Origin of the sequence: Aquimarina gracilis (assembly GCF_035285365.1) — a bacterium.
Lineage (GTDB): Bacteria > Bacteroidota > Bacteroidia > Flavobacteriales > Flavobacteriaceae > Aquimarina > Aquimarina gracilis.
The window spans coordinates 1-57,671 of record NZ_JAYKLX010000008.1 but is presented as its reverse complement, the minus strand read 5'-3'; the positions used below and the strand labels follow the sequence as shown (position 1 = coordinate 57,671).

The 57,671-nt window shown below is 35.6% G+C and carries 55 protein-coding genes (1 of these 55 running past the window's edge); 20 read left to right on the top strand and 35 right to left on the bottom strand.

The features are described 5' to 3' along the window. The 4 genes from U6A24_RS16970 to trhO all read right to left on the bottom strand — a co-directional run. Positions 1–465 carry the 5' portion of a penicillin-binding protein 1A gene (locus U6A24_RS16970; RefSeq protein WP_324181193.1) on the bottom strand. Its footprint begins 1,884 nt before the window's first position, so only the first 465 of its 2,349 coding nucleotides appear in the window; the start codon lies at positions 463–465; the stop codon falls past the left edge of the window. 4 nt (positions 466–469) lie between these two features. Beyond that, entirely contained in the window at positions 470–961 is a 492-nt protein-coding gene (locus tag U6A24_RS16965) for a gliding motility lipoprotein GldH (RefSeq protein WP_324181192.1), read from the bottom strand. Next, positions 948–2,231, bottom strand: coding sequence for a PSP1 domain-containing protein (locus tag U6A24_RS16960; RefSeq protein ID WP_324181191.1), 1,284 nt, complete (start codon positions 2,229–2,231; stop codon positions 948–950). The genes U6A24_RS16965 and U6A24_RS16960 overlap by 14 nt, the downstream gene beginning before the upstream one ends. A 161-nt stretch (positions 2,232–2,392) precedes the next feature. Next, entirely contained in the window at positions 2,393–3,424 is a 1,032-nt protein-coding gene (trhO, locus tag U6A24_RS16955) for an oxygen-dependent tRNA uridine(34) hydroxylase TrhO (protein ID WP_324181190.1), read from the bottom strand. Positions 3,425–3,904: 480 nt separating this feature from the next. Between trhO and recA the strand changes: the two genes are divergently transcribed. The 4 genes from recA (at position 3,905) to U6A24_RS16935 (ending at position 7,627) form a co-directional block, all read left to right on the top strand. Next, positions 3,905–4,912 carry a recombinase RecA gene (gene recA / locus U6A24_RS16950; RefSeq protein WP_324181410.1) on the top strand — a complete coding sequence of 336 codons (1,008 nt, stop codon included), beginning with the start codon at positions 3,905–3,907 and terminating at the stop codon, positions 4,910–4,912. Positions 4,913–5,050: 138 nt separating this feature from the next. Next, positions 5,051–5,482, top strand: coding sequence for a hypothetical protein (locus U6A24_RS16945; RefSeq protein WP_324181189.1), 432 nt, complete (start codon positions 5,051–5,053; stop codon positions 5,480–5,482). Positions 5,483–5,507: 25 nt separating this feature from the next. Next, positions 5,508–6,056 carry an RNA polymerase sigma factor gene (locus U6A24_RS16940; RefSeq protein ID WP_324181188.1) on the top strand — a complete coding sequence of 183 codons (549 nt, stop codon included), beginning with the start codon at positions 5,508–5,510 and terminating at the stop codon, positions 6,054–6,056. Then, positions 6,053–7,627 carry an outer membrane beta-barrel protein gene (locus U6A24_RS16935; RefSeq protein WP_324181187.1) on the top strand — a complete coding sequence of 525 codons (1,575 nt, stop codon included), beginning with the start codon at positions 6,053–6,055 and terminating at the stop codon, positions 7,625–7,627. Before U6A24_RS16940 ends, U6A24_RS16935 begins: the two co-directional genes overlap by 4 nt. A 108-nt stretch (positions 7,628–7,735) precedes the next feature. Here U6A24_RS16935 and U6A24_RS16930 read toward each other — a convergent pair whose 3' ends face one another. Then, positions 7,736–8,473, bottom strand: a complete 738-nt coding sequence (locus U6A24_RS16930) for a lysophospholipid acyltransferase family protein (RefSeq protein ID WP_324181186.1) — start codon at positions 8,471–8,473, stop codon at positions 7,736–7,738. 75 nt (positions 8,474–8,548) lie between these two features. Between U6A24_RS16930 and trpS the strand changes: the two genes are divergently transcribed. Continuing rightward, positions 8,549–9,517 carry a tryptophan--tRNA ligase gene (gene trpS, locus U6A24_RS16925; RefSeq protein WP_324181185.1) on the top strand — a complete coding sequence of 323 codons (969 nt, stop codon included), beginning with the start codon at positions 8,549–8,551 and terminating at the stop codon, positions 9,515–9,517. A gap of 508 nt (positions 9,518–10,025) precedes the next feature. On the opposite strand, the gene U6A24_RS16920 is transcribed toward trpS, so the two are convergent. After that, complete coding sequence (locus tag U6A24_RS16920; protein WP_324181184.1) at positions 10,026–10,502, bottom strand: hypothetical protein; 477 nt, start codon at positions 10,500–10,502, stop codon at positions 10,026–10,028. A gap of 380 nt (positions 10,503–10,882) precedes the next feature. On the opposite strand from U6A24_RS16920, the gene U6A24_RS16915 reads away from it, so the two are divergent. The 3 genes from U6A24_RS16915 to U6A24_RS16905 all read left to right on the top strand — a co-directional run bounded on the left by U6A24_RS16915 (position 10,883) and on the right by U6A24_RS16905 (position 13,294). Beyond that, positions 10,883–11,245, top strand: coding sequence for a BlaI/MecI/CopY family transcriptional regulator (locus U6A24_RS16915; RefSeq protein ID WP_324181183.1), 363 nt, complete (start codon positions 10,883–10,885; stop codon positions 11,243–11,245). Next, a complete protein-coding gene (locus U6A24_RS16910) occupies positions 11,242–12,723 on the top strand; it encodes a M56 family metallopeptidase (RefSeq protein ID WP_324181182.1) in 1,482 nt (493 codons plus the stop codon). The genes U6A24_RS16915 and U6A24_RS16910 overlap by 4 nt, the downstream gene beginning before the upstream one ends. Before the next feature lie 148 nt (positions 12,724–12,871). After that, on the top strand, positions 12,872–13,294 hold the full coding sequence (locus U6A24_RS16905) for a hypothetical protein (protein ID WP_324181181.1): 423 nt from the start codon (positions 12,872–12,874) through the stop codon (positions 13,292–13,294). 12 nt (positions 13,295–13,306) lie between these two features. Here the strand turns inward: U6A24_RS16905 and U6A24_RS16900 are convergent, their stop codons facing one another. The 7 genes from U6A24_RS16900 to U6A24_RS16870 form a co-directional block, all read right to left on the bottom strand. After that, entirely contained in the window at positions 13,307–13,702 is a 396-nt protein-coding gene (locus U6A24_RS16900) for a hypothetical protein (RefSeq protein ID WP_324181180.1), read from the bottom strand. Positions 13,703–13,707: 5 nt separating this feature from the next. Next, positions 13,708–14,727 (bottom strand): phenylalanine--tRNA ligase subunit alpha, encoded by a 1,020-nt coding sequence (gene pheS / locus U6A24_RS16895; RefSeq protein WP_324181179.1) that lies wholly within the window; start codon positions 14,725–14,727, stop codon positions 13,708–13,710. Between the two features lie 37 nt (positions 14,728–14,764). Next, positions 14,765–15,466: a ceramidase domain-containing protein gene (locus U6A24_RS16890; protein WP_324181178.1), complete on the bottom strand. Its 702-nt coding sequence runs from the start codon at positions 15,464–15,466 to the stop codon at positions 14,765–14,767. Positions 15,467–15,521: 55 nt separating this feature from the next. Next, positions 15,522–15,878 carry a hypothetical protein gene (locus U6A24_RS16885; protein WP_324181177.1) on the bottom strand — a complete coding sequence of 119 codons (357 nt, stop codon included), beginning with the start codon at positions 15,876–15,878 and terminating at the stop codon, positions 15,522–15,524. A gap of 237 nt (positions 15,879–16,115) precedes the next feature. After that, on the bottom strand, positions 16,116–17,246 hold the full coding sequence (locus U6A24_RS16880) for a hypothetical protein (protein WP_324181176.1): 1,131 nt from the start codon (positions 17,244–17,246) through the stop codon (positions 16,116–16,118). Positions 17,247–17,274: 28 nt separating this feature from the next. Then, positions 17,275–18,132 carry a sugar-transfer associated ATP-grasp domain-containing protein gene (locus U6A24_RS16875; RefSeq protein WP_324181175.1) on the bottom strand — a complete coding sequence of 286 codons (858 nt, stop codon included), beginning with the start codon at positions 18,130–18,132 and terminating at the stop codon, positions 17,275–17,277. Positions 18,133–18,185: 53 nt separating this feature from the next. Then, entirely contained in the window at positions 18,186–19,754 is a 1,569-nt protein-coding gene (locus tag U6A24_RS16870; protein ID WP_324181174.1) for a 7TM domain-containing protein, read from the bottom strand. A 75-nt stretch (positions 19,755–19,829) separates the two neighbouring features. Here U6A24_RS16870 and U6A24_RS16865 point away from each other — a divergent pair, with 75 nt between their 5' ends. From U6A24_RS16865 to U6A24_RS16855, 3 genes are read left to right on the top strand one after another with little or no spacing between them, the layout of a single operon-like run. Continuing rightward, on the top strand, positions 19,830–20,342 hold the full coding sequence (locus U6A24_RS16865) for an RNA polymerase sigma factor (protein WP_324181173.1): 513 nt from the start codon (positions 19,830–19,832) through the stop codon (positions 20,340–20,342). 56 nt (positions 20,343–20,398) lie between these two features. Next, positions 20,399–21,301: a FecR family protein gene (locus tag U6A24_RS16860; protein WP_324181172.1), complete on the top strand. Its 903-nt coding sequence runs from the start codon at positions 20,399–20,401 to the stop codon at positions 21,299–21,301. A 47-nt stretch (positions 21,302–21,348) separates the two neighbouring features. Further along, positions 21,349–23,913, top strand: coding sequence for a TonB-dependent receptor (locus U6A24_RS16855; RefSeq protein WP_324181171.1), 2,565 nt, complete (start codon positions 21,349–21,351; stop codon positions 23,911–23,913). 3 nt (positions 23,914–23,916) lie between these two features. On the opposite strand, the gene U6A24_RS16850 is transcribed toward U6A24_RS16855, so the two are convergent. Together U6A24_RS16850 and U6A24_RS16845 are read right to left on the bottom strand one after the other, a co-directional pair. After that, positions 23,917–24,192, bottom strand: a complete 276-nt coding sequence (locus tag U6A24_RS16850; protein ID WP_324181170.1) for a hypothetical protein — start codon at positions 24,190–24,192, stop codon at positions 23,917–23,919. A 5-nt stretch (positions 24,193–24,197) separates the two neighbouring features. Next, a complete protein-coding gene (locus U6A24_RS16845) occupies positions 24,198–24,440 on the bottom strand; it encodes a hypothetical protein (RefSeq protein WP_324181169.1) in 243 nt (80 codons plus the stop codon). A gap of 193 nt (positions 24,441–24,633) precedes the next feature. Between U6A24_RS16845 and U6A24_RS16840 the strand changes: the two genes are divergently transcribed. Next, positions 24,634–25,146 (top strand): CvpA family protein, encoded by a 513-nt coding sequence (locus U6A24_RS16840; RefSeq protein WP_324181168.1) that lies wholly within the window; start codon positions 24,634–24,636, stop codon positions 25,144–25,146. A 3-nt stretch (positions 25,147–25,149) separates the two neighbouring features. On the opposite strand, the gene U6A24_RS16835 is transcribed toward U6A24_RS16840, so the two are convergent. The 4 genes from U6A24_RS16835 to U6A24_RS16820 all read right to left on the bottom strand — a co-directional run bounded on the left by U6A24_RS16835 (position 25,150) and on the right by U6A24_RS16820 (position 29,794). Then, positions 25,150–27,003 carry a SulP family inorganic anion transporter gene (locus U6A24_RS16835; RefSeq protein WP_324181167.1) on the bottom strand — a complete coding sequence of 618 codons (1,854 nt, stop codon included), beginning with the start codon at positions 27,001–27,003 and terminating at the stop codon, positions 25,150–25,152. Between the two features lie 101 nt (positions 27,004–27,104). Continuing rightward, positions 27,105–27,734, bottom strand: a complete 630-nt coding sequence (locus U6A24_RS16830; RefSeq protein ID WP_324181166.1) for a carbonic anhydrase family protein — start codon at positions 27,732–27,734, stop codon at positions 27,105–27,107. 14 nt (positions 27,735–27,748) lie between these two features. Then, a complete protein-coding gene (locus tag U6A24_RS16825) occupies positions 27,749–29,326 on the bottom strand; it encodes a SulP family inorganic anion transporter (protein WP_324181409.1) in 1,578 nt (525 codons plus the stop codon). 144 nt (positions 29,327–29,470) lie between these two features. Then, positions 29,471–29,794 (bottom strand): hypothetical protein, encoded by a 324-nt coding sequence (locus U6A24_RS16820; RefSeq protein WP_324181165.1) that lies wholly within the window; start codon positions 29,792–29,794, stop codon positions 29,471–29,473. 187 nt (positions 29,795–29,981) lie between these two features. On the opposite strand from U6A24_RS16820, the gene U6A24_RS16815 reads away from it, so the two are divergent. After that, a complete protein-coding gene (locus tag U6A24_RS16815) occupies positions 29,982–31,187 on the top strand; it encodes a DUF418 domain-containing protein (RefSeq protein WP_324181164.1) in 1,206 nt (401 codons plus the stop codon). A gap of 2 nt (positions 31,188–31,189) precedes the next feature. Here U6A24_RS16815 and U6A24_RS16810 read toward each other — a convergent pair whose 3' ends face one another. From U6A24_RS16810 to U6A24_RS16770, 9 genes are all read right to left on the bottom strand, one after another. Then, positions 31,190–31,939, bottom strand: a complete 750-nt coding sequence (locus U6A24_RS16810; protein ID WP_324181163.1) for a tetratricopeptide repeat protein — start codon at positions 31,937–31,939, stop codon at positions 31,190–31,192. 10 nt (positions 31,940–31,949) lie between these two features. Continuing rightward, positions 31,950–33,716, bottom strand: a complete 1,767-nt coding sequence (locus tag U6A24_RS16805; protein WP_324181162.1) for a BatD family protein — start codon at positions 33,714–33,716, stop codon at positions 31,950–31,952. A 52-nt stretch (positions 33,717–33,768) separates the two neighbouring features. Further along, positions 33,769–34,638 (bottom strand): tetratricopeptide repeat protein, encoded by an 870-nt coding sequence (locus U6A24_RS16800; RefSeq protein WP_324181161.1) that lies wholly within the window; start codon positions 34,636–34,638, stop codon positions 33,769–33,771. A gap of 1 nt (position 34,639) precedes the next feature. After that, on the bottom strand, positions 34,640–35,674 hold the full coding sequence (locus U6A24_RS16795; RefSeq protein WP_324181160.1) for a vWA domain-containing protein: 1,035 nt from the start codon (positions 35,672–35,674) through the stop codon (positions 34,640–34,642). Positions 35,675–35,847: 173 nt separating this feature from the next. Next, positions 35,848–36,357 carry a flavodoxin family protein gene (locus tag U6A24_RS16790; RefSeq protein WP_324181159.1) on the bottom strand — a complete coding sequence of 170 codons (510 nt, stop codon included), beginning with the start codon at positions 36,355–36,357 and terminating at the stop codon, positions 35,848–35,850. A 138-nt stretch (positions 36,358–36,495) separates the two neighbouring features. Next, entirely contained in the window at positions 36,496–37,500 is a 1,005-nt protein-coding gene (locus U6A24_RS16785) for a vWA domain-containing protein (RefSeq protein WP_324181158.1), read from the bottom strand. A gap of 2 nt (positions 37,501–37,502) precedes the next feature. Beyond that, on the bottom strand, positions 37,503–39,152 hold the full coding sequence (locus U6A24_RS16780; RefSeq protein ID WP_324181157.1) for a BatD family protein: 1,650 nt from the start codon (positions 39,150–39,152) through the stop codon (positions 37,503–37,505). A 39-nt stretch (positions 39,153–39,191) separates the two neighbouring features. Further along, positions 39,192–40,058, bottom strand: coding sequence for a DUF58 domain-containing protein (locus U6A24_RS16775; protein WP_324181156.1), 867 nt, complete (start codon positions 40,056–40,058; stop codon positions 39,192–39,194). 83 nt (positions 40,059–40,141) lie between these two features. Next, complete coding sequence (locus U6A24_RS16770) at positions 40,142–41,143, bottom strand: AAA family ATPase (protein WP_324181155.1); 1,002 nt, start codon at positions 41,141–41,143, stop codon at positions 40,142–40,144. A gap of 247 nt (positions 41,144–41,390) precedes the next feature. On the opposite strand from U6A24_RS16770, the gene U6A24_RS16765 reads away from it, so the two are divergent. From U6A24_RS16765 to U6A24_RS16735, 7 genes are all read left to right on the top strand, one after another. Then, positions 41,391–42,143: an SDR family NAD(P)-dependent oxidoreductase gene (locus U6A24_RS16765; protein WP_407654062.1), complete on the top strand. Its 753-nt coding sequence runs from the start codon at positions 41,391–41,393 to the stop codon at positions 42,141–42,143. An 11-nt stretch (positions 42,144–42,154) separates the two neighbouring features. Further along, positions 42,155–42,571 carry a four helix bundle protein gene (locus U6A24_RS16760; protein ID WP_324181153.1) on the top strand — a complete coding sequence of 139 codons (417 nt, stop codon included), beginning with the start codon at positions 42,155–42,157 and terminating at the stop codon, positions 42,569–42,571. A 32-nt stretch (positions 42,572–42,603) separates the two neighbouring features. Continuing rightward, positions 42,604–43,740, top strand: a complete 1,137-nt coding sequence (locus U6A24_RS16755) for an ATP-binding protein (RefSeq protein WP_324181152.1) — start codon at positions 42,604–42,606, stop codon at positions 43,738–43,740. An 89-nt stretch (positions 43,741–43,829) separates the two neighbouring features. Then, positions 43,830–44,558 carry a metallophosphoesterase gene (locus U6A24_RS16750; RefSeq protein ID WP_324181151.1) on the top strand — a complete coding sequence of 243 codons (729 nt, stop codon included), beginning with the start codon at positions 43,830–43,832 and terminating at the stop codon, positions 44,556–44,558. A 216-nt stretch (positions 44,559–44,774) separates the two neighbouring features. Then, a complete protein-coding gene (locus tag U6A24_RS16745) occupies positions 44,775–45,413 on the top strand; it encodes a hypothetical protein (protein WP_324181150.1) in 639 nt (212 codons plus the stop codon). Positions 45,414–45,544: 131 nt separating this feature from the next. Further along, positions 45,545–46,684 (top strand): SPFH domain-containing protein, encoded by a 1,140-nt coding sequence (locus U6A24_RS16740; protein WP_324181149.1) that lies wholly within the window; start codon positions 45,545–45,547, stop codon positions 46,682–46,684. A 90-nt stretch (positions 46,685–46,774) separates the two neighbouring features. Further along, positions 46,775–47,875 carry a DNA helicase PriA gene (locus tag U6A24_RS16735; RefSeq protein WP_324181148.1) on the top strand — a complete coding sequence of 367 codons (1,101 nt, stop codon included), beginning with the start codon at positions 46,775–46,777 and terminating at the stop codon, positions 47,873–47,875. Between the two features lie 8 nt (positions 47,876–47,883). On the opposite strand, the gene U6A24_RS16730 is transcribed toward U6A24_RS16735, so the two are convergent. The 7 genes from U6A24_RS16730 to U6A24_RS16700 form a co-directional block, all read right to left on the bottom strand. Then, positions 47,884–48,378, bottom strand: a complete 495-nt coding sequence (locus tag U6A24_RS16730; protein WP_324181147.1) for a hypothetical protein — start codon at positions 48,376–48,378, stop codon at positions 47,884–47,886. A 21-nt stretch (positions 48,379–48,399) separates the two neighbouring features. Next, positions 48,400–48,855 carry a hypothetical protein gene (locus U6A24_RS16725; RefSeq protein WP_324181146.1) on the bottom strand — a complete coding sequence of 152 codons (456 nt, stop codon included), beginning with the start codon at positions 48,853–48,855 and terminating at the stop codon, positions 48,400–48,402. 59 nt (positions 48,856–48,914) lie between these two features. Beyond that, positions 48,915–52,613, bottom strand: a complete 3,699-nt coding sequence (locus U6A24_RS16720; RefSeq protein ID WP_324181145.1) for a T9SS type A sorting domain-containing protein — start codon at positions 52,611–52,613, stop codon at positions 48,915–48,917. 208 nt (positions 52,614–52,821) lie between these two features. Continuing rightward, positions 52,822–53,196 carry a hypothetical protein gene (locus tag U6A24_RS16715; RefSeq protein WP_324181144.1) on the bottom strand — a complete coding sequence of 125 codons (375 nt, stop codon included), beginning with the start codon at positions 53,194–53,196 and terminating at the stop codon, positions 52,822–52,824. A gap of 78 nt (positions 53,197–53,274) precedes the next feature. Beyond that, positions 53,275–54,660 (bottom strand): MGH1-like glycoside hydrolase domain-containing protein, encoded by a 1,386-nt coding sequence (locus U6A24_RS16710; protein WP_324181143.1) that lies wholly within the window; start codon positions 54,658–54,660, stop codon positions 53,275–53,277. Positions 54,661–54,764: 104 nt separating this feature from the next. Then, complete coding sequence (gene amaB / locus U6A24_RS16705) at positions 54,765–56,318, bottom strand: L-piperidine-6-carboxylate dehydrogenase (RefSeq protein WP_324181142.1); 1,554 nt, start codon at positions 56,316–56,318, stop codon at positions 54,765–54,767. Between the two features lie 156 nt (positions 56,319–56,474). Beyond that, a complete protein-coding gene (locus U6A24_RS16700) occupies positions 56,475–57,017 on the bottom strand; it encodes a 3-hydroxyanthranilate 3,4-dioxygenase (protein ID WP_324181141.1) in 543 nt (180 codons plus the stop codon). Positions 57,018–57,671 lie beyond the last annotated feature (654 nt).

Genomic DNA, 57,671 nt, shown 5'->3' with positions numbered 1-57,671 from the left:
AGAACCGCCTGTAAACAATTGCTTTGATAATTGTTGAGAAATTGTACTTGCTCCCCCTTTACTTCCTAAAAAAATAAAAGCTCTCAAAGTACCTCTGGCATCAATACCAGAATGGTCATAATATCTAGCATCTTCAGTTGCTACCAATGCATCTACCAGATGTTGCGGAAGATCATCATAAGAAACAGGAGTACGGTTTTCTTTAAAAAACGTTCCTATTTGTACACCATCTGAAGAAATAATTTGGGTTGCTAAATCATTTTGCGGATTTTCTAACTCTTCAAACTTGGGCATTTCTCCATAAAACCCCCAGCTGGCAAAAAGAAATAATAAAACCACCAGGAAAATTCCAGATGCAAATGTGATCCAAAATGCTTTTATATAAGTCAAGGTATTAGTTCCAGCAGACTTTGACTTTGTATTTGTTCTTTTCTTTTTTGTTGATTTGGGTGTTGCCTTTGCCATATCTCTAAGGGTTTTGAGCATTCTCTATTCTAAATCCAATATCGGTAATTCCTTCCAAAGAGTATATTCCACCTACTTCTCCATTTTTTCGCATCGCATGCTGCAATGTTATGGTGTATATTCCTTTTTCGGCAAAAATTACGTTCTCTTTGTACCACAATTTGTTTTCTTTCAGATCTGTAAAACCGGTCCCTAGCCATTCTCCATTTGGCGCGGCCATATTGTACTCTAAAGTATCGGTTACAACTTTACCATTGGGGAATTTCATTTCACTAATCAAGAATAAATTACTATATCGGTACAAATTATTATTGCGAATATTGATAAATAAATTATAGGGTTTCAATGTATCTAGCTCTGGAAGGGAGAAGCTCACTTTTTCGTCCATTTCCCAGGCTTCAGATACTGTTTTATATTGATCGAAAACTCGTTTGTCATCACAAGCAATGATACTTATCACTGTAAAGACGATTAAAATAAACCTACGATTTATCATTGTTTTTATTGCGTGATCGATGTCTTTTATTACGTTGTTTTTTTGGTTTTCCAGTGTTTCTGTTTTCAGAATTTCCTCCTTTTGGTTTGTTTGAAGCAACCGTTTGTTTCTCTGAAGAACCTCCTTTATTTGCATTTCTTCTTTTGTTACGATTTTTTCTTCTTCTCCTACTGTGCTTTGGTTGATCAAAACGTGTAAGGCTATCTTGTCCTACAACGTTCTCAAAATCTATTTTAGTATCCTCGAGCAATTCTGAAGCAAATTCTTCAAGGCCTACAACTTTTTCGTCGTTATTGTTGGCCGTAATAATTTCTTTGGCATGTTCTGTAGAGATTTTGTGCCAATTCATCCATTCGCCTTCATAAGCATACCAAAGGTATCCTTTGAAAATATCTATTTTTTGGCAAACAGCAGTTCCTTTTTCGGTCTGAAGTTTTGTTTCCGGCTTTGGAAACTCTTTTAAAGCATCCAAATAGGCATCTAATTCATAATTTAGACAGCATTTAAGTTTTCCACACTGCCCCGCCAATTTTTGAGGATTAAGTGATAATTGTTGATACCGAGCAGCACTAGTATTCACCGATCTAAAATCGGTAAGCCATGTTGAACAACATAATTCACGGCCGCAAGAACCAATACCTCCCAATCTGGCAGCTTCTTGTCTGAAACCAACCTGACGCATTTCTATACGAGTGCTAAACTCGTGGGCAAACTCTTTGATAAGTTGTCTAAAATCTACTCTCTCCTCGGCAGTATAGTAAAATGTGGCTTTAGATCCATCTCCCTGGAATTCGATATCAGAGATTTTCATTTCAAGATTAAGTCGAATAGCAATCTCACGAGCACGAACCTTCATCGGTTCTTCTTTATCTCTTGATTTTTGCCAGATATCGATGTCTTTTTGCGAAGCCTTTCTATAGATTTTCTTAATATCTTCACTATCCAGCTCGACTTTTTTCTTTTTCATTTGAATGCGGACCAACTCGCCGGTAAGCGAAATAATTCCAACATCGTGGCCCGGAGAAGCTTCAGTAGCTACTATGTCTCCAATACTTAAAGATAAGTTTTCTGTATTTTTGAAAAAACCTTTTCTTCCATTCTTAAATCTTACTTCAACACAAGAAAAAGGTGTGGCGCCACTTGGAAGCGACATATTGGATAGCCAATCAAAAACTGTTAATTTATTACAACCATCGGTACCACAGGTACCGTTGTTCTTACACCCTTTAGGTTGTCCGTCTTTTCCGGAGGAACAACTACTACACCCCATATTTTACTACTATATTGAAATTTGCCTGCGATAGTATTCACAGCAAATATGGTTCTTACTATAGTTAGAATCCCATCGGTTCTAACATCTTAATCGTTAAAGATACTATGAAATAGGCATAAAAAAAATAATCTGCTACAGTATATTTATCCTATTACGTATTACTTCTTGTATTTCAAGGCTTCAGAACGGCCTTTTTTGAATATTTTATTGCTATTACCCTTTCCTTTACGCAGTGCTTTTTGCTCTTCATATGGCAGCCTGTTGATTTCCATACATTCTGTAGAACAACAGTTTTCCATTTCCTTGGCACATTTTGAGCACTGAATAAATAATAGGTGACAAGCTTCGTTCTCACAATTTACATGGGTATCACACGGTTCACCACATTGATGACAATTGGCGATCACATCACCCGAGATTCGTTCTGACCTTCTATGATCAAAAACGAAGTTTTTACCTAAAAATTTGTTTTCGAGTCCTTTTTCTTCAACTTGCCTGGCATATTCTATAATTCCACCCTCAAGTTGAAATACATTTTTGAAACCTTTATGCTTGTAATAAGCACTTGCCTTTTCGCATCGAATACCACCCGTACAATACATCACTAGTTTTTTATCTTCTTTGTGTTCTTTAAGATCTTCTTCGATGATATCCAACGAATCTCTAAATGTATCTACATCAGGGGTAACAGCTCCTTTAAAATGTCCTATTTCACTCTCATAATGATTACGCATGTCCACCAAAACTGTATTTGGATCTTCGATAAGCTTATTAAATTTCTCTGCATCAACATGTACCCCTTTGTTGGTTACATCAAAGGTGTCATCATTAAGTCCATCTGCGACAATTTTGTGTCGAACTTTGACTTTTAGTTTCAAAAATGACTTGGCGTCCTGTTCTCTAGCAATGTTTAGGCGTACATCTTTTAAAAAAGAAATACTATCTAAGTGTTCCTTGAAATCCAAAAAATTTGGTGCTGGAACAGACAATTGTCCATTAATACCTTCTTTGGCTACATAAATTCTTCCCAGAACGCCAAGTTCGTTCCAATGAATAAAAAGATGGTTTCTAAAAATTTCAGGATTTCCTATGTGTGCATATTGATAGAAAGAAAGCGTAAGTCGATCGGTACCTGCCTGATCGATAAGAGCAGCTCTTTCTTTTGCACTTAATTTATTGTACAGTTGCATGCTATACCAATTTTTTAAGTTAAAAGAATTACTATTTTGCGCAAAAGTACGAATCATAATGAAATATGCAAGAATAGGTACATCTTGAACAAAAAAATGCCTGGAAATCAATATCCAGGCATTTTTTGGCTAATTCGTTATTAATACGATTTTAATAAATAGTACCATAACGAAGCTAGCCACCTTCGACCATACAGTTACTAATTTTAGTAATTGTACAGCCATCATGGTGATGTTGTATTACTCTTTTAAGAAATTTCATCGTTCACCTATCTGCTTCTTTGTTCATTTTTGCTTTTACTGTAGATGCGCGAAAAATGAAAAGGTTGCGTCACCAATAATAAACTTTTAAAAATCACAATGATGATTGCATTTTGAGTTGTTAATAACGATTTTGGAATCTATATAACATCTACAAAAAGAAATAGTACTTTAGCAAAAATAATATCAATGTCAAATCCAGATATATTTGAACAACAAATGAGTACAGAGAAAGACGCAAAATTAAAAGCACTAAAACTTACCCTAGATAAATTAGATAAAGCCTACGGAAAAGGAACTGTAATGAAAATGAGTGACAGTTCTGTACAAGAAGTAGATGTGATCCCCACAGGGTCTTTAGGTTTAGATTTGGCACTTGGTGTGGGAGGATATCCAAAAGGTAGAGTTATTGAAATTTATGGGCCAGAATCTTCTGGTAAAACTACACTAACATTGCATGCTATTGCTCAAGCTCAAAAAGCAGGTGGCATTGCCGCTTTTATTGATGCCGAGCATGCTTTTGACCGTTTTTATGCCGAAAAACTGGGGGTTGATATCGATGATTTAATTATTTCTCAACCCGATCATGGAGAACAAGCATTAGAAATTGCAGATAACTTAATTAGATCTGGCGCTATCGATATTATTGTAATCGACTCTGTCGCAGCTCTTACACCCAAAAGTGAAATTGAAGGTGAAATGGGAGACTCAAAAATGGGGTTACATGCAAGGTTGATGTCTCAAGCACTACGTAAACTAACAAGCTCTATAAGCAAAACCAATTGTACGGTTATTTTTATTAACCAATTACGTGAAAAGATCGGAGTTATGTTTGGAAATCCCGAAACAACTACTGGTGGTAATGCCTTAAAATTTTATGCTTCGGTTCGCTTGGATATTCGTCGCTCTACACAAATTAAAGACAGTAATAGCGAGGTTCAAGGTAACAAAACACGTGTAAAAGTGGTTAAAAATAAAGTTGCACCTCCATTTAGAACCGCAGAATTCGATATCATGTATGGTGAAGGAATCTCAAAAAATGGAGAAATCATAGATATAGGCGTTGACTATGAAATCGTTAAGAAAAGTGGTTCATGGTTTAGTTACCAAGACACCAAACTTGGTCAAGGAAGAGATGCAGTAAAAAATCTTCTTAACGATAATCCAGAATTAATGGAGGAGCTTGAAGAAAAAATCAAGGAAGCCATTAAGATTGCAAAAGAATAAGATTTTCTTAATTAAAATGCCAAAATCCCATCTTGATAATTATCAAGATGGGATTTTTTTATACCTTAAAAGCAACCATATTTATACTCTTACATCTATATAATAGGATAATTGCATTTGCCCTCAAACCCTAACAAAATGAAAAAAGTAAAAATTGTTTTAGCTTTTTTTCTAGTAGCTATGTTATCATGTTGTCTAAATGATGACGATAATACTCCTTTTTTTTATGATGCTGTTGCTATTGAAGAAGTTACAATTCCGGATCAATTTACAAGAGGAGAAACTGTCGAAATAACAGTTTCCTATTTCAGGCCATCTAGTTGTCATTCCTTTTCGGGATTCGATTATGGTGGATTTGGAAACGAAAGAACCGTTGCTGTAATTAATGTTGTTATAGACAATGGCACCACTTGTGAAGATCTATCTGTTACTAGTCTTGCTCAAGAATCATTTACATTTCTCGTTGGACAAGAAAGTTCTTATGTTTTCAGATTCTGGCAAGGCCGAGACGATCAAGGTAATAATAAATTTTTAACCATTGAAGTACCTGTTGTCGAAGTAGAAATTTAATAATATTAAATCAAAATTGAGGTTAGTGGGTTTAGATCAACTCATAAAAAAATGCAAACAAAACAATGCCACTGCGCAAGAGCAATTGTATAGAATGTACAGTAGCAAATTATTCTCTATTTGCTTAAAATATTCTAACGATTACCCTAGTGCAGAGGACACATTGCAGGATGCATTTATAACTATTTTTGAAAAAATAACACAATATAAGCACCAAGGTTCTTTTGAAGGATGGATAAAACGAATAACTATTAATACTGCCTTGCAGAAATATAGAAAACAAAAAGTTTTTGACATTGTTAATGAAGAGCAAATTGAAGAAGTTGAAGTAGAGATTAATGAAGAAGAAATCTCTTTGGATTATCTTTTACAAATTATCCAGCAATTACCCGATCGATATCGGTTGGTTTTTAATCTTTATGTTTTGGATGGTTATTCTCATAAAGAAATTGCTGAAATGTTGGAAATCTCTACTGGAACATCAAAATCAAATCTGGCCAGAGCCAGAGGTATCTTAAAAACAAAACTTGAAAATAAGCAAGAACCTCATGTTCGAGCAATTGATCAACGATGATGAATGAGAAAAAAAATATAGACAGGTTATTTCAGGAGAAATTCAAAGATTTTGAAGTTGTTCCCAATGAAGCTGTTTGGGAAAAAATAAAGGCCCGTCAAAACCAAAAAAAGAAACGCGTCCTCTTATTGCCATTTTGGTATAGAGTGGCTGGTGTAGCAGCCTTGCTAACTATTATTTTTACAATAGGATACTTTTCTAGAAACGCTCACCCTGTACAAGAAATCGTTCTGGAAAATAAGACTTCTTCAGATGAAGAGGAAATTCTGGTGCCTGCCAATGATCTACATAAACCAAAAGCAGAAGAGGTAACAATTTCTTCTGATAAAAGCAAAACTATAGATCCCACATCTGGAGATCACAAGAATCAAAATCAAACCAATCATATTAACATTACCAAGATCCCCGAAATATTTGATAACATCCAAAATGCTGTTTCATCGGCAATTGACGATAAACCCGATTCTAGCACTAGTGAGACTCCCAAAACTACGAATCAAGAACGGGGACTTGCAAACAATTCTATTACAACAAAGGATAATGCAAATGCTCTATCAAATCAAAAAAAGGATGAAATAGAAATATTAAACAGCAATGACTCGAAAATTGCTACTCAAAACAATCCCGAAACGATATCCCCAGAAGAAAAACAAAACTTTTTGCAACCATTGGTTAAGAACAACAATGATCAACAAACTAGTATCACCCAAAATGATACGCCAAATAAACAAAATCAAAAAAATATAGTAGAAGAATCTACTGAGACCAATACCCAACCCCAAAACACAAATAAAAAGTCAATTTTTGATGCCATAGATAAAGAAGACGCTATCGCAGAAGAAAAAGCCGGAAAAAAATGGAATATATCCCCAACGGTCGCTCCGGTATACTATAACTCTTTTGGAAACGGATCTCCAATCGACACACAATTTGCCGATAATGATAAGAGCGGACAAGTAAATCTGAGCTATGGTGTGCAGGTTGCATATACTTTAAATGAGAGATTAAGTATTAGATCTGGGGTAAGTAAAGTTGACTTAAGTTACAGTACACAAGATGTTGGCTTTTCGCCATCAGGTATTGTGAGTCAGAATTTGCAAAGTGTTGATTATAACACAAATGCCGAAGCTATTCTAGTTTCAGACCTTGGGTCAAACCAAAATGAATTTGTGGCGTTAGATATTAATCGAGATGCTATTCAGGTTCAAAACGAAGGGTTGCTAAATCAAAGAATAGGATATATCGAAGTGCCTCTTGAAATGAAATACGCATTGGTAAACCGAAAACTGGGCGTAAATATGATTGGTGGTGTAAGTACTTTATTTCTTCAGGAAAATGAGATTTTGGTAGAAGCCGGAGACTTTGAGAGTTCGATAGGAAAAGCCACTAATTTGAATGACGTAAGCTTTACAGGTAATATTGGCATAGGAGTTGATTATAAGTTATCAAATCAATTTCAGGTCAATTTGGAACCCATTTTTAAATATCAATTTAATGGGTTTAGTGGAAATGCCGAGAACTTTCGTCCCTATTACTTTGGGGTATATACCGGGGTGAGTTTTAAGTTTTAAAATACGTTTAAATGACATAAAGATTTTAGTTGGTTAGGTAGTTATTGCACACATTAGCAATGATGAAAAAAGCCGTTCCTGGGGAGGAGCGGCTTTAGTTTTTTAAGCTTAAGAGCTCTTTTGAAGCGCCTCAAGGATAATATTATATATTCTTCCTTTAAGTTCCTTTTTGTTTTCTTGGGTTAATCCTTCTGTTGGGATTTCTGAAAGGATATGTGCTCTCATTCTTCCAGGACCACCACTAAAAAAATTATAAGAAAATCTTTTTTTATTATCAAAAAACACGAGTGGTAAAATCGGAATCTGGTGATCAATTGCCAGTCTAAAAGCGCCATCTTTAAAAGTATCTAAAACAATCGTTTCGTCGTCGGGGACACCTCCTTCGGGAAAAATACAAATACTTGTACCGTGATGAAGTCTGGCATGTGCCCTATCGAAAACTTCTTTTCTGCTTTTTTGGCTACTGCGATCAACCAGTATACATGTTCGTTTATAGAAAAATCCAAAAATTGGAATTTTGGCAAGTTCTTTTTTTCCAACAAATACAAAAGGGTTCTTAACACAATAGAGCATAAGCATGATATCGGTCATCGAAGTGTGGTTCGCAACAAACATATAGCTCTTTTTACGGTCTACCTCAGCTTCCTTGGTCAATTTAGGTACAAAACCACAACCATACAATACAATTTTTGCCCAAAAGCGAGCCACTATAAAAAACTGTGGATACCACTGCTCCCTTGAAGTAAGAACCAGAAGCACAGGAAACATAATTATTATAGGAACCCCCATAATAACATAAAACCAAATTCGCCAAAGTAGGATTAATATATTTCTAATGATAAACATTCCTTCAAAAATACATAATTGGTTTGACCTATCTGCACAAAAAAATTACCTTTGCTCGAAACTTAGTAACGTATTATGTCCAGAATTCTAACAGGTGTACAAAGTACCGGAACTCCGCATCTAGGAAATTTACTTGGAGCGATCATTCCTGCTATCGAAATGGCAAATAAGCCAGAAAATGAATCATTTTTGTTCATTGCAGATATGCATTCGCTTACCCAGATTAAAGATGCCAAAATGCTAAGAGAGAACACCTATTCTACAGCGGCAACCTGGCTAGCTTTTGGACTGGATATAGAAAAAACAGTTTTTTATAGACAAAGTGATATTCCACAAGTAACCGAGCTGTCTTGGTATCTAAGTTGCTTTTTTCCTTACCAAAGGTTAACATTGGCACACTCATTTAAAGACAAAGCCGATCGCTTGGAGGATATAAATGCCGGTTTGTTTACCTATCCAATGCTTATGGCAGCCGATATCTTATTATATGATGCCGAAATTGTACCTGTAGGAAAAGACCAATTACAACATCTGGAAATGACACGCGATGTCGCATCTAGAATGCATGCACAAGTTGGTGAGCTCTTTGTGATTCCTGAAGCACAGGTACAAAAAGAAACCATGTATGTGCCGGGAACCGACGGTGGTAAAATGAGTAAATCCAAAGGTAATATTATCAACCTCTTTTTGCCTGATAAAAAATTACGCAAACAAATTATGTCTATCGAAACCGATAGCACTCCTTTGGAAGAACCAAAAGATCCAGATACTTGTAATGTATTTGCGCTGTACAAGCTTGTTGCAAATCCTGAACAAGAAGCCGAAATGCGAAAAAATTATCTGGGAGGTAACTACGGATACGGACATGCAAAACAGGCCCTGTTTGAATTGCTTATCGAAAAGTTCTCTAAAGAACGTGAACGATACAATTACTATATGGAAAACCTGAATGAGGTTGATGAGGCACTTGCTATTGGAGCACAAAAAGCCACAAAAATTGCCACCGAAGTCCTAACCAGAGTACGAGAAAAAGTTGGGTATTAACTTAATTCTATAAGAATTCCGCTTCAGAAGATCAATCAAATTTGATTTGGAAACAAGATAAGGGACAAAATTTTTTCTTCTCAAGAAATATATGCTGTTTTTCTTTTTGATTATAGCGCAGTCTTCTATTTAATACTATTACTTATTATAAAATAATTCGTATGTGAGGATTCCCGTAACCTTTGTATTTATTTTCTTTATAGCTTTCGCACGGGAAAACAATCGTTGCAGAAAGAGATGTAAAAATTCTTTCCAGTAACCAAAAGTATCATGAGGATAAACCTGTTTTTCGGGTTTATCCGATTGTTACTTGATCCCGAAAAGTTAGAAATACATAATTCTGTTCTGTCATAAAAGGATTTTACTTTGGTCAGAAGACATATAAGATGTTTTTATCGGTTTGTTTTTGAGCCCCCCTCATTATCACATTGTGTAAGTAGCAGCCGGTAAAGACGAAAAAAGCCTGTGCTGCGCACAGGCTTTTATACTTAATACGGGCAATTAACACTTATTGTACCCTAGCATAAATGAACCTTAGTTGTGTTTTGGGTCCTAAATCTTTATCATTATAAATGGCATTAACAACCAAATTCCCTTTTTCAATTGTGACAGTAGCTCCTTTTAGCATAAGCGCATTGTTCTTTTGGTACATGAAAAGATACATCCCGTTGGTACTCTTCTTCCATTTACCATTTGTATCTTGACTGTCCTTGGCACATTCTCCTGCCATACTCGAATTTTCATAATAACTTTTCTCTAAAAATTTACCCGTATCAAAAATCTCCAAAGTTGTTTCTTTGTCACAGGTAGAGAGTAAAAATTCTTTTAATGGCGTATCTTCTCCTTCATTACTATATTCCTGAATTAATTTCCAAGAACCCGTAATAGTAACTTCAGGTGCCTTTGCTCCACTACTTCCACAAGAATAAAATATTAATAGCAGCACGATCCATCGTGTCGCATAAGCACGTAAAAGTTTCCTCATATGTCGTATTTCCAATTACAGCTACAAAAATCTGTAAAAATCTTACTATTAACAAATTTTTAACGTTAAAAAGTGTATTTCAACGTAAAAACATACTTTTTGTCGACTATTTTGAGTTGCCCCCTCATTTATAAGTCTGTAATATTTTTTCTTAAAAACTTAAAAAATAATATTGTATTAACCTAAAATCCTAAAAAATTGAAAATGAAAATTCATATTAATTTCATTATTTGGATAAAGCGATACGATGCCTCATAAATACTGCGAAAACGTAGAATTTTGAAAATTTCAAACTAAATTATTAGTTCAAACTAAATATTTAGTTTATATTAGCAATGTTTTTATATTAACTCTATTCTGAAAATCTTTTAATCACTTTTATGAAACAACTCACAAAGGCAGAAGAAGACATCATGAAAATTCTATGGGACATAGGAGAGGGAAGTGTTTTGGCCATTTTAGAAAAATTTTCAGAACCCAAACCCGCCTACAATACAGTATCAACAATTGTAAGGATTCTTGAAGACAAGCAATTTGTAAGTTATCGAAAAGAAGGACGTATTCATGTCTATTTTCCACTAGTAAAAAGAGAAGAATACAGTAATCAAAGTATTACCAAATTAATTGATGGGTATTTTCAAGGTTCTTTTAAAAGTATGGTCTCTTTTTTTATCAAAAAAAATGATATAAGCATTGAAGAAATGGAAGCCGCTTTAAAGAAAATTAATAACGAAGAAGAATGATACACTATATATTACAAATACTGGCGCTACAACTTCTCTTTTTATTGGTATATGACCTCTTCCTAAAAAAAGAGACATTCTTTAACGGAAATCGAGTATATCTTGTCGCCACTCCCCTCTTAAGTTTTATTTTACCTTTAATTAAAATTAGGGCAATACGACAAAACATCCCCAAAGAATACTTGATTGAACTACCCGAGATTTTAATAAATAAAGCAGCTTCGCAAGAAATTTTACTTCCAGAAGTTATTATAGGTGGATCAGAATCTTTTTTTAAGTTTATTACCCTCTCAACGCTTATTCAGTCTATTTGGTTATTTGGTGCTGTACTAAGTATGGCTTTGTTCTTTTATAAAATATATAAGGTTCTTCTCTTAAAAAAAGCTGGAACCAAGAGGTATGCACATGATTTTGCTATTGTTTCTCTTCCAAATACCAATACGGCATTTACCTTTTTTAAAACCGTTTTTGTGGGTGAATTGCTTTCAGAAGAAAAAAGAACCAACATTTTGTTACATGAAAAAACTCATGTTTCTCAATACCATTCTATAGATCTTGTATTCTTTGAAATATTACGAATAATCTTTTGGTTTAATCCCTTGGTATATATCTATCAAAACAGAGTCGCTACATTGCAAGAATATATTGCCGATGCCAAGGCTATTGCAGAAACTAGTAAAAAAGAATATTATCAAGATTTACTTTCACAGATTTTTCAAACCGAAAAAATATCATTCATCAATACATTTTTTAATCATTCATTAATCAAAAATCGAATCGTTATGTTACAAAAATCAAAATCAAAAAAAATCTTTCAGTTGAAGTATTTATTACTTGTGCCTGTAATAGCCACTATGCTTATATATAGTTCTTGCTCGACTGAAAATAATTCTCCTGCAGAAGAAAAAAACCAGACTGAAGACACTTTTATTACTGATGCCAAGGCTTTAATCGCAAAAATTGAAAGTGAGGGTGAGTTCTCGACTGATGATCAAAGACTTTTTGGTAAACTATTAGAAGCTAATGCAAATTCTACCAATGGGGTTACACCAGAGGAGAAAAAAGTTTTTGAAGCTTTAATAAACGTAATCACAAAACATCATAAACCTACCACAAAACTTAAGGAAAACGAAATTCCATTTGTCCATTTGGAAAAAGTACCAGGCTATCCAGGTTGTGAAGGTCTTACCAATACCGAGGCAAAAAAATGTTTTACAAAAAGCATACAAAATCATGTTGCCAAAGAGTTCAATGTTAAAGCTGTAGAGGGACTTGAAGGCACACAGCGGGTCTATGTTAGATTCAAAATAAATGAAACCGGAAATGTGGTTGACATACAAGCCAGAGGTCCAAAAAAAGAATTGGAAGATGAAGCCATTAGAGTAATTAAAACATTACCTCAAATGACACCCGGTGAACAAGAAGGTAAAGTGGTAAATGTAATGTACTCGTTGCCTATCGTATATAAAGTACAATAATGTATTTTCAAAAAATGATAGTAAAGCCGAAAACTATAATAGTTTTCGGCTTTTTTTTAAAGAATGCTTATCTTCATAAATCCCATCGAACTAATACCATGATGATTTTCAAGCCGGCTTGGGCTACTTCATAATAAAACTATATATCATGGATACAGCACACGAAGATTCTCAAACACAACGAAAAGCCAACATTTTTACAGGACTTTTACTTTTTCTTATCTCAATTATACTTTTCATAACCACAACACCAATTGGTTTTATCTACGGTTTCTTTCACAGAATATTTACCGGATTTTTAAAAGGACTAGGAGGTTATTTCCTTGAAATTGCAGTATCTATAGATCAATTGGGTAATGTAATCATGCAACATTTATTAAACCTACTTTGGATCAAAAAAGATGGTTATACATTTGGGAATAGAGATGAAACGATATCCAGTGTACTTGGAAAAAATCAAGTCGATGGTACGCTTTCCGGATTTGGAAAATTAATTGTCAAAATACTAGATGCTATAGACCCCAATCATGTATTGGATTCTATCGATTACAATATAGAGTCGAAAAACTGAAAGACACATCAACTATTTGACCAATATTCCGCGCTGATCCATAACAGGTAAATCCTGAAATGCTTTTTCGTTTATGGTATTTTTTCTGAAGATATATTTCCTTTCGAACAATTTATTATCAGCAAAAAAAGTAACTGCAAATTCGTTGTTCATTTGTAATAGCTCTTCCTGAAGCATTTCAATTTTTGCTGATGATTTTGCTGCAATTGTTCCTATACCATGTCTTAATAACGAAGTTTTTTGATCGCCATCATAACCTTTTGTCACCACCAATACCATTTCTATTGGAGTATTTCGATCATTAATGATATAGGCATTCCAGTCTTGGGCCAAAAACTCTTCGTTCCATTCTTTTACCACAGCCACGTAGACGTTTTCTACAACTGGTATTTCAATATCTTTTCTCATAGAAATTATAATGCCGACTTAAATTGCTCTAAGAAACGCACATCGTTTTCGCTAAGCATACGAATATCTGAGATCCCATACAATAATAGGGCAATACGATCGATACCCATACCAAAGGCAAAGCCACTATACTCTTCAGGGTCGATATTGCAGTTTTTCAAAACGTTTGGATCTACCATTCCACAACCCATAATCTCTAGCCATCCCGTTCCTTTGGTCATTTTATAATCAGTTTCGGTTTCCAATCCCCAATATACATCTACCTCTGCACTAGGCTCTGTAAAAGGGAAATAAGATGGACGAAGTCTGATCTTGGACTTACCAAACATTTCTGTAGTAAAATATTGCAATGTTTGTTTCAAATCTGCAAAAGAGACATCTTTATCAATGTACAATCCTTCTACTTGATGAAAGAAACAATGTGATCTAGCTGAAATTGCCTCGTTACGATATACTCGACCCGGAGAAATTGTACGAATCGGAGGTCTATTATTTTCCATATAGCGCACTTGTACCGACGAGGTGTGCGTGCGCAATAAAATATCCGGATCAGTTTGAATAAAGAATGTATCCTGCATATCACGAGCCGGGTGATATTCTGGCAAATTAAGCGCTGTGAAATTATGCCAGTCGTCTTCAATTTCGGGCCCTTCACTAACATTAAATCCTATGCGCGAGAAAATATCGATGATTTGATTTTTCACCAAAGAGATAGGATGCCGAGAACCTAAAGCTACTGGTTCTGCCGGACGTGTAAGATCCCCATAATTACCTTTTTCTTCTTCTTTGGAGTCTAATTCGTCTTTCAAAGACTTTACTTTATCTTCGGCAGCTACCTTAAGAGCATTAATTGCCTGTCCGAATTCTTTTTTCTGATCATTGGCTACATTTCTGAATTCGGCAAAAAAATCGTTAATCAGTCCTTTTTTTCCAGAGAACTTAATTCTGAAAGCTTCAACTTCTTCCTTGGATTTGGCAGTAAATGAATCTACCTCGGCTATATACTCTTTAATCTTATCAATCATTACTATTTGCTTAATAGAACCGCAAATTTACGTAATTTCAGTAAATCGAAGTCGTTTCAAATCGAATATTATCCCGATATAAATACAGCATTAAGTAGAAAACCGAAATACCCCCAAACAAGTGCCAAAGCCAATGTGTGCCCATATACAGGATATCTGTTTCCAAAAACTTGTCTAAACTTCGAAAACTTACTGCCAAAGAAAAGTTGATAACCGCCAAGATCACTAATTTTTTATGTCTTCCTTTGGTTTTAATTAAATATAAAACAATAGGTAACAAAACTGTAATTGCTGTGATCACATACCCTAGAGAAATTTGAATTACATGAGGAATAGGCAACTGTCGAACCGCAAATGAAACGGTAAAAATTGCAACAATAACCAATAATCTCTTCCACCAGGATTGGAAAACCTTAAAAATGAAGTAAAAAACCGAAGCCATACACAAAATCATAATTGGTACCCAATCCATAAACAACCATATTTGATGACTGCGCGTGCCATGAAACAACGTACCGCCAACAAAACCTATTGCCAAAATGGGTAAACAAAAACCCAAAAAAGCATGTGTTTTAAAATCTCTATAGACCCTTATCGAAAAATAAATGACAATAAATAGAAATATAAGGTTGCTAAAAGTATTAAAAGGCTCTACTGGTAATCTATTCATCAACGTTTCACGATAAATTGGCCCAGTATCGTTTGGAATTTGTAAAATTTCAAAGCAATTCAATAGCATAATTTCTTTTTAAACTAAAGTTAGCGAATAGTTTTGAAAAGATATTTACCTGAGTTTATTGTATGTATTTGCTTACCAAAAAGTACTGAACAATAGCTTCTTTCATCAAGATCGACTGTTCTCCAGCTTTAAGGTTGGGTAATTGCTCTTTCATCTTGTAATGTGGCCAGCCATCATCATCATAATATTCAAATTCATAGTACCCATATGGTTCTAGGAGTCTGCAAATAGCAATATGCATTAGATCCAATTTCTCATCTTTTTTAAATCTGCGATGTACTTGTCCTAATTCTTGTACTCCTATAAGGTATATAATTGCATCAAGATCCAGATCTTCACCCTCTGCAAACTGACTAGACAGTTTTTGAACCAGGCTCTCCCAACGCTCTTTTAATTTTTCATCTCTGGCCATCTTGTTTATTAGTCTGTTATAATTTATGACACTAAAAAGCGTCAATTCTAGTGTTTTATCGCAATAAAATGTAAATAAAACGTATCGAGAATAGCTTTTTAGGGTATCAAAATCCTATTCTCGATACATTTCGATTAAAAATCTAAACACTCGAATTGACGGATTTTGATAAAAAGTTAAGCGCTACAAAAGTAACGCTTAATTGCAAAAAAATAACCCGATTGAGAAACAAAAAAACTAAAACTCCCATAAGAGACCTACTCCTGCATATTGGTTTCTATAATTTCTAAAGGAGCGGGCATCTATATCTGTATAATTGGTACTTCTGATTCTGGAATATACGGTCGCTGTAACAGAAAAACCATTACCAATACTTTGAGATCCATTTAGCTGAAAATTTGCATATTCATATTTAAGTTTTTCCCCAATCACTTCTTCTGTATCTCTGGCTTCAATTGCTTTATAGTTTCTGGTAATAAAAGAAATGGTAGAACGTATTTTGGTGGTTTTATTTTTAAAAGAAATACTAGTACCAGGACCAAACTGACTAAACCCAGAACGATTTGTAGAGTTATCTATCCTTTTATAGTACGTAAAATTGGGTCTTATCTTGAATTGTTTACTAAAGGGCAACTCATAAAATAGCGTTCCTTTTATATAATCCCAATCCCGTTCTCCATCGGTATCTATTTCACTTGCATTAAAGGTGTCATACAGCCGTTTTTTAAAGTAGCCATTTAGCCCGATCTTATGTTCCAGATTACTAACATCGAATGCCTGAATACTCGAAAATTGCACTCCAAATTCATCGAACTGAAGATCTCGCACTCCAAAAGCGTCAAAATCTTTGAAATTGTAAAACCCTACGATGGTGGATTTGTTACTTTCGAAAGGAACAAACTGAAATCCTGCGGTCGCTCCATAGTTCGTATATCCAAGCGGATTGATTAACACATCCTGATCCCCTCCTAACCCTTCTCTGTTCATTCGTTTAAATCTAAGCTCGGATAAAAACGAAAAACTCCTGCCAAATTTATGATCATATTTGGCGATTGCATTAAGACTCCAGTAACTATCGTCAACATTTTCATAGAATATTCTTGAAAAAGGATTTAAGAATAATCGGAACCTGTTTTTCTTCTCCCATTTGGTACGAAACCTATATGTAACATCGATATCCTGATACATACTGCTGGAAATCAAATCCTCTTCGGTGAGTATTATCCCATCAGTTCGTATTACTTTTGGGCTTTTAAAATAGTTATACTCATAACCCGTTTGTGTTTCAACATCAAAGGAACTTTTGTTTTGCGAGAATGCGATGCCTACAGTTAATACTGTTGTAAATCCAATTACTATATTTTTCATTTTCATAATTTTGTTCGGTCTTCTTTTTTTATTCTTTGTTTTGAATTGCTTCTTTTAATCCTTGCTTATTTACGAGTTGAATCCCCAACCCAGGGCGCACATTAATTTCCATGATTTGTGGACCCTTATTTTTATCGATCACAATATCGATTCCTAGATAATTGAGAGGAAATGCCTTGGCGGTATCGATAGATATTTTAAGGATTTCTTTCCAATACGGAATGGGTACACCTCTTACAACAAACTTGCTATCGGGATGATAATCATAATATTGCTTCCTGTCGTAGACTTGTGTTAATGTTCCCCTTTTCATATCGACTCCAATGCCTACTCCATTTTGATGAAGATTCGCTTTGCCATCTGATCGATCTGTCGGCATTCTAAGCATTCCCATTAAAGGAGTTTGATCTAGTGTAATTATTCTAAAATCGGGAACCCCTGCCGGATATATTCTATTAAAAAAAGGATCTGGCTCTATACATTCTTCAATTAACACTCTATCGTGAGAACCCAGTGAGAAAAAACCCATTATAATCGCAGCCATATGCTGAAAAATTTGACGCTCTTCGATCACTTTGCCGCTACTTATCCAATTTCCTTCTCGGTCTTTTTTGATGATTTTAATACCTCCACCCCCACTACCTCTAGCGGGTTTTATGGCCAATGCCTTATATTGTTTGCAGTTTTCCCAAACTTTTTTGATGTCACTATTGTATTCTACAATGGCATAGGTCTCTGCACATGGAATATCATATTGATGCAAGATTTCTTTGGTAAGCACTTTATCATCTGCCAAGGGGTAATGCTTCTTGTCGTTATTGGGGTAAATCAGGTTGACATTTCTTTCGTTTAAACCAACCACATTTGATTCCTTTCGAGATTTCATCTCTAAAATTCTTGAAAACATAGGGATCATAATTATTATTATTTGATTGATACTTATGCAAAAAGGGGTCTGAAACGATAAAACTCTGTCCATCGAATTCCTATGTATCTTCCTAATAACATTGCAACAGCTATAATGAGTAGGATGCATTCTGGAAAAATGATAAGAATTGATGGTAACCATGACCAGGACAATAACCCATAACAAACCGAAGTCGCCAACAAGGTTTGAAATAATTTATCTATTGCCATTTTATAACCATCCTCTACGGTTGCTCTAGAAAATCGTTCGGCCGCTATGGTGAGTATAATCGTGGGGAAAAAGGTTAGGGTCGTTAACCAGGCGATATTATATTGTATTCCAACAACCGTTGCTACAATCATAAGACCTACCATGATACTTAAAGAGATCACCAGTTTTGGGGTGTAGAGTAGACCTATTTTATCAAAAGGGTAGGATATTAATCCAACCAATAATATTAATACTACAAACAATATTGTTCCCGAAACGAAACCTGTATGCATTAAAGAAAATGCAATCAAAACAGGAAGGAATACACCAAAAGTTTTGACTCCTACAACATTCCTGAGAAAAGCCACAAGTAGCCCCCCAATTGGTAGTAATAATAATAGATTAAGGGCATTTTGAGGCATCACACCTTTTTCTACAATGCTCCAAAGAGAAATATTGGATAGCTCTCGTATTTCTTCAGCATTCATTTTTAAAAAGGAAATATGATTTACCTGATCGATTTGATAGGCATAATCAAACTGAATTCCTGGAGTATGAGTAATAAGAAACTCATCTCCTTTATAAATTTCAAGATAATTTGCTGGTAAGTATGCAAAATGATCATTGAGCGCATCAAAAGGAACCCATATTTCATTAATTAACACCTCGGCCCATACATGTGATGTTCTTTTATTGGTGTCTTCTAAGATAATCCCTCCCTTTACTCTTGCAGCATATCCTAAATTTCTGGCCAAAGCAACAAACAAGCGACTTTTACCATTACAAGACGCTCTATTTTGGTGAATAGTGGTTACTGCATCGGTTAGGGTAATTATTGGTGCAGAGGGTATGGCTTTTACGTGATCGTATATTTTGTTTATGATTTCTCGATCATTACTTGTATTTTGTTTTAACACGGTTGCCAAATTGCTTACAAGTTCATCACTCGATTGTATGTTTTCGGTGGGTTTCAGGTATTTTTTGTGTTTATTAGAGACTTCACCAAAATCTCTGGGAACGATATATGTCTGTTCTTTACCCTCAAAAACAAACTCATAGTTAAGTGTATGGTATGCATTTTTATGTTTTGTACTCCAAATTCCCTTTACATTACCATTTTCAGAAATCTCCTTGGTAAAAAACAATGTGCTATCGCTTATACTTTTTTGCTCAGAAATGCGCTGTCTTACATTAGTTTTAGGGATAAAACTTTTTACAGTAGTATTTCTATCAGCAGATTTGAAAAAGTAATTATAGTTTACTTTAAAAACTGTGTTAGGATTGAAGTCGTCATAGTTTTCAAGAATAGGTTGTATCTTGAATCCTATTGAAAAAAGTGCGACTATAGTAATTAATACCAATACAATTTTAAGATTTGTTTGAGAGTTCATAATCCGTTATTTTTGGATTAATAACAGGTGAAAACAAATTCACCCTACCAGAAATCAAAAAATATTTTCTTTTTTATGCAGCAATCCTCAAAATCTGTTTGTGAACAACCAGTTTTTACTCAACTATTCGAAACACATGCAGAGGCTGTAAGAAATCTTATTTATTATAAATGTGGTGATAAAGATCAGGCTGAAGATGTTATGCAGGAAGCATTTATTAAGCTTTGGGATAATTGCAAAAAAGTAATTTTTGAAAAAGCTAAAGGTTTTTTATGCACCGTTGCCAATAACTTATTTCTAAATCAGGTTGCCAAACAAAAAGTGAGGTTAGAATATTCAAAAATACCACGCAGCAATAAAAATATTGAGTCGCCTGATTTTGTTATGGAAGAAAAGGAGTTTATGAATAAACTTCAAACAGCAATTGCCGAACTTCCCGAAGGACAACGAGAAGTTTTTTTGCTAAATCGGATTGACAAAAAAACTTATAATGAAATAGCTGAAATGCTAGGCATATCGGTAAAAGCAGTCGAAAAAAGAATGCACAATGCTTTAAAACAATTAAGAAAACTAGTAAAAAATATCTGATCGAGGTAGGGTATTTTAATGTTGACCTGTTATTGATTTGATATGAAGATAGAAATATGCTTTCAGATAATGAAAATACATATTTAGCCAAGTGGTTAAACGATGATCTTGACCCAAAAGATCTTGAAGAGCTTAAAAAGCTTCCTGAATATGATGATTACAAAAAGATCGTTGAAGGATTAGAGTTTTTTAATGCTCCTTCCTTTGAACTTGAAGATTCGTTAAAAACTACTTTAGAAAAGCTTGATCAACCAAAAAAGAGGAAAGTGATTAAGCTCAAGCCAATTTTATATGCTATTTCGGCGGCGGCATCTATTGCCGTAATCATTGGGCTTTTCTTTAATGAAATATCATACACCACCAATCCAGGAGAACAACTCGCTATTGTCCTGCCCGACGGAAGTTCTGTAGATTTAAATGCTGCTTCTTCGCTATCTTATAAACGGTTCTTCTGGTCCAGCAGGAGAAAAGTAGATCTTGAAGGGGAAGCATTTTTTAAAGTAACCACAGGAGATAAGTTTATGGTTAACACCAAAAAGGGAGAAATTGAAGTGCTTGGCACTCAATTTAATGTAAGAAACAGAAAAGATGAGTTTCGCGTTGGCTGTTATGAAGGAAAAGTACGGGTGTCATCTATTGAAGATCAACAAGAAATACTAGAAAAAGGAGATGCCGTATTTTTAAAGGATAAGAACCTCATCCCAGAAAAAATTACCACTACATCACCACTATGGATGTCGGGAGAAAGTCTATTCGTAAGTGAACCGTTGGGAATCGTTCTCGACGAATTAGAACGACAGTACAACATTACTTTCAACAGAGGCGCTATAGATCAAAACCAACTTTTTTCAGGTGGATTTAATTATAAAAATCTTAAGATTGCCTTGGAGTCGGTATTGGTTCCCATGGGAATTGAATATATTGTAAACGGGAAAAAAGTCACACTTTCGGCCCAATAAGCTTATAGTAATAATATATTCGTCAAAATTTAGCATAGCACTTCATAATGAAAAAAATACTGTTGTTATTCCTTTTCTTTACTTGCACATTGCAGGCACAAATCAATAAAGAATACAAAGAAACACCGCTACAACAAGTACTTACAGAATTATCAGAATCTTATGATCTCATTTTTTCATTTAGCGATAAAACCGTAAAAGATAAAATAATTAGCCTTGTTATTAATAACACTCCCCTAGACGAAGTGCTAACAACATTACAAACACTCACTAATCTCAATTTCAAAAAAATATCAGATAGACAAGTTATTGTTAGCGCCCCAAATACCAAGGTAGAAGTATGTGGGTATCTTTTTGACGAAACAACCAACGAACCACTTTCATTTGCCTCTATACTTATCGAAAGTTCCAAAACAGGAACTGTAGCCAATGATGATGGATTTTTCCAATTAGGAGATATTGATCAAGATACTCCGATACGTATTCAACATGTAGGATATAGAGATAAGCTTATGAAAGCTGGTGATTTTAAAGTTAGTAAATGCCCAAGAATTCCTCTTTTTATGCAAAGTACTTCCTTAGAAGAAGTCCTTATTGTAGAATATATCACAACGGGTATTGATAAAAATATTGACGGTTCTTTTGAGTTTTCTAGTGAAGATTTAGGAATACTTCCGGGACAAAGTGAGCCCGACATATTACAAAGCATACAACTTATCCCTGGTATTAATAGTCCAGACGAGACGGCCACAGGAATACTAATTAGAGGGGGATCACCCGATCAAAACCTCATTCTTTGGGATGATATAAAAATGTACAACGCAGGGCATTTTTTTGGAATGCTTTCTGCCTTTAATCCCAACGTGGTTAATAAAACAAAAGTTTTTAAAGGAGGGGCCGATCCTAAATATGGAGATCGTGTTTCTGGTGTTATTGATATTACTAGTGATATTGATGTTCCAAAAACGTTTAATGGTGGTGCCGGGATTAATGGTACACATGCAGACCTTTTTATTAAAGCTCCTTTAGGAAAGCATGTTGGTCTTATTATTTCGGGAAGAAGGTCCTATACCGATTTTATAGAATCTCCTACCTATAAGGCACTTTCAGAAAAGGTGTTTCAAAACACAAAAATTGCCGAAGGAGCTAATCCAATACCATCTGAGGAGGACGAAGAACAAGAGGATGGTGAAAATGAACAAGATATAGGTGATAATAACTTCTTCTTTTATGATACAAGTCTGAAATTAATTGTTGACGCCTCTAAAAATGACAAAATCATGGTCAGCAGTATATATACCAATAATGACCTTGCCTTTGAAATAAGTGATGAGGAGGATTTTATAAATGACGATCTAGAAATACGAAATGAGGGCGCAAGTCTTTCCTGGATCGGTTCCAAAGGAAAAAGATTTCACCATAGTCTTAAAGCATATTATTCCTCTTATGATTCTGATTACTTGTTTACAGCTCAAGAAGATCAAATTATTGAAGAACAATCTATCCGAAGAAATACTGTAGAAGATATAGGAGCAGATATTCGGATCGGCTATGATTTTAATTCAAAAAACACTTTGATTCTGGGGTATCAAATTTCTAACAATGATGTTTTTTATGCCATTACAAGAGAAAGTGATTTTGAAACACCTATTAACGAATCCGATCTGGTAAAAAATGTGGCAAACGCTGTGTATGCCAACTATAAGTTTTTACCCGGGAAAAAGAGTTTTATTAATCTGGGCTTGAGAGGCTCTCACTACTCCACTTTAGATGATTTTTATATAGAACCAAGACTAAATATAGAATACCCCATTACTCAAACTTTACGAGTAAAAGGAACCGGAGAACTGAGATACCAACCTATAAGTCAGCTTGTAGAATTTGAAGACACCCAATTACGATTAGAAAATAATATTTGGATACATGCCAATGATGAAATCCCGGTTTTGGAGAGTACTCAATTTTCTGGAGGGCTATTGTTCTCTAAAAATGACTGGAATTTTGAAATCGATGGATACTATAAAAATATTGATGGTTTGACTTCGGTTACCAATGGGTTTACTACTCTAGATACCGATTTGTCTACAGGAGAAAGCCGTATTGTGGGCGTTGATGTGCTGTTAAGAAAGAAAATCAAGAATTTTAGAACCTGGATAGGGTACACCTTTAATGATATCGAATACACCTTCCCAGAGATTCAGGAAAATTCTTTTCCGGGAAATAATGACATTACCCATAATTTTAGAATTTCAAATACACTAGAGGCGAATAACTGGGAATTTTCATTGGGCTGGGTTTGGCGATCAGGAGCTCCATTTACAGATGCTACTTTGGTTAATGAAGAAATCGAATTTGGAGGTATTAATGCAGAGCGTTTACCAGAATATCACAGGTTGGATATCTCTGCCATTCATCGATTTAATTTTAGTTCCTCGAGTAGCTGGAAAGGACAATTGGGTATATCAATACGAAATGTGTACAATAGAAAAGTTCCTATTTCTATAAGTTATAGAGCCGATGAAGAACCTGTTACCGGAAATGTTGAATTAGAAGAGCTGCAGCAACGCTCTCTTGGAATCACGCCAAACCTAGTTTTTAGAATGTCTTTTTAGGTTTTAAGTTTTATTCAAAATTTTGGTAACCATATCTCTATGCAAAAACCGCATTAGAACTAATTCGGTTTCAGAATTTGTAATTCCAACTATGTAATAAAAACCAATACCCATTTTATATGCTTCCCGATTGCCTTTTATTTTCTTAAAATGAGAAACATTGGCAATGGTTTTGGCATTTTTAATGATTTCTAAAACATCTTTTACTTTTTCATGAAGCGAAACATCATTAACCGCTCTAAAATCTGAAGCAAACTGCGAAGAGATTTTTAAAATCATACCAATTATTGCTTAAATAATTCTTCTTCATCAACCAAAGATACAGTCGTTGCCTGTTGCATTAAGAGTAATAAGCCCAGGTCTTCTTTCTGCTCTAGTGACAATGTGTTCATTTGTTCTTTTTGTTTTTGCTCTATATACCAGGTAACGGCATCTTCCATGATCTTTTTTACACTAGAACTCTCTAAAGCTGCTAATAACTTAAGTTTTGGGATCAAGTTGTCATCAATATCAATAATCTTTCTCATGATATATATTGTATATATTATATGTTAAATATATATAATTTCATGATATCAATCAATATAAAATTTCAGCAATTGAAAAGTAATTACTTATAAAAAGCCTTTATACACCCCCGAAACTAATGGTGTTTAAAATGTATTTTCTACGAAAGTTGATTTTGATGCGCTATATTTGAAATCAATTAATACCGTATTAATGAATTATATTGATATCATTCTAGGCATTCTTTTATTATGGGGGATGATAAAAGGGCTTAGTAAAGGTTTATTTGCCTCTTTAGCTTCTTTGGTAGCACTTGTGGTTGGAATTTATATTGCCGTTCATTTTTCGCACATTGCAGGGCGATTTGTACAACGATATGTAGATTGGCCCGATGGCGCAATGAAACTGACAGCTTTTGCCCTCACATTTATTGTGGTTGTTATCCTAGTTTCTTTTGCCGGAAAATTACTTACCAAAATTGCGGATTATGCAGCATTGGGTATTCTGAACAAAATTCTTGGAGGAGCTTTCGGAATATTAAAAATGGCTTTTATCGCCAGTGTGATCATCATATTTATAGATGCGCTAAATCGAAATATCACTATTATTAAGCAAGAAACTCTAGATTCGTCATTACTATACCATCCAGTAAGTCGAATAGCTCCCGCTGTGCTTCCAAATGTGTTGAAAAATAATTCTTCGAACGGGGCTGCCAATAAAAATTAACAATCAATACACGTCTTCAACTACATTCTTTAAGTAAGAAATACAAGAGTTAAAATCGGCAAAAACTTGTTTTTCGGGAACAAGGTCTGGTATAATATCAATGTTTTTAAGTAGATATTGTGGTTGTTTTTGAATACCCACAATGTGCGTTTTCATACCCTTTTGATCTAGATCAAAAATTATATCTTCTAATGTATATAAACCCGATTGATCAATATAAGGCACCCTATCCATTCTTATAATTACATGCGACGCGGTTTCAGGTATTTGATTCGCCAATTCTTGCAATTCATTATTGGAACCAAAAAAAACCGGACCATTAAGGTGTTTTATAAATATTTTTTCTTTAAGCCCTTCAGGAAAAGCCAATTCATCCTTCCACGGCTTCTCTTTTGCTACACCTTCAAATCCTTGCAAAGATTCTATTTTGGACTCTCTGGTGGTTACATCCCCCATCTTTTTCATAAACATCAAAGACGCCATAATCATTCCAATCCCAACGGCGTATACCAAATCCCAAAATACAGAAAGCATCATTACCGTTAACATAATAACAACCTCAATTTTAGGCATACTTGGTATTGCTTTTAGCCCTTTATAATCCATAACCCCTATTCCTACGGTTATCAAGATACCTGCCAATACTGCCGTTGGTATTTGAGAAGCTACAGGGCCTAATGCCAACAAAATAACTAATAACAATACCCCAGCTATCATACCTGATAATTTTGTCTTGCCTCCTGCATTAATATTCACTACGGTACGTATTGTTGCTCCTGCTCCGGGAATTCCTCCAAAAATCGCTGCAATACTATTACCAATACCCTGACCAATAAGCTCTTTGGTAGGGTTGTGTCTTGTTTTAGTCATATTATCGGCTACAACCGATGTTAATAGCGAATCTATTGCTCCTAAAAATGCTAGAGATAATGCTGTAAAAAAATAGGGCATAATAGCACCCAGTTTAAAATCTGTGATTATAGAAAGATTTGGGATAGGAAAACCACCAGGAATTTTTTCTATAGGTCTATATGCCAATCCAAAACCATATGCAACTCCCGATACAACCAGCAAGGCGACAAGGGTACTTGGTACAGCTCTTGTAATTTTTTTAAAACCATAAATAATTAGAATGGTTACCAAGCATAAAATTAGTTCTAGGTAATTAATGTTTTTAACGGCCCTAGGCAAGCTTTTTAATGCTCCTAAAACCCCTGAGGCATTGCTTTTGGCCAAGGCCTCTGCCTCCAGATAAATTTCGGTTTCCGAAGTATTTTCTGCTTTCTTGATGGTTTGTTTAAAATCTTCTAAAACCAAAATGCCTTCTCCTGCCTCATTCCTTAAAATCTTATCTAGAATAACCTCTTCGGCTTGGGGTTTAAATTCTTCGACAAATGCTTTATCTTCTTTAGGGTAATATCCCAGAGCTGGTAGGATTTGAGTAATTAAAATCATAATTCCTATTGCCGTCATAAAACCAGATACTACAGGATACGGTATGTATCGTATATACTTTCCTATTCCAATAACACCTAACCCTATTTGCAGTAATCCTGCTAGAAGAAATACAGTAAGTATTGCTGGTAATGCTTTGGCCACATCTCCATTATTAGCACCAATCAACCCGGCAATGACTAACATACTTACTGCTGTCATTGGCGCAGTAGGGCCAGAAATTTGAGTATTTGTACCACCAAATAGTGCCGCAAAAAAACTTATGAATATAGCTCCGTATAAGCCTGCACTTGGTCCCAATCCCGAAGAAACTCCAAATGCCAATGCTAGTGGCAATGCTACAATTCCAGCTGTTAATCCGCCAAAGGCATCCCCTTTTAGATTCTTAAAAAACCCGTTCATTTCTAAATTTTAAGATGATTTTAATAAAAGTAATCTAAAATAAACCAAAAAACACCGAAGAAAAAAACTTCGGTGTTCTATTTATCGCAATTTTTATTTTCTTAGTCGAAGAAAGTGACCTTACCATCGTTGATGTCGTACATACCGCCCAGGATCAATATTTCTCCATTGTCTTCCATGTCACGGAGCACTTCACTGTCTTTTCTGATATTGTCGATGGTCATATTTACATTTTTTACGGCCACTTCATTTACAAAATCAATATTTTTTGAATTTCGCAAGGAAGTATCTGCAGGCTCAGTTACCGCTTCGACAGCGGGCTTGATCTTACTTATAAGAGCAGTAAGATTTCCTAATTTTGCATCATCACAGGCTCCTTTTACAGCACCACAAGCGGTATGTCCTAGTACTAATACTAACTTGGTTCCTGCCAATTTACATGCAAACTCCATACTTCCTAAAATATCTTCGTTTACAAAATTTCCAGCAACTCTGGCACTAAAAATATCACCAATTCCCTGGTCAAATATTAATTCTGAAGAGACTCTGGAGTCGATACAACTTAAAATCGTTGCAAACGGAAATTGCCCACTTTTTGTATCACTTACTTGCTCTAAAAGATCTCTTCCTGCTTTCTTATTATTTACAAATCTTTCGTTTCCTTCTTTGAGAAGTTCAACTGCTTTTTGCGGTGTAATTGCCGCTTGTGTTTCTTTAGTTAATGCCTTCATATGTGTATATTGTTTTATGCCGATTTTGGCCTAAGTTTAAAAAATTGAATATAGCTATCTGGATTTTCAACTTCTCCTCTTTCAGAGATAAGTTTGATATCGATACTTTTGTTTTTTGCTCTTTCAGAAAAATCTTCTAAAATTTCTATAATATCATTATCCAAATACCTTGTTTTACGAACATCCAAAGTAAGGTACGTATCTTCTGGCAATTGATCAAGTTCTTTTAATATAGCTCCTTTATTAAAGAAGGTCACCTCTTCTGCCAAGGTCATTTTCACCCTGTGTTTTCCATCACTCACATCTTCAATATGCAGGAAATGTGAGTTCTGGTAACTTTTTATTAAGATCACTACAATTCCTACTAGTAATCCTAACCCAATACCAACTAAAAGATCCGTAAAGATGATACCCAAAACGGTTACTGTAAATGGCAAGAATTGTTTCCAACCCATATTATACATTTTTTTAAATAATGCAGGTTTTGCCAATTTATACCCTACAAGCAGTAGAACCGAAGCTAATACAGAAAGTGGAATCATATTTAACAAACGTGGAATCAAAATTACAGATATCAACAAAAAGAATCCATGAATTATTGCCGACATTTTCGTCTTTCCTCCCGATTGAATATTTGCCGAACTTCTTACAATTACCTGCGTGATAGGTAACCCTCCAATTAAACCAGAAATCATATTTCCGGTTCCTTGAGCCAATAATTCCCTATTGGTAGGCGTAACCCGTTTTTCAGGGTCCAGCTTATCTGTAGCCTCCACACATAACAACGTTTCCAAACTTGCTACCAAAGCGATAGTAAAAGCTGTAACCCAAATATCCATTCTTAATATTACAGCAAAATTAGGGAAACTAAACTGCCCTAAGAATGAAGAAAAGTCACCCGGAATTGGTACACTTACCAAATGATCATTTGATATTGCAAGGTTCTCACTATCTTTTGTAAACACATAAAAAATAATCCCTACAGCAACGGCCACAAGAGGGCCTTGAATTAATTGAAAAATCTTGGCTTTTTGGGATAGTACTTTTTCCCATAAAATTAATATTGCCAGACCAATTACTGCAATAAGAGTAGCGCCCGGACTAATGAACTTTATAGTATTTGCAATTGCTGAAAAAGTGTTTTCTCCGTCCTTGGAGAATGAGAAATCACCTTCTAGAGGAGCATCGTAACCAAAAAAGTGTGGTATCTGCTTCAAAATAATGATAATACCAATACCGGTAAGCATTCCTTTAATCACTGAAGATGGAAAATAATATCCTATAATTCCAGCCTTTAAAATTCCGAAAAGTAATTGGATTGCACCTCCCAATACTACGGCCACAAGGAAGTTTTCATAACCTCCTAGCGCGCCAATAGCACTAAGTACAATGGCAGCCAGACCTGCAGCTGGTCCACTAACACCAATTTGAGAACCACTTAGCGCTCCCACAATAATTCCTCCTATAATTCCGGCTATTAGACCCGAAAAAAGAGGAGCTCCACTCGCTAGCGCAATACCCAAACATAACGGCAACGCTACAAAAAATACCACAATACTTGCTGGCAGATCATTTTTTAAATGCTTAAACACGTTCATAATTATATAATTTGTTGTTCTCGCCTTGCATAAGAATCAAGAACAATTTTGATAAAATAGATGTATAATAAATCGAAATGACGTTTTCTTATCATACTTAATAGAATAAACATTTCGAACGAATAAATTAAAGGTGAACTACAAAAGTTCTGGAGGAGGTGTATTATGCTCTAAATACACTGAAGAATTATATGAATAGAGGTCTGGATAAAAGCTAGTTATATTGTTAGCCAAAGAAGATGCTCTATCATCATAATTTTGAGAAATTTTATCTTTTTCTTTGAAATCTTCTTTCTCTGAACCTTCTTTTTCTTTTTGTTCAGAGCTTTCTATTTCATCAATGGCCATAGACGCTATATCGTCACAGGTATAAAAATCAATCAAATTAAGACCATAGTTGGACATATTGAGTATAAAACCAAATATGATTAAAATTTTTGCTATTTGAAGCTTAGTGGCCACGTATCAAGAAAATTTAGAGAGCTAAAATAACAGTATTACTTTCAAAATCTGTTAAATGAATTGTAAATTTATTTAAACTATTGTTATGTTGTTAGAATATTTTCGGAACTTTCCTTATGTATCAAAAATAATAAAACCAATTACTTCTCCAATACAAATCATAAAAGTCTTTATTTAACTTTATTTTTTGAAAAAAACATCATCAAATAGAATCATAATTATAGATGCCCTACGGGGATTTGCTTTGGGAGGAGTCGCTTTGGTTCATATGACCGAACAGTATATTGCCTCGGCTCCTACAGAGGGGCTTATGGAGGTTACCAATAATACATTTGATACTGTTTTAAGTGGAGCCATTGGTTTCTTTATTATTGGTAAATTCTTTGCCTTGTTTTCAATTCTATTTGGTCTTAGTTTTTTTATTCAAATGGATTCGGCATCAAAAAAAGGGCAAAATTTTGCGGGTCGTTTTTTATGGCGAGTTTTTTTACTTTTTATCATCGGATACATTCATCAAATCTTTTATAAGGGGGATATTTTAACTATTTATGCCTTGCTCGCTCCATTTCTCATTCCATTCTACAAAGTGAAAAACAATTGGATCTTGTTGGTTGCAGGGGTCTTTCTGGTTAGCATCCCCAGATTTATTTCATATGCATTGTTAGGAACTGATAGCGCCTTTGGTTTTCCCTCGTTTATGGATTTTAACAATGAAATCAATGTAACTTATATCGAAACTCTTAAAAAAGGGAGTATTCTAGATGTCTTTTCTATTAATGCCACACAAGGTATGTTACAAAAAATGGACTTTCAAATCGGTTTCTTTGCAAGGTTCTACCTTACTTTTGGGTATTTCCTGATAGGATTATGGTTGGGCAAAATAGGATTATTTCAAAAGGCCAAAGAGAATGTGCCCAAAGTAAAAAAATGGCTAATTCGTTCTATTGTTTTCTTTATCATTGCACTTGTTATAACCGGAGGGTTGTTTGCGTTATCACCTCAACCGGTTGATTTTCAGAATTGGCTTCACGTTTTGGGAATCAATGCCTACGATTGGTCCAATATTGGCCTTACCGCAATTATCTTGTGTAGTTTTATTTTAATTTTCGTTAAAAAGCGAGGAGAAAAAGTTTTATCATTTTTTGCTCCTTACGGGCGAATGGCACTTACCAATTATGTTTTACAATCTATAATTGGAACTTCGATTCTGTTTGGATGGGGATTAGGCTATTTGGGTAAACTGCAAACTTCCTATTTGTTTTTAATGGCTATAGCTCTTATTTCGATACAAAGTTTATTAAGTAAAGTTTGGCTGACTCATTTTAGATATGGGCCATTAGAATGGTTATGGCGCAGTGCTACTTTGGGTAAAGTACAGCCTTTTAAGAAATAAAATTACAACTCTTTTAGATCTGTTGCCGGAATCCAACCAATTTTGCCGTCAGAAAGTTTAATTCTTTTCCAGTTATTTACCGTTTCGGTGACTTGAACTTTGGTTCCTTCATGAAGTTGAAAAACTTCTTCACTACGCAGATTTGGTTCACTTTTTATGGTAGTTTCCTGAGCAAAGATTATTGCAAATTGATTGTTTTTTAATGTATTGTATTGTTTGTAAGCAAAAAACACTCCAAACAAACCAAAAAGTAAAACCAACCAGGATCCAACAAAAAACAACCTCTTTTTTAGTGAGCTTTGCACTACATAATACAGTATAAACAGAACAACAAACAAAACAACACATAAAACGGCAAACCAAGCCCACCCATCAAAAGTTGTGATGCTCGTAAAGCTATTTAGTGTTTTCGAAATAAAGCCCTCGGGAATCACATCTATGGCATCGATAGTTGCATTTTGCGCAAAAACAAGATTATTCTTAATATCATCGTCATTGGGTGCCAGCTCTAACGCTTTTTCAAAATAATAGACACTAGGACCTATCTTACTAAGTTTATAGTGTGCATTTCCTAGATTGTAATACAAAGAAGCAGACTCTTTTCCACTGTCTAGAATTGACGTATACGCATCTATGGCTTCCTGATACTTTTCCTGATTGTATAGTGAATTTCCTCTTTGAAAAGCTTCTTCTCCTTGAGAAAAACAGGCAGTTACTATTAAAAAAGTCAGTATTTCAACTATTCTCTTCACACGTTTACAATTATAATTGTTTATCTATTGTTGCAATTACTCTGGATGCTTTGTCATAATCTTGTTGCATCGCGGTTGTAGAAGATGGCGTATATCGGGCAAATTCACAACTTTCTAATAAAGCGATAAATTCTATTGCCGTTGCATCTTCAACCTCACGCTCCTTAAGTAATCGTTGAATACGATCTTTACTCATATCACTAGTTTGGATATGCAATTTTGCCTTTAAATAATTATGCAAAGCACGTTCCATGGCTATATAAAACTGCTTCTGGTTTCCTAAATTTTTCTTGGCTTCAGATAGATATTTTCTAGCTAGTTTATCAGCTTTACGCACTCTGTTTCCTCTTATATCACTTAAACGCTCTTCCCTCTTCTTTCCGAAGAATAAAAACAAGGGTATGGCTAATAACGGGGCGGTAAGTGATACCCAAAATGTAGTTGACTTAAAAAAGTACTCTTTTGCTATAGGTTTTAGATTTGCGTTGAGCTTTAAAAATCTAAACTGATTGCCTGTTTGTGTAACTACTCTTTTTCCGGTATTTGTAGATTCAGTAGTAGTAATTGCATCGCCTCCATCTGGACCGGTTCGCACATTGATTATTATTTCATCAGATGTGATTCTTTTATACGCTTCGGTTTTAAGGTCAAAATAAGTAAACGAAATTGAAGGTAATGGGTATTTACCTTTGTATTGCGGAACGAGTGTATAACTATCGGATATATTTCCCGCCATACCTGTTAGATTTGTACGTACTCTCTCATCGTGTTCTGGCTCGTACTGTTCTAAACCGCTTGGTACATTAAGTTTTGGTAAATCAAATAGTTTTAAGTTTCCATTTCCAGATACGGTTACTTTTGCATCCAAAGATTCGGTTGCATCCAAAGTTGTTTTGTTGGTTGTAACTTTAAAATCAAATGATCCAACCGCCCCTGAAAAGTCGACAGGTTTACCTTGCTCTGGTAAAGATTTTACATTTATCGTTCTATTGCCTGCTGCAACTGTTTTATTAACGGTAGTATACAACCTACCTCCAAAAATATCTCGTCTTTTGGTAGGCACATCTACCGATACGGTAAGTGTAAGCGGTTCTATATTAAGTTTTCCCGTTTTTTGAGGATATAGTACTGTTTTACGCAGAACTACATATCGATACGGCTCTCCATTATAGGTGCCATTTTCGATTTTAAGTTGTTTCATATCGATCGCCTGGCTCCAAAAATCGCTATACTTTGGACTATCCAGCTCTCTCCAGTTACTTACACTAATCCTTGGGCTTACATATAATTTGTAAACTACAGTAATAGCCTCATTAAGATAGGGATCAGATTTTGAAACTTCGGCAACCAGATGCAAATTTTCACTCGCCACAAAGTCGGTATTATTTCCATCCTTTGGTTTATCTACTGCCCCGGTAACTTCAACCGTTACCGGCAATGTTTTATATACCTGGCCATCAATTTCGATAGTAGCCTGCTTTATAGTAAATTTTCCTCTTTTTGTTGGTTCTAGAAAATAACTAAACGTTTTGGAATACGACCTTTTCCCGTTGATCCATGAATTACTTATAGATTGATTAGGACCACCAACCACGGTAAATCCAAAAAAAGTAGGAGGTGTAAAATTGTCTCCATCTTTATTCATTTCAAAGTCAACACGTAATCTTTCATTTACACCCAGCTTTTTCTTACTCACTTTGGCTTCAAATTTTACTTGAGCCATAGTAAGCTGACCTATTGCCAGAACTACTGTTAGAAAAATTAGTTTTAGTTTCATTTTTATTTCTTTTAAACCTCAGGGGTCTGCCGGACCCCTGAGGTTTGATATTTTACCAATCTTTTTCGGTTTTTACTTTGGACCCCTGCGCTTTTTTGGCATTGATCTTATCCTGCACTTTCTTTTCTTCATTATTCATCGCCTCGAGCAAGCTTTTTACCTGCTGAGGAGATAACTGACCTTGTGGTCTTTGAGGCTGTTTCTGTTGGGGTTCGCCATCTTCACCCTGTTCACCTTGATCTTTTTGATCATCCTTAGGCTTGCCTTCTTCATCCTTTTCATTTTCTCCTTCTTCCTTTTCATCTTCGCCTTGATCTCCCTGATCTTGTTGATCTTTATTTTCCCCATCATCACCTTTCTTTTCCTCTTTATCGTCACCCTCTTTTTGATCCTGATTATCCTGGTTCTGATCCTGATCTTGGTTTTGATCCTTGTTGTCTTGGTCCTGGTCGTTTTGCTGTTGCTGTTGTTCTAGCATTTTCTTTGCCAGCGCCAAATTATATCTGGTTTCGTCGTCTTTTGGATTGTTTCTTAACGCATTTTTATAGGCATCGACCGCTTCTTTATACTTCTTTTGTTCCATATAGGTGTTCCCCTGATTATGAAACGCTTTGTGCTTTTCGGTTTTGGTTGCCGATGCTACTTTGGTAGCTTCAGTGTAACGTTGGGTTGCTTCGTCATATTTTTCTGAATTGTAATATGCGTTTGCCAAATTATACTTTGCTGTTGGGTCTACAGGGTTTTTTGCAATAGCCTTACGATATTCACCTTCGGCTTTCGGGAAATTCCCTTCATCAACGAGCACCTGATTTCCTGAAGCGACATATTGTTTGGCTTCATTGGCAGCTTCCTGAAGTTGCTCTTCTTGGGCAAAAAGCATCCCAAATTGCAGACCAAATATAATTACTAAATAATGTTTCATTTTACTGTTCATTAAACAGATTTAATTTTTTAACCCATGATGTTTTTCTTTCGAGCAAGAAGATGTCCAAAAATAGCAACAATAACCCTGCTCCCAAAAACCACTGAAACTGATCTTTGAAGTCTGCAAATTGCTTGGCTTCAAACTCCTTTTTATCCATATTCTGAAGAATAGTAGTTACTTCTTCTACTACACTTGCTGTACTTCTACCATCAATGTACGTGCCATTTGCTTCGTTGGCAATTTCCTGCAAAGTTGTCGTGTTTAATTTTGTGATAACCGTACTTCCTTGATTGTCTTTCTTGTAACTCTGCACAATACCATTACGTTTAATAGGTATTGGTGCGCCTTTTTCTGAACCTACCCCTATGGTAAATATTTTTATCCCTTCTTTTGAGGCTTCTTCGGCTATGGCCTTTACATTTCCTTCATGATCTTCCCCATCACTTACTATAAACAACACTCTATTGGTTTGTTCTTCGTCATTATAATAGGTTTTTGCCAATTCTATGGCTTCATAAATAGCAGTTCCTTGTGAAGAAAGCATTTCGGTATTCATAGCCTGCAAGAACATTTTCCCAGAAGCATAATCTGTAGTAATTGGTAATTGCGGAAAAGCACTACCCGCATAGGCTATAATCCCGATACGGTCACTTGCAAGATTATTAATAATCTGAGTTATTAATTGCTTTGATTTTTCTAATCTATTGGGTGCAATATCTTCGGCCAACATACTTTTTGAGACATCGATGGCGAATACCACATCTACACCTTCACGTTTTACGGTTTCAAGTTTTGTGCCTACTTTGGGGTTCACCAAAGCCATTACAAAACAAGCCAAAGCCAAACTAATTACTATGATTTTTAGGATTGATTTAAAAACAGATTGATTTGGGCTTAATTTTTTAAGCAAAAAGGCATCTGCAAATTTCTTTTGGGTTGTTTTTTTCCATATTAGAACACCCAAAAACAGTACGATAAGCACTGGAATTCCCAATAACAGCCAGAAATATATTTTTTCTTCTAATAAGTACATTAATCAGTCTATAGTTTTTAGTGGTTAGTTCATAGTTTGATCTATGCAACCTCTATAATTTTCAATATCCGTAATCATAAAATTCAACATTCCATTTTTACATGAACTCTGAAAATTAATTATACATGCGACAATTTATGGATTCCAACCTGCGCCGGAATGACAAAATTGACTTAATTTTTTATGGTTAATGCAAATGCATTAATTTTTTCTTTTACTTCGTCGGGAAGCACTCCTTGTTTTATCCATGAATGCATATCACCAAGATAATTCATGCCCAAGTAATCTGCGCTTCTTGAAAAAGGTAAATTAAACTCTTTGGGGCGATCATCATCATTACTGCAACTTATCATTGCCATATTTTTTCCTCGTAACATGCGCCCATAGTCCTTTTCATGGTTTAAAAAATCTGAAATTCTATCTAAGAACGTCTTCATGATACCACTCATTGTATACCAGTATACAGGTGTGGCAAAAACAAGGGTTTCATAGTTTTGAACAATCCCTTTAAAGAGATAATTAAAATCATCATCTTTATTTTTGAACTCATAATCATAGTGACCGATCTCTTTTTGGCTTAGATCTACAATCTCGAAACCAGTGATATCCTTTAAATACGATACCGCCTTAAATGTATCTCCGTTGCCTCTTGAGCTTCCTAAGATGATGATTCCTTTTTTCACACGTTTAAATTTTATTAATTACTTGATAATAAATTAATTATAAAATCAAGAACGTGTGTAACCACTTCGTTCTCTCATTAAGAAATTTGACCATTTCCTTTGGAAAAGTAATGGTTAAATTTCTAATGTTCGTTTCAACTAAATAAAACTTCTAAATACCGTATATCTTAACAAAAATTCCATAAAAATTAGTAATCCGGCCAAAAGGACCAATGATCTGAATTTTTCTTCATAATTATAGAATTTAAACTCTTCGATATCTGTTTTTTCTAATTTATCGATTTCTTGATAAATCTGTTCTAATTTTTTGTTATTTGTCGCTCTAAAATATTTCCCTCCGGTAGCTTTTGCTATTTCCTTAAGCAAATCTTCATCAATTTCTACTTGCACTCTGCCGTATTGAAACGTTCCATTGGGTAACATGGCTACAGGCGCCAGTGCCATTCCGTTGGTACCTAGTCCAATGGTGTAGGTTTTGATACCATACTCAACTGCCAATTCTGAAGCTATTTTTGGATCAATAAACCCTGCATTATTAGAACCATCGGTAAGTAAAATGATTACTTTACTCTTTGCTTTACTGTCTTTAAGTCTATTTACCGATGTTGCCAATCCCATTCCGATTGCTGTTCCATTTTCCAACACATTATCATACCTTACTTCTTTCATGCTACCCAACACAATGGATTTATCACTTGTGATCGGGGTTTTGGTAAAACTCTCTCCTGCGTATACCACAAGGCCAATACGGTCACTGGGTCTTCCTTTTATAAACTCTGCCGCCACATCTTTTAATGCCTCAAGGCGATTAGGACGTAAATCTTTTGCGAGCATACTAGCCGAAACATCGATCGCCATCATAATATCTATCCCTTTGGTCGTTTTGGTCTTGGTAGAAATATCTACTGTTCTTGGCCTAGCCAAAGCTGTAATGATTAATGACATTGCAGCAAGCCTAAGTAAAAATAGAATGGGTTTAAACTTGGTCAACAAACTTCCTGAAACTTTAAACCCTTTAAGACTTGATATTTTTAATTCTGCCTGTTGCTTGTTTCGTTTCCAGATAAACCAAGCGATTGCTAATGGAAGTAATAAAAACAACCAGAAAAACTGTGGGTTCTCAAATGTAAAATTTTCAAACATGGTTACTTCGCATTTCTTAGTTCTACAGAATTAATAATACGTTCTGCAATATCTTTTGCATAACGATCCTCTGAATTATACACGACCATAATCTGCTGGAAACCGCCTTTTTCAGCAAAATTCAGCATAAAATAATCTCCTTTTTGTGTCTTTTTTGTCACAGGATTTTCTTTTTGCATACTTCCATAAACTTTAAGTCCTTTTGCTCCACCAAGCGTTTGATACTCATCTGTTTTGAAAGTTATATTTTTTGCTCCCTTTGCTTCCATACCTCCAATAGCACCTTCCACGGCTTTTTCAAGGTCCATTTGAGTTTTTTGATTAAAACTCACTGTACTTACAGAAATGAAAAAATCTCCTAATAAGCCGCCATACACAAAAGTTTCATTTCCTTTAAGAACTTGCTTTTGTTGCTCGGTAAGTTTAAAGTTATTTCTGATCAATACTTTTGGAGTAGATATAGTTACCCCTGGTGACCCATAAGCACTAGTGATCCATTCGGTTTCGGCCAATTCTTTTGTAGGATGACCTAATAAGGTGTCTTTTACTAAATCGTATCCTTTAACTGCAATAAAAACAATAAGTGTTATAGCTACAACAGAAACTCCAGCCAAGCTACCGAAGATTATTTTCTTTCTACGTTTTTTCTCTGCGACTATCTTTCTATACTCTTCATCTGCCAACAATTCTTCTTCTGTTGGTTCAGGAATTGCTTCTTTTGTCTCATTAATTACACGCTCGATCACATTTCGATCTGCTTTGGCCGTACCAATATCGGGTTTTGATCTTGCAAATTTGGCCATATCGGCCGTTTTAAGAACACTTTTTAGTTCTTCGATTGTATTTTTATCCAGATTAAGTGCTCCTGATTTAATTTCTTCATCCAAGCGAATAATTAACTCGTCTGTTGTGCTTTCTAGTGCATGATCATATACTTCTTCATCAATATATCTACGTGCTGTTTCACTTAATTGAGAATAGTATTCTTTATGCGAATCTTTTTCAAGCAAATGAGACTCGTCGATACGTTGCAGTGCTAACATTGCTCTTTCGTAAGGAGGTAACTCTTCTTCTTTGGCTTCTTTTCTTTTTTTCTTCCTGAAAACAAAATAGGCTATCATGCCAAGTAATACTAAGGGCACAAGCACCCACCAAATGTATTTCTTCCAATTGAAAAAGGAAGCATTGACGTCTACCAGAGGTTTGATTTCAAACATTTTTTGTTTGGTGGTATCTACCAATACATCTCTTACTTCAACGTTAAGTGAATCTGTATAAAACACCTGTTCACCTACCATTATCTTTTGCCTTGGAATAGTGTATTGACCCGAATCAAATTGAGTAAGCGCATATTCTTTGATTAATCCAAAACGATTTCCATTTCTGGCAGTATCGATCTTATAAGACTCTATTACTTCGAGAGGAGTAAATGTTTGCCCTTCTGGGAATACTACAATTTGTGTAGAATCGGCTTCAACTTGTACTTTATATCGAATTTCTTCTCCGATTTTGATTGAAGTTGAATCTACCGTTGCCGAGACCTGAGCAAAACTCATTTCGGCAAAAAGCAATAAGAAGGATATCAACAACATCCCTCTTACCCCTATTAAAAGGGGAGCATCTATTATTATATTTTTAAAATTTCGTTTCATTGTTACAGTTTTCAGCCTTCGCTGAAATGACAAAAAGGTTTATCCTCTTCTTTTAAAATAGCCTAATAATTTTTTTACATAGCTTTCGTCTACTCTGCTGCTTAATGATCCAGCTCCGCTTCTATTAAAACTATCTCTAAAATACTCTACTCGCTCTTGATAATATTTGCTATAGTTTGTTCGTATTTTTTTTGATCCCGTATTTACCAACATCAATTCGCCTGTTTCTTCATCTTCCATCTGCACCATACCAAGATTTGGAATTTCTTCTTCTCTTCGATCATATACCCGAATCCCGGTGACATCATGTTTTCCTCCTACAATTTTAAGCGTCTGTTGGTAGTCGTCTGTTATAAAATCTGATAATATAAAAACGATAGCTTTCTTTTTCATTACATTCGAAAGAAACTTTAATGCCTCGGTAATGTTGGTTCTTTTACTTTTGGGTTCAAACTCCAGTAACTCTCTAATGATTCGAAGTACATGAGATCGTCCCTTTTTTGGAGGAATGAATAACTCGATTTCATCGGTAAACAAAATCAACCCGATTTTATCATTATTTTGTGTTGCTGAAAAAGCCAATGTAGCGGCAATTTCGGTAATGATTTCTTTTTTGAATTGTTGTTGGGTACCAAAAAACTGAGATCCCGAAACATCGACCATAAGCATCATAGTGAGCTCTCGCTCTTCTTCGAATACTTTGATATAAGGCTCGTTGTACCTCGCAGTAACATTCCAATCGATATTACGTACATCATCCCCAAATTGATATTGTCGAACCTCGCTAAATGTCATACCACGACCTTTGAAGGTAGAATGGTATTCTCCTCCAAAAATATGATCGCTTAAGCGACGTGTTTTTATTTCAATTTTCCTAACTTTCTTAAGTAACTCTTTGGTATCCATTTCTCAGATTTATGATTTACGATTTGGGATTTACGATTTCAGCTGAAAACAACTCCGAAATCGTAATTCTAAAATCCAAAATCCTATGGTACTTCAATCTCGTTTACAATCTTATTGATAATATCGACAGAGGTTACATTTTCGGCTTCTGCTTCATAAGTAATACCGATACGATGACGCAACACATCATGAACAATAGCGCGAACATCTTCTGGGATTACATACCCTCTTCGTTTAATAAATGCGTAACATTTTGCCGCTGTTGCCAGATTAATACTACCTCGAGGAGATGCCCCAAAGTTGATAAGTGGCTTTAATTCTTCTAAACCATATTTCTCTGGATAACGCGTGGCAAAAATGATATCAAGAATGTATTTTTCGATTTTTTCGTCCATATATACCTCTCTTACCGCTTTTTGCGCATTCAAAATTTGTTCAAGAGAGATCACAGGATTCACTTGCTCGAAAGACCCTTTTAGGTTGGCACGAATGATTAATTGCTCTTCGTCTAATTTTGGATAATCGATCACCGTTTTTAGCATAAAACGGTCTACCTGTGCTTCTGGTAAAGGATAGGTTCCTTCTTGCTCTACAGGGTTTTGAGTTGCCATTACCAAGAATGGTTTATCCAATATAAAGGTTTCATCCCCTATGGTTACTTGCTTCTCTTGCATAGCTTCTAACAAGGCACTTTGCACTTTTGCCGGGGCACGGTTGATCTCATCAGCCAATACAAAATTGGCAAAAATAGGTCCCTTTTTAATAGAGAAATCATTCTCTTTCATATTAAATATCAAAGTACCCACAACATCGGCAGGTAGAAGGTCGGGGGTAAACTGGATTCGGCTAAAACTACCATGAACAGCCCTGGACAATGTATTAATTGCCAGAGTTTTTGCCAATCCGGGAACTCCCTCAAGTAGAATATGTCCTTGACCCAGTAGTCCGATAAGCAGGCGCTCTACCATATGTTTCTGACCTACAATTACCTTATTCATTTCTAAAGTAAGTAAATCTACAAAGGCAGATTCTTTCTCTATTTTCTGGTTGATTGAAGCAATATCAATAGAACTATTTTCTTCCATCTATTTTATTTTTTAAAGGCGTGAATTTAACATTACTAATTCAACATTGCAAATTGTCGAAATAATTTTCGCGCACTTGTTAATTGTTGGTTAAATGTATATAACACATGCCCAAATTTTACAGTATATTTAAAGCAATTTTAGAAAAAATTCGACATACGAATTCTCATCATTTTCTATGATGGGTTTATCAAAAGACGGACTACTTAAGTAGGTGTTGCATTTTTTTGAACAATAATATATGAAGATGAAAACAGCGTTAATTACAGGAGCTACCAGTGGCATTGGAAAATCTACTGCCATCGAGCTGGCAAAACACAATATTGATCTTATCCTTTGCGGGAGAAGGCAAGATCGTTTGAATCAATTACAAAGTGAATTAAGCAACTCAGTAAAAGTCCACACACTTTGTTTTGATGTTAGGGATAAAGAAAAGGTTTTTCAAAGTATCGATGGTATACCCAAGGATTTTGGTTCTATCGATATTTTGATCAACAATGCAGGAAATGCACACGGTCTTGATCCTATCCAAACGGGCAATATCGATGACTGGGATGCCATGATCGACATCAATGTAAAAGGCTTGTTATACGTTTCTAAGGCTGTAATCCCAAAAATGATCGATCAAAAATCGGGGCATATTATAAATATAGGCTCTATTGCAGGAAAAGAAGTATATCCCAACGGCAATGTTTACTGTGCCAGCAAACATGCCGTTGATGCGATTAACAAAGGGATGCAAGTTGATCTTAATCAATATGGCATCAAAGTAGGTGCAATACATCCTGGATTGGTCGAAACCGAATTTAGTAATGTGCGTTTTAAAGGTGATGATCAACGTGCCGATAGTGTTTATAAAGGTTTTGATCCTTTAACACCAGAAGACATCGCAGATATTATTGCCTTTGTAATTACTCGCCCATACCATGTTAATATTGCAGATCTAATTGTTTTTCCAACGGCACAAGCTAGTAGTACCGTCGTTAAGAAAAAGTTGTAAAAAATTTCTTATTGTCTATTTTTATTATTTATTTATTAAAGCCACATTATAAATCATTTGAAGAGCTAGAAATTTATAAATTAGCAAGACAACAATGTAATGAAATTTGGAAACTAATTATTAATACTTCTTTAGGGAAAGATTATAAGCTTCGAGAACAGATTAATGGATCTTCAGACTCAGTAATGGATAATATAGCCGAAGGATTTGGTCGTGGAGGAAATAAAGAATTTATCAATTTTTTAAGCTATGCCAAAGGATCTTGTTCAGAAACTAAAGCTCAATTACAAAGAGCATTAGACAGAAATCATATTACAGAAAAAGATTATTCTAAATTATCAAAGAGAAGTCAAGAATTAATTGATCAAATCGCAAAATTCATTAATTATTTAAAAAAGTCTGAAAGAAAGGGCCCAAAATTTGATTAATAAGCAATAGAAATGTAAAATAGCCAATAATTGTGATCAACAAGCGCCTACTTATTAAAAACCTGCTGGCACATAATGACGAGAATAGTTTTTATGATAAGAAGCGTAAGCTTAATATTGGCGAAAAAGAAGGCAAAGCGAAGTTTCTTAAACATATTTGCGCATTATCCAACTCTAACCCTAATAACAATTCATATATCGTGATAGGAGTCGAAGATGAAGATAATCAAATTGTTGGTGTTGATTTTTTTGATGATAGTAAAATTCAAAATTTGGTGAATGCTTACCTGGATAACCCACCCCTTGTCGCTTATGAGAATATTCCGTTCCCACACTTACCAAGTGATAAGGTTGTCGGACTGGTTTCTATACGCTCACAATCCGACAAAATATGTTCGCTGCGTAAAAACATCTGGAAATATTATGGCGGCACTGTTTTTTTAAGAGATGGCAGCATAAGCATGCCCAAAGTTTTTGATATCGAAGTCAAAGATGTAAATTCTGAAATAGTAAATTCTATAGAAAGCCATGCACAAAACAATATAGAACTCACTCTTGATGGTGTTTTCGATTTTATGAATTCTAGAATCGACTATAATCCTGCATACAAGGTTTTTAAAGAGTATTTTGTGGTGTGTTGGGCCGGAAAAGAAAAAAGACAAAATGGCGAAACGTATTATTCTCGGGTTGATATCGAATTGATTAATGAACATGTAAAGTTGTTTTATTCTGAACTCGATGAAGTGAGCATTTCTCTTACTGAAGATCAATTTAAAATTATTGAGTATGTACAATTAGGGCTTCAGGATACTTATAAATATTATCCTCTTGAAGAAGTAGTAATAACATTTAAAGATAATGCCAATTATGACATAGAAAGCCAACTCTTATTTGAACCCCCGCAGTTCGATAGAAAAACTCTTTTTCATTTATACAATAGTAATAATGCACTGCTTGACAAGTTAAAAAGCAAAGTACCTTTATCAAAAAATGATAAAAAAGATATTCATAATCTTCCTGCAACGTATTTACTTTGTTATTTTAATGATTTTAGCGAGGCAAAAGATAAGTTAGAAGAAGCTAAACCTTATTTAAAAACCTATGATAAAAAGATTTATATACTCTATAAAGAAAGCATAAGAATTCTTAGAAAAGTACGATATAGTTGAAAAATAGACTTTCTATAAAATTTTCGTAAGTTTATAAATAGTGGTTTTAGAAATCTATGATTTTATAACAAACAGAAAAAATATCCCAAATGAGCAGAACCCTGGCAATAGGAGATATGCATGGTGCCCTTAAAGCGCTTCGACAATTAATAGAGCGAGCCAAAATATCACCAGAAGATTCATTAATTTTCCTGGGTGACTATGTAGATGGCTGGAGTGAAAGTGCATCCCTGGTTTCCTTTCTCATCCAACTTAAAAAAACCCATAACTGCACCTTCATACGAGGCAACCATGACGACCTTTGTTACAGCTGGTTAACACAAAAAACCTATAATCCCGAATGGATGATTCATGGCGGACAAGCTACTATTGATTCCTATTCAAAACTATCAGAAGCGGAAATAAATACACATTTACAATTCTATCAAGAACTTATTAATTATCACATAGATCATAATAATCGTTTGTTTCTTCACGCTGGCTTCTCTAATCTACATGGACCTCATCGAGAATATTTTGATGAAACATTTTATTGGGACAGAACTTTGTGGGAAACAGCACTAGCTCTAAATCCAAATCTCAAACCTACTGATTTTAATTACCCAAAGCGATTATTACTATTCGACGAAATATACATAGGTCACACTCCTGTAACTCGAATAGAAAAAACAATTCCGGTAAATGCCTCTTGTGTCTGGAATATTGATACTGGAGCGGCTTTTAAAGGGCCTCTTACCGCTATAGATATTGATACCAAAGAGTATTGGCAAAGTGATCCGGTTTATACGTTGTACCCTAATGAAAATGGACGAAATTAAAATCCAATAACGATAACACTAGATCTCACTAAAGAAATATCGTAAAATGTATATTTCGCAATTATAATACAGAACCCGTTATAACCAAGAATTTGAATATAAAAATGATTACTTTGTAAGTAATTTATTATAACTGCAATGAAAGTATCGAATCATTCATTTATAAAAATCATAACCATACTTACTATAATTCTAGTATTTCTTAACGTATTGGTTATGAGTTCCTATACAATGTATGAGAGAAGGTTATCAAGATTACTTTCAATTTGTAGTTACTTTGTGGTTCTCCTATTATTTAAAGGCCATAGAGACAAAAACATAATATTTGTATTTATCTTACTCATCTTGGCCGATGTTTTCAATTTAAATTATGAGCATATCACTTTGGGAAAATTGATTTCCATCGTTAAAATTGGCGCTTATATTTTGCTCATAAAAAGTGTGTTTACCAAACTTACCCTGTTCAAAAACATAAAACCAATATTTCATTTTTTTATTGGAGTAATAGTAGTTTTAAATTTAGGATTCGCCATTCAAACAATATGGAACACCTCAGATAAAATGAATGACACTTTGGATTTGATTTTGTTTCTGGTTTATGGCATTACCATAATTGGTGTAATCATAGCAGCTATACAATATAACTTTAGGTATCATACTAAGCGATCAATGTATTTCGCTTACTTCGTTTTTGGACTAGTACTTTCAGATATTTCATGGTTTATTGCCTATTTTTTAGAGCTTTTCCTGGCCTTCTATGCCGATATCTCATTCTATATAATAGGCTTATATTGTATAGTACGATATGCCGTTGAGACTTCCAAAAATGACGATGTTTTATTGTTCGAGGATTAATGGTGAACAACAACGAAATGTAAGTAAGTTTCTGAGATCAATACATCTTAAACAATTATAATTTTCTAATTGCTTTTAACCTATCTTACAATTTTGTAGCTTTAGAACACGAATTTATAAACAGACTACAAATGGGAATTTTTGACGAAATAAAGAAAAAACTAAGCCACGAGTTTATTGATATAGTAGAATGGTTAGATTATACCGATGACACCATTGTACATCGATTTGAACGTTACCAAAACGAAATAAAAAACGGAGCGCAACTTATAGTACGCGAAGGACAAACTGCTGTATTTATTAATGAAGGACAATTGGCAGATGTTTTTACTCCAGGAACTTATACGCTAAACACCCAAAACTTACCAATTTTGGCAACTTTGAAAGGTTGGAAATACGGGTTTAATAGTCCTTTTAAAGCAGAAGTGTATTTTGTTAACACACACTTGTTTACCGATGAAAAATGGGGTACCAAAAACCCAATTACACTTAACGATGATCGTTTTGGTTTGGTAGAAATTCGTGCCTTTGGTACCTACGCCTTTAAAATTAATGATGCTGGTAAATTTATTATTGATATAGTAGGTACCGATGCAAATTTTACCAATTTTGAAATCAATGAACATCTTAAAAGCTTAATCTCTACACGTTTTACAGATACTATTGGCGAAGCCAATCTTCCTATAGAATTATATGCAGCCAATACTACCGAGTTATCTGAAACATGCCTTGAAGTAATGCAACCCGAGTTCAACTCGGTTGGGATTTCTCTAGAAAAATTCTTTATAGAAAATGTGTCTATGCCCGAAGAATTAAAGAAAGAGATATTCGAATACAGTAGAATAGATAAATTAGATCTGGATAAGCTTACCAAATTTAAAACCGCCAAAGCTATTGAGGCGGCAGCAGCCAATGAAGGTGGTACAGCAGGAGCCGGTATGGGAATGGGAATGGGATTTGTACTTGCCCAACAAATGGGTGGCATGATGAATCCAATGGGTGGACAACAAAGAGCGGCAAGCCCACAACAACAAGCTCCAGTTGCTCCTCCTCCAATGCCCACTCAAGTACAGTATTTTTACGCTAGTAACGGACAGCAAGCCGGTCCGGTTTCATTTGATCAATTGCAAGCCCTGTTTGCCAATAGAACAGTAAACCGAGATTCATTAATATGGAAACAAGGTATGGCAAATTGGACTGCGCTAAAAGATGTAGAAGAACTAAAATCTTTTCTAGGTGGTAACACTCCGCCTCCATTACCTGGTAGCTAAAAATTTTTACAAGATAATACCGTAATAGTCATTACAACCTTCTCTACAATGGAGAGAAGGAATTAATTTTAATCCAGTATTCGTTCCTAAATGGAAGAACAAAAAAAAGCTGCTTCAGAACAAAAGAAGGCCTGCATTAATTGTGGTGCAGAGTTAAAATACAAACCTGGAACCACAAATATTACTTGTGAATATTGTGGCCATGAGGAAACTATAGCCCAAAATGAAGATGGTTTTCAAGAATTAGAACTAAAACCTTATCTCAACGAAATGGGGTCTCAATCTCATTCTGAAGAAATCATGATGTTGCACTGCAAAAATTGTGGTGCCAACCAGCATATTGAAGAAAACTACAAGTCGCTACATTGTGTCTATTGCACGATGCCTTTGATTATTGAAGATGCGTATAAAGAAGACTGGATACTACCGGGCGCAGTTCTTCCTTTTCAATTTAATCAGAAAAAATCTCATCAAATCTTTGCAAAATGGGTAAAAGGGTTGTGGTTCGCTCCCAACAACCTTAAAAAGGCCGCTTTAGATCCTCAAAACACCAAGGGATTGTACCTGCCCTACTGGACTTTTGATGCGCAATTATTTGCCAATTATACTGGAGAGCGTGGCGATTATTATTATGTAAATGTACCCTATACAACAACAGTAAATGGTAAAACGGTTCGAAAAACGAGGCAAGAACGTAGAACAAAATGGACTCCCACCAGGGGTGCCATTAGTGGTTTTATAGATGATACTTTGATTAAAGCTTCACACCAGCGTAAAAACGCAATACCTTCAAAAATTTCAAATTGGAACCTAGAAGCTCTCGAATCTTTTAATCCCAGTTTCTTATCGGGGTTTGTAACCGAAAAATATACAATCCCTTTAAAAGACGGTCATTTGTCTTCTACCAAAGAAGCAGAGAAAATTGCAGTTTCCTGGGCAAGAAGGGATATTGGAGGCGATACACAGCGCGTGCATGGAGTCGATATGAGTTTATCTGAAGAAACGTTCAAACACATTTTGCTACCTGTATATATAAGTGCCTATCGCTTTAATGGAAAGAAATATAATTTTTTTGTGAATGGACAAACAGGTACAATTTCTGGCAGTCGGCCTTACTCTTTCTGGAAGATTTTCTTTTTCGTATTATTTATCATTATAGTGATTGTAGTTCTGGTTGCCATATCGCAATAAAAACGTTTTTATTTGACTTTGAACCGTACAACTTCATAAATTGTTTCTTTAGTATCAGGATCCGAACACAAAGTCTCTCTCAGGATAAAAGAAATCATCTTATCCTTGATCGCTTTTCGTTCAAACATATCTAAAGTTTTGCTGTTTTTTCTCAAAAAAATCAATGTAATATCCTGTCCTGAAGAAATAGAATTTACCAAAGCCGATCCAGATCTTACCACTTTTTTTACCTTAACCTTTGCTGTTGCTTTATAAATCTTATCGCATACCGATTTGTCTTTAAAAAAACTTAAAACCGATCCCGAAACATGCACAGCATTAGGTTCCATTAAAGGCTTAAACTTTGTAACATCCCTTTTTGTTACCTCATTTTTTGTCGGATCACCAAGAATGGGCCTTTCAACTTTTTCTTTAATATCTTTTTCTTCTTTCTCCTGGGCTATACAATTCGAATTAAATAAAAAAAAGGCGATAACCGAAAGAGCAAATACAATCTTATTCATGACTTTACTTTAAAAAATAACTTATTTGATAATCTTGAAGCCTAAAATCTCATAGGACCTTTGGCTTTGATCAATACACATACGTTCTCGAGCGGTCACCAAAATTTCCTGACCAATTGCCAATTCATTCTCGAGCTTTCTGGTTTTAGCTAAAAAATTTACAAAACCCATAACCGGCTCACTATTGGCCGCTAGTGGTTTTGAGATAAAGCGGCCGGTTCTAATCACATTTTTAACTTTTAGTTTTACAGCCACCCGGTATTTTCTATCACAAAGACTTGCTTCAATTATTATATCGGCAATAGACCCTACTAATTCCATAGAGCCAGGGTCTTCACTTTGATCTTCTATATCGGTAAACTTTGGTTTGCCTATTTCATTTTCGGTGGCAATATTGTTTTTTGTTTCCTTAGTAACGCTTGCCGGTTTACAAGAACAAAAAACGAATATTACTATACTGCAAAGTATCCTATACATATTGTAAAAATAAAAAAAGGAGTCAAATATTTGACTCCTTTTTTCTTTGGATAAACAATTTATCTTTTTACCAGTTTCACATTTCTAGCAAAATCCTTTCCTCTAATTTTTGCAAAATAGAATCCAGATTGGTTTGCTGATGAATCCCACTCAAAGTTGAAATTCTTATCAATGTTCGACTTTGCATACACCAATTTACCTGATATATCATATATGTTTATAGATAAGTCCCCTTGGCTATCTATACCGTTAAAGCTAAACACAAACTTACCAGAAGAGGGGTTTGGAGCTACAAAAGTATTTACCGAAGACTTATTAAGGGTAGCCAAAAGCTGCTTAGTCGATTCAGAATTTTCAACAGAACCAAAAATCTGGAAAATTTGATCTGTTGGCGGTCTACCAAGAGACAAAGACACTGGTGTCCAGTCTACTGCACCGGTTCCAAACAAATTAAAATTATCTCTAAATTGAGGTTCCTGTCCAACTCCGCCACTTTGAGCTTGCCAGTACCATTGGGTAGCATCTGGTCTAAAGTTCAACGTAGCATATATTGATAACCAATACTTACCGCTTTCTAAAGTAACGGCCTCAGGAAATACAAGATTTAAATCAGGATTTGATGTTCCATATACAGAAGAAATGCTACCACTATTGTATACTTCTTCTCCTGGAGCTCCATCATTATCGCTATAAATAATGGCTGTAGCATTATCAAGTGTCGGAGCATTACGTTTTGCACCAAAAGCTAATATTTGATCGATTGTCCATTGTGTATTTTCAGGTACTACAAAATCATCAGCAATTTGAGCTAAAGCCCCTCCAAAATCAAGGAATGACTGAGAAGGCACATCGGTAATTACAGGTTCTGTTTGTTCATATATAGCACCTTCGCGAAATACTAAAACATTGAATCCTGCAGAAACTTGTTCTCCTCCAGCAGTGGCAATCAAATTAATTGTGGAACTTCCTATCATCCCTTCTCCGAATGATAATGTAAGTGAATCTTCTTCTAGAGAGGCACTTACTAAATCGGAATTGCCATTTACAACTTCTATATCAATTGAAGCTCCCTGAGAGCTCACAAACAATCCTGTAATATCGATAGTTACATCTTCGCTGTCCTGTGGAAAAGTAAGATTATCTAATCCATATGCCACACTTAAAGAAAGCTCTGGGATATCATTAAAAACAGGGAATCTAGCACTGTAAAGACCATTTCCGTGAGCAGCTACAGCAATAAAACCATCTTTACGAGTTCTTACCTCATCGGTAACAGCATTTCCTATAGCAAATGGTTCTTTGATCCAGCGTGTTCTTTCTCCATTTAATCTAGTAGCATAATACAACCCTGTACTTGTTGCAGCAAATACTCTTTGAGTTCTTGAACCTAAAAAGCCTTGGCTACCTCCTAAAAATGCCGTACTTCTTACTGAAGGTCCATTTCCTGTTCCATCTGCATTTTCTTCCAGGTTACCACTTATGTTGGTCCATGTTTCACCTCCGTCTTCGGTAAGGTATAAACTAATAATCCCATAATTTGAAAAAGTAACGATTACTCTGTCTGCATTTGAAGCATCTACATTGATATCATTTACGAATCCAGCAGGAAGACCTTTTCCAGCCGAGATATCAATTGCTTCTTGTCCATCAAGATTCGCATTATCCATGCGATAAATACCTCCAACATTAGAACCATAATACAATCTGTTGGCAACAGGGTATTGAGACACATCTAAAGCAGTAATTCTTGAAGTAATAGTAGGATCCTCACTTATTGGAATTTGTGAGGTCTGTAATCCTACCCAATTCACACTAGTAGTAGCATTCGAAAATAATGGAATTTCATCAAGATTATTATTTCTCCAGATTGTTCTACCACCAGGTAGATACATTATATTATCATTATTTGGATCTAACACAAAAGGTGCAATAAATGCAAGACCGTCTACTCGTGTAGGACGTACTCTTGTAAAAGATTCAAAAGCTCCTGTTTCATCAAAATTAAGTCTATAAAGGTTTCCTCCTTGTGAAGACACATATCTGGTTCTACCGCCATCTGCAAACGCACTATAAGATCCATCTCCTCCAAAATCCTCGGTCCAAGGTGTAGTAGGGTCTGTAGAATTTGTGTACCATGTTCCATTATCCTGAAAACCAGCTAACAGGTCATCAGAATTAGCTTCTGGATCAAAAGATACATGATAAGGTTGGGTGGTCAAATACCCATTATTAAGTGAAACCCAATCTACAGGTTCCTCTGGAGAAAGTGTAGTTGTTATATCCTCTGTAACCGCAACTCCACCATCTGACCCAGTTAATGCTTTGTTTGGATTAGATGGGTAGAAAAGTAATACATGCTGATCTGGGTGTTGATCTGGATAAACACTTACATCATTTAAAGGTGAATATCCACCAACCCAACTCTCTTGACCAGCAGGTGTTGTAAATCCTGTTGTAGATCTATATAAATTAGTACCTCCTACAAAAACCAAATTTGGATCTGCTGGACTAACCTTTACTACCATATTATAATTTCCTTGTAGGTTTAAGTTACCTACTCTTCCTCCGATTGTGGTAGGAAGGTTAGCACTTAAATCGATCCACATTTCTTCTGGTGTTGCTGCATCGGCATCATATTTAAATAAAAACGCTGAACTAGTTCCAAGGATATGAGAGAAGAAGTAAACAATACTTTCATTAGAAGGGTCTATCCCCATTACCGTTCTACCAAATGCTGGTGGAATAGTTGCCGGTGTAATTGATGTCCACTCATTACCATCGGTCGAAGTAAAAAACCCAGCATTTGGATCGCCAGATAATTCTATAGTCGCATAAATCTGACCTGTTGTGGTAATGTTTATTTCTGTAATATTATCAGGTCCTCCCGCTAGTACTTCTTGAAAAGAATTACCTCCATCTTGTGAACGGTGTATTCCGTTTAATGTAGCGACATAAAGATCCCCACTTACTGGATGGATAGCTATAGAGTTTATAATATCAAATGGAGAAATAGAATTTACATCTCCGTCATTAGTACTTTCCAAAAGTCTCCAGGTTCTTCCTCCGTTTACAGATTTGTATACACCAGTACCTGCAAAAAATGCACCTCCTGCACCTGCAGAGTTTCCTCTAAATTCTCCTGATCCATAATACCACGTATTATGTCTACCCGGTCTTGGGTCCTGAACAATAGTAGTAATACTAGGAGATTGTCTACGATTGGTCACCTTTCTCCATGATTGTCCTGCATCAATAGAGCGCCATAATCCTCCAGATACACCACCTGCAAGAATAATGTTTTCATTGGTTCTATCGATCGCCAATGCTCTTGTTCTTCCCCCTACATTAAAAGGTCCTCTGTTCTGCCAATATGAAAATCGGCTGGATTTGGATGACTTTGCAGATTTTGCCGCTACCGAAAGAGACTTCTTAGAATCGTTCCCCTCGGGAATTCTACTTGAAAACTCAAGTTCTGCATCGTTGATCCCACTAGGAATTTTACCCGTATTCGGATCTCTTAATCTTTGGAATTCATACTCCATTCTGGCTTCAATGTCTTCACCAGGACGTTTGATTTTTGGAGTATTGTCGAATAACTTTGATTGTTTGTACAACTTATGCCCTTGCGGTTTTGAGGGTAGTTGTTCACCAGATGAATCGGTTAGACCATTGGTTCGTTGTTGGGCGTTTAAAGTGATAGTCCCCAACAAAACTATTCCCCAAACTAAACGTTTGGAATAAAATAGAAATGTTTTCATTTTTTAAGCTGATTTGTGAGTAATTCGCAAATCTAACTTAAATTCTCGACATTTTTTCTTAAAAATTCATAATTTTTAATACTTTTTTATGTATTTCGTAAAAAAAATTGAGGTTTTTTTAACCAAATTCCTAATATTAAACGAATGTTAATAATAAAAAAGCTTTGTCTAAAACATCTTTGCAATCCGTTATTCTTAACATCCTGAGCTATTGTTTTTCTAATATTATTTCTACACTTTCGGTAATGACATGGCAGGCATCTTTTTCAACTACAACAGGTTCTGTTACACTATTGGTATATCCGCTTTTTGTTGCGGTTATGATATAGATTCCTGTTCGTTCGAATGCTCCAAAAAATGCATTTGACCCGGTAAAGTTTTCAAGCGTTTCTTGATATTCATTATCGGTTGCTATCACAGCTACCCCTTCTGTCAAAAATGCTCCTCCTATGCCATCTCTTACGGTCACTTCTAGACCTGCTCGTGCTTCGTCGGTACAAAAAATAGGATCTTGAGTTGTGTCATCATCATTATTACAGGCTACACAAGTAATTAGTAAAATAATTATAACTAGCTTCTTCATGCATTTACAATTTTATTTGTATTTCTTTTTACTATGTACTAGATGCTGTTTAAATCTTATGGTTGCGTTAAGTATTTATCAAGAGACAAATTCTTTATACACCGCAATAGGTATAAGAGCCGTCCAGCCACAGAAATCTTTTTTAGCTGGCATTCCATAGGATATCAGATCTGGTGAATAATTTTCCCAAAAAGTATGGGTCATTGCAAAAACTTCGGCTACAGATTGATATGTTTTTTGTGCCAATCTTTTGGCCAAAGTATCCTGACCACAAACTTTCAATCCCTTAAGTACCATGTATGATGTTGGCGCCCATACTCCACCTCTCCAATAATCACCCCAACCTCTATAATCGGGATCATCTGCAGAAAGAGCAGGCAATGGTGTACGTCTTCCAAATTCTTCGGGGTTTTCGAGATGAGATAAAAAACGTTCCATACGATCTTCGGGTACCACTTTACCTAGTAGCGCCCAATACATTCCTATATGTTTTCGTTTTATTTGTTTCCCAAATCCCAGGTCGTAATATATGCTGTCTTCTTCGTTCCAACAAAACTTGTTGATTGCCCGGGATATTTTGTCATGAATTTCGGTATAAGATGCAATATCTTCTGAAACTCCTATTACTTCGGCAATGGTTTTTAATTGATCTGCCAACATAGCCATCTGACTTGAAAAATCCACCAATCTCCCCTGCTTATTCCATACGCCCTGTAAAGTTTTGGGGTATTCAGCAATAAAAGTGTTTAATCGTTCTTCGCCAGTTGCGTCCATTTTGCCTAATTTTTCTCCCAATTCATGATGCGTCATTCCATTACCATCGTTGTTCCACCCTTTTGGATAGCGTTGTATGTTATCCATTCCCATTCCCAAAGTATCTGCATAAAACAAATCATCTTCCATTTGATACGTACGTACCAAAAATTCGAAATTCTTTTTCAAAATGGGATACACTTTTTTAAGTCGTTCTTTATCTTGAGAAATTGAGTAAATTTCTAGCTCTGCAAAAGCTAATAGCGGTGGGTTTATAGATACTGGATGTTCTTTGGACCAAAGCGGTGATCCATCCTGTCTATATTCTCTACAAATGTAACCGTCGTTATCTATTCGATCATAAAAATTATCGAGAGCCTGATATACCGGAAGCTCATCTAAATGGTATTTTGCAAAGCAAACCATAAAACAGGTATCCCAAAGAAAGATGTTTTGCGAAAATGCTGCATCGATAAATGGTTTTTTGAAAAATAATTCTGTATCTCCTCCTCTTACCTTGGATTTTGTGATCTCGAGGGCGCGATTATACATTCGCTCGGATAATTCTGGAGTAACCTTAAAATCTGAAGGACAATCTGGCTTCGGTTTGGTTTCTGAAACGGTCGTTTCGTCTTTACAAGCATACATTCCGGAAATCCCCATAACGCTAACAGTGAGACCCAGTTTTTTTGTGAATTCTCTTCTTTGCATAAGCCCATTATTTTTCAGAAAGTTACGCAATCGAATGTATCCAACAAAAAAAGCATCTCGATAATCGAGATGCTTTCAACTTATTATTTGAAGAATTGCGATGTCTATAAATCAAATTTGATTCCTTGAGCCAGTGGTAACTCTGTAGTATAATTAATTGTATTGGTCTGACGACGCATATATACTTTCCAGGCATCAGATCCAGATTCACGTCCACCACCAGTTTCTTTTTCGCCTCCAAAAGCTCCGCCAATCTCGGCTCCCGAGGTTCCAATATTTACATTGGCAATACCACAATCTGATCCTGCGTGTGATAGAAACCGCTCTGCTTCGCGAAGGTTATTCGTCATAATTGCCGAAGATAATCCTTGTGCCACTCCATTTTGTAATTCGATCGCATTCTCGACCTCGCCACTGTATTTCAAAAGATATAAAACCGGAGCAAAAGTTTCATGTTGTACAATCTCAAAAGCATTATTGGCTTCGGCAATGGCTGGTTTTACATAGCAACCACTTTCATACCCTTCTCCAGAAAGCACTCCTCCTGCTACAACAATATTTCCTCCTTCTTTGACTACTTTTTCGAGTGCATTTTGATATCCTTTTACAGCATCTTTGTCAATTAATGGGCCTACATGATTATTTTCGTCGAGGGGATTTCCTATTCTCAACTGCCCATAGGCATCTACAACAGCATTTTTTACCTTATCATAAATTGATTCGTGAATAATCAAACGACGTGTAGAAGTACAGCGTTGTCCTGCGGTACCAACAGCACCAAATACGGCACCAATCACCGTCATTTTGATATCGGCATCAGGTGTAACGATTATTGCGTTGTTACCTCCTAATTCTAATAATGATTTTCCTAAACGTTGCCCTACTGTAGCCGCAACAATTTTACCCATACGAGTAGATCCCGTTGCAGAAACCAGCGGAACTCGTTTATCGGTAGTCATCATCTCACCTACTTTATAGTCTCCATTAATCAAACAGGATATACCTTCAGGTAAATTATTTTCTTTTAATACTTTGGCTATTATATTTTGACAGGCAACTCCACAAAGTGGTGTTTTTTCGCTTGGTTTCCAAACGCAAACATCTCCACAGATCCACGCTAGGGCCGTATTCCATGACCAAACCGCTACAGGAAAATTAAATGCCGAAATAATCCCTACAATCCCAAGTGGGTGATATTGCTCATACATTCTGTGTCCAGGTCGTTCTGAGTGCATAGTTAACCCGTGCAATTGTCTTGAAAGACCGACTGCAAAATCACAGATGTCGATCATCTCTTGTACCTCACCCAATCCTTCTTGGTAAGATTTTCCCATTTCGTATGAAACTAATTTACCAAGAGGTTCCTTTAGTTTACGAAGCTCTTCACCAAATTGTCGTACAATTTCACCTCGTTGCGGAGCTGGCATTACTCTCCAGGACTTAAAGGCTTCGGCTGCTGTTTCAATTACTTTTTCGTAATCATCCTTTGCTGTGGTTTCTACCTTCCCTATTAATTCGCCATCTACCGGTGAATATGAGGTAATTGCTTCGCCACTAGAAAACCAGTTTGATCCTGTTGAAGTTCCTTTATTATGATCTGAAACACCTAATTGTTGTAGGGCTTCCTGAATCCCAAAATCTACTACTGCTGTTGCCATATTATTTGTTACTTTTTGAAAAGGTAAAGATACTGTGTTTTGCAGATATATTAAATTTTGACCTGTTATTACATCAGTTTTGAATAATTTTTTAAAAAACAACCCTTAAAAAAATCAATTTCTCAACCAAAAAGTAGTATTAGAACTAAATTGATTCTAGACTTCTTCAGAAACAAATCGCTTATCTGTTGGCATTACGGTTCCGCAATTATTACATGTTCTCAGGGTTTTACTGCCGTAAAAATGTTTAAAGTGCTTTAAAAAATCTTTTTCAATATCATGTAGTTTAAAATACACTTCGTGTAATTTGTTATTGCAGTTATCACAAAACCATAACAATCCATCTTCGGCTTCGAGATCTACTCGTTTTCTTTCGATTACCAGGCCAATAGACCCTTCATACCGAACAGGTGAATGTGGAACTTTTGCAGGATGTAAATACATATCTCCCGGACCTAATTTCATGGTTTTCTTTTCTCCATTTTCTTGAATATGCACTTCGATGGTGCCTTCGAGCTGATAAAAAAGCTCTTCGGTCTCGTTGTAATGATAATCTTTTCGGGCATTTGGTCCTGCCACGATCATCACAATATAATCGCCGGCGTCTTTATATAAATTTTTATTTCCTACAGGCGGTTTTAAAGTATCTCTGTTTTCTTCAATCCACTGATTGAGATTAAATGGTTTTTGAATCGCCATACATCAATTTTTAAGGAATATAAAAGTACGGAAATGAATGGGAAATCTTATAAACTTTTGTAATAAGACATCGAGTTATCTTTCTATGAACTAATCTCACACCATTTCCTCGACCAACACCCCACCAAACCTCACCCGCGCACGTCGGCAACTCTCCCCCACACATTTTTATCGACCAGCGGCACACGGTAGCTGCTCCGCACAGGGTGGTGACCTTTCCGCGCACTAGTTTTATCGACCAACAGCACCCGGCAGTTGCTCCGCACAGGTAGGTAACCTTCCCCCGCGCTAGGTGTATCGATCAGCGGTATAGGGTGACCTGTCCCCGCGGGGTGGCAACCTTCTCCCACACAATTTTATCGATCAGCGGTACACGGCAGGTGCTCCGCGCAGGTAGGTAACCTTCCCCCACGCTAGGTGTATCGATCAGCGGTATAGGGTGACCTGTCCCCACAGGTAGGTGACTCTCCCGCGCACCAGGGTGAGGCGTCCGCACGGTGCGGAGACCCCAACCTAGTGCGCGGGCCAGTAATAATGGGGGTTTTGTTAAACTAACATGAGTTTGAAATAAGAAAAATGCCTGAAACAAACTAAATGTTTGATACTTAGCTCTTTTCAATTTTCTCCCCCTCTTCAAAGGAAAGGAGTTAAGAA

Excerpts from the sequence above, each read along its gene's own strand:
- U6A24_RS16965 (WP_324181192.1), bottom strand. The coding sequence starts at position 961 with ATGATAAATCGTAGGTTTATTTTAATCGTCTTTACAGTGATAAGTATC.
- U6A24_RS16960 (WP_324181191.1), bottom strand. The coding sequence starts at position 2,231 with ATGGGGTGTAGTAGTTGTTCCTCCGGAAAAGACGGACAACCTAAAGGG.
- trhO (WP_324181190.1), bottom strand. The coding sequence starts at position 3,424 with ATGCAACTGTACAATAAATTAAGTGCAAAAGAAAGAGCTGCTCTTATC.
- recA (WP_324181410.1), top strand. The coding sequence starts at position 3,905 with ATGAGTACAGAGAAAGACGCAAAATTAAAAGCACTAAAACTTACCCTA.
- U6A24_RS16945 (WP_324181189.1), top strand. The coding sequence starts at position 5,051 with ATGAAAAAAGTAAAAATTGTTTTAGCTTTTTTTCTAGTAGCTATGTTA.
- U6A24_RS16935 (WP_324181187.1), top strand. The coding sequence starts at position 6,053 with ATGATGAATGAGAAAAAAAATATAGACAGGTTATTTCAGGAGAAATTC.
- U6A24_RS16930 (WP_324181186.1), bottom strand. The coding sequence starts at position 8,473 with ATGTTTATCATTAGAAATATATTAATCCTACTTTGGCGAATTTGGTTT.
- trpS (WP_324181185.1), top strand. The coding sequence starts at position 8,549 with ATGTCCAGAATTCTAACAGGTGTACAAAGTACCGGAACTCCGCATCTA.
- U6A24_RS16920 (WP_324181184.1), bottom strand. The coding sequence starts at position 10,502 with ATGAGGAAACTTTTACGTGCTTATGCGACACGATGGATCGTGCTGCTA.
- U6A24_RS16915 (WP_324181183.1), top strand. The coding sequence starts at position 10,883 with ATGAAACAACTCACAAAGGCAGAAGAAGACATCATGAAAATTCTATGG.
- U6A24_RS16910 (WP_324181182.1), top strand. The coding sequence starts at position 11,242 with ATGATACACTATATATTACAAATACTGGCGCTACAACTTCTCTTTTTA.
- U6A24_RS16905 (WP_324181181.1), top strand. The coding sequence starts at position 12,872 with ATGGATACAGCACACGAAGATTCTCAAACACAACGAAAAGCCAACATT.
- U6A24_RS16900 (WP_324181180.1), bottom strand. The coding sequence starts at position 13,702 with ATGAGAAAAGATATTGAAATACCAGTTGTAGAAAACGTCTACGTGGCT.
- pheS (WP_324181179.1), bottom strand. The coding sequence starts at position 14,727 with ATGATTGATAAGATTAAAGAGTATATAGCCGAGGTAGATTCATTTACT.
- U6A24_RS16890 (WP_324181178.1), bottom strand. The coding sequence starts at position 15,466 with ATGCTATTGAATTGCTTTGAAATTTTACAAATTCCAAACGATACTGGG.
- U6A24_RS16885 (WP_324181177.1), bottom strand. The coding sequence starts at position 15,878 with ATGGCCAGAGATGAAAAATTAAAAGAGCGTTGGGAGAGCCTGGTTCAA.
- U6A24_RS16880 (WP_324181176.1), bottom strand. The coding sequence starts at position 17,246 with ATGAAAAATATAGTAATTGGATTTACAACAGTATTAACTGTAGGCATC.
- U6A24_RS16875 (WP_324181175.1), bottom strand. The coding sequence starts at position 18,132 with ATGAAATCTCGAAAGGAATCAAATGTGGTTGGTTTAAACGAAAGAAAT.
- U6A24_RS16870 (WP_324181174.1), bottom strand. The coding sequence starts at position 19,754 with ATGAACTCTCAAACAAATCTTAAAATTGTATTGGTATTAATTACTATA.
- U6A24_RS16865 (WP_324181173.1), top strand. The coding sequence starts at position 19,830 with ATGCAGCAATCCTCAAAATCTGTTTGTGAACAACCAGTTTTTACTCAA.
- U6A24_RS16860 (WP_324181172.1), top strand. The coding sequence starts at position 20,399 with ATGCTTTCAGATAATGAAAATACATATTTAGCCAAGTGGTTAAACGAT.
- U6A24_RS16855 (WP_324181171.1), top strand. The coding sequence starts at position 21,349 with ATGAAAAAAATACTGTTGTTATTCCTTTTCTTTACTTGCACATTGCAG.
- U6A24_RS16850 (WP_324181170.1), bottom strand. The coding sequence starts at position 24,192 with ATGATTTTAAAAATCTCTTCGCAGTTTGCTTCAGATTTTAGAGCGGTT.
- U6A24_RS16845 (WP_324181169.1), bottom strand. The coding sequence starts at position 24,440 with ATGAGAAAGATTATTGATATTGATGACAACTTGATCCCAAAACTTAAG.
- U6A24_RS16840 (WP_324181168.1), top strand. The coding sequence starts at position 24,634 with ATGAATTATATTGATATCATTCTAGGCATTCTTTTATTATGGGGGATG.
- U6A24_RS16835 (WP_324181167.1), bottom strand. The coding sequence starts at position 27,003 with ATGAACGGGTTTTTTAAGAATCTAAAAGGGGATGCCTTTGGCGGATTA.
- U6A24_RS16830 (WP_324181166.1), bottom strand. The coding sequence starts at position 27,734 with ATGAAGGCATTAACTAAAGAAACACAAGCGGCAATTACACCGCAAAAA.
- U6A24_RS16805 (WP_324181162.1), bottom strand. The coding sequence starts at position 33,716 with ATGAAACTAAAACTAATTTTTCTAACAGTAGTTCTGGCAATAGGTCAG.
- U6A24_RS16800 (WP_324181161.1), bottom strand. The coding sequence starts at position 34,638 with ATGAAACATTATTTAGTAATTATATTTGGTCTGCAATTTGGGATGCTT.
- U6A24_RS16795 (WP_324181160.1), bottom strand. The coding sequence starts at position 35,674 with ATGTACTTATTAGAAGAAAAAATATATTTCTGGCTGTTATTGGGAATT.
- U6A24_RS16785 (WP_324181158.1), bottom strand. The coding sequence starts at position 37,500 with ATGTTTGAAAATTTTACATTTGAGAACCCACAGTTTTTCTGGTTGTTT.
- U6A24_RS16780 (WP_324181157.1), bottom strand. The coding sequence starts at position 39,152 with ATGAAACGAAATTTTAAAAATATAATAATAGATGCTCCCCTTTTAATA.
- U6A24_RS16775 (WP_324181156.1), bottom strand. The coding sequence starts at position 40,058 with ATGGATACCAAAGAGTTACTTAAGAAAGTTAGGAAAATTGAAATAAAA.
- U6A24_RS16770 (WP_324181155.1), bottom strand. The coding sequence starts at position 41,143 with ATGGAAGAAAATAGTTCTATTGATATTGCTTCAATCAACCAGAAAATA.
- U6A24_RS16765 (WP_407654062.1), top strand. The coding sequence starts at position 41,391 with ATGAAAACAGCGTTAATTACAGGAGCTACCAGTGGCATTGGAAAATCT.
- U6A24_RS16750 (WP_324181151.1), top strand. The coding sequence starts at position 43,830 with ATGAGCAGAACCCTGGCAATAGGAGATATGCATGGTGCCCTTAAAGCG.
- U6A24_RS16745 (WP_324181150.1), top strand. The coding sequence starts at position 44,775 with ATGAGTTCCTATACAATGTATGAGAGAAGGTTATCAAGATTACTTTCA.
- U6A24_RS16740 (WP_324181149.1), top strand. The coding sequence starts at position 45,545 with ATGGGAATTTTTGACGAAATAAAGAAAAAACTAAGCCACGAGTTTATT.
- U6A24_RS16735 (WP_324181148.1), top strand. The coding sequence starts at position 46,775 with ATGGAAGAACAAAAAAAAGCTGCTTCAGAACAAAAGAAGGCCTGCATT.
- U6A24_RS16730 (WP_324181147.1), bottom strand. The coding sequence starts at position 48,378 with ATGAATAAGATTGTATTTGCTCTTTCGGTTATCGCCTTTTTTTTATTT.
- U6A24_RS16725 (WP_324181146.1), bottom strand. The coding sequence starts at position 48,855 with ATGTATAGGATACTTTGCAGTATAGTAATATTCGTTTTTTGTTCTTGT.
- U6A24_RS16720 (WP_324181145.1), bottom strand. The coding sequence starts at position 52,613 with ATGAAAACATTTCTATTTTATTCCAAACGTTTAGTTTGGGGAATAGTT.
- U6A24_RS16715 (WP_324181144.1), bottom strand. The coding sequence starts at position 53,196 with ATGAAGAAGCTAGTTATAATTATTTTACTAATTACTTGTGTAGCCTGT.
- U6A24_RS16710 (WP_324181143.1), bottom strand. The coding sequence starts at position 54,660 with ATGCAAAGAAGAGAATTCACAAAAAAACTGGGTCTCACTGTTAGCGTT.
- amaB (WP_324181142.1), bottom strand. The coding sequence starts at position 56,318 with ATGGCAACAGCAGTAGTAGATTTTGGGATTCAGGAAGCCCTACAACAA.
- U6A24_RS16700 (WP_324181141.1), bottom strand. The coding sequence starts at position 57,017 with ATGGCGATTCAAAAACCATTTAATCTCAATCAGTGGATTGAAGAAAAC.